At 62.4% G+C, this 57049-nt stretch carries 54 protein-coding genes (1 of these 54 cut by a window edge); 17 read left to right on the top strand and 37 right to left on the bottom strand.

From position 1 onward, the window contains the following. The 8 genes from BM186_RS09100 to selD form a co-directional block, all read right to left on the bottom strand. Positions 1 to 523, bottom strand: partial view of a transglutaminase TgpA family protein gene (locus BM186_RS09100; RefSeq protein ID WP_074914817.1) — the start only. Its footprint begins 1463 nt before the window's first position; only the first 523 of its 1986 coding nucleotides appear in the window; it begins with the start codon at positions 521 to 523; its stop codon lies beyond the left edge, outside the window. Then, positions 520 to 1473, bottom strand: coding sequence for a DUF58 domain-containing protein (locus tag BM186_RS09095; RefSeq protein WP_074914815.1), 954 nt, complete (start codon positions 1471 to 1473; stop codon positions 520 to 522). The genes BM186_RS09100 and BM186_RS09095 overlap by 4 nt, the downstream gene beginning before the upstream one ends. Further along, positions 1473 to 2390 (bottom strand): AAA family ATPase, encoded by a 918-nt coding sequence (locus BM186_RS09090; protein WP_074914813.1) that lies wholly within the window; start codon positions 2388 to 2390, stop codon positions 1473 to 1475. The genes BM186_RS09095 and BM186_RS09090 overlap by 1 nt, the downstream gene beginning before the upstream one ends. Before the next feature lie 95 nt (positions 2391 to 2485). Next, positions 2486 to 4453, bottom strand: a complete 1968-nt coding sequence (locus tag BM186_RS09085) for a methyl-accepting chemotaxis protein (RefSeq protein WP_074914811.1) — start codon at positions 4451 to 4453, stop codon at positions 2486 to 2488. A 126-nt stretch (positions 4454 to 4579) separates the two neighbouring features. Continuing rightward, on the bottom strand, positions 4580 to 5185 hold the full coding sequence (locus BM186_RS09080; RefSeq protein ID WP_074914808.1) for a flavin reductase family protein: 606 nt from the start codon (positions 5183 to 5185) through the stop codon (positions 4580 to 4582). Next, positions 5185 to 5463, bottom strand: a complete 279-nt coding sequence (locus BM186_RS09075; protein ID WP_017677124.1) for a hypothetical protein — start codon at positions 5461 to 5463, stop codon at positions 5185 to 5187. The genes BM186_RS09080 and BM186_RS09075 overlap by 1 nt, the downstream gene beginning before the upstream one ends. Positions 5464 to 5538: 75 nt before the next feature. Then, positions 5539 to 6639 (bottom strand): tRNA 2-selenouridine(34) synthase MnmH, encoded by a 1101-nt coding sequence (mnmH, locus tag BM186_RS09070; RefSeq protein ID WP_074914805.1) that lies wholly within the window; start codon positions 6637 to 6639, stop codon positions 5539 to 5541. Then, positions 6639 to 7673, bottom strand: a complete 1035-nt coding sequence (gene selD / locus BM186_RS09065; RefSeq protein ID WP_074914804.1) for a selenide, water dikinase SelD — start codon at positions 7671 to 7673, stop codon at positions 6639 to 6641. The genes mnmH and selD overlap by 1 nt, the downstream gene beginning before the upstream one ends. Before the next feature lie 105 nt (positions 7674 to 7778). Between selD and BM186_RS09060 the strand changes: the two genes are divergently transcribed. Then, positions 7779 to 8789 (top strand): patatin-like phospholipase family protein, encoded by a 1011-nt coding sequence (locus tag BM186_RS09060; protein WP_072424129.1) that lies wholly within the window; start codon positions 7779 to 7781, stop codon positions 8787 to 8789. Here BM186_RS09060 and BM186_RS09055 read toward each other — a convergent pair whose 3' ends face one another. The 11 genes from BM186_RS09055 to BM186_RS09005 form a co-directional block, all read right to left on the bottom strand. Further along, a complete protein-coding gene (locus BM186_RS09055; protein ID WP_072424130.1) occupies positions 8790 to 9878 on the bottom strand; it encodes an AI-2E family transporter in 1089 nt (362 codons plus the stop codon). It lies immediately after the preceding gene. Positions 9879 to 9953: 75 nt separating this feature from the next. Further along, positions 9954 to 10769 carry a DUF4892 domain-containing protein gene (locus BM186_RS09050; protein ID WP_099481825.1) on the bottom strand — a complete coding sequence of 272 codons (816 nt, stop codon included), beginning with the start codon at positions 10767 to 10769 and terminating at the stop codon, positions 9954 to 9956. Positions 10770 to 10896: 127 nt separating this feature from the next. Then, a complete protein-coding gene (locus BM186_RS09045) occupies positions 10897 to 11760 on the bottom strand; it encodes an alpha/beta fold hydrolase (RefSeq protein ID WP_072424132.1) in 864 nt (287 codons plus the stop codon). Beyond that, a complete protein-coding gene (locus tag BM186_RS09040) occupies positions 11757 to 12560 on the bottom strand; it encodes an alpha/beta fold hydrolase (RefSeq protein WP_072424133.1) in 804 nt (267 codons plus the stop codon). Before BM186_RS09040 ends, BM186_RS09045 begins: the two co-directional genes overlap by 4 nt. A 99-nt stretch (positions 12561 to 12659) precedes the next feature. Continuing rightward, a complete protein-coding gene (locus BM186_RS09035; protein ID WP_074914802.1) occupies positions 12660 to 13292 on the bottom strand; it encodes a LysE family translocator in 633 nt (210 codons plus the stop codon). Positions 13293 to 13333: 41 nt separating this feature from the next. Continuing rightward, positions 13334 to 14137 (bottom strand): AraC family transcriptional regulator, encoded by an 804-nt coding sequence (locus BM186_RS09030; protein WP_074914800.1) that lies wholly within the window; start codon positions 14135 to 14137, stop codon positions 13334 to 13336. Positions 14138 to 14195: 58 nt separating this feature from the next. Then, positions 14196 to 14639 carry a hotdog fold thioesterase gene (locus BM186_RS09025; RefSeq protein WP_017677138.1) on the bottom strand — a complete coding sequence of 148 codons (444 nt, stop codon included), beginning with the start codon at positions 14637 to 14639 and terminating at the stop codon, positions 14196 to 14198. Between the two features lie 54 nt (positions 14640 to 14693). Further along, entirely contained in the window at positions 14694 to 16361 is a 1668-nt protein-coding gene (locus BM186_RS09020) for an AMP-binding protein (RefSeq protein ID WP_074914798.1), read from the bottom strand. Positions 16362 to 16540: 179 nt separating this feature from the next. Next, the gene (gene sixA, locus BM186_RS09015; RefSeq protein WP_003240786.1) at positions 16541 to 16999 is read right to left on the bottom strand and encodes a phosphohistidine phosphatase SixA; all 459 of its coding nucleotides are present in this window, start codon (positions 16997 to 16999) and stop codon (positions 16541 to 16543) included. Then, positions 16996 to 17343 (bottom strand): DUF4389 domain-containing protein, encoded by a 348-nt coding sequence (locus BM186_RS09010; RefSeq protein ID WP_017677141.1) that lies wholly within the window; start codon positions 17341 to 17343, stop codon positions 16996 to 16998. Before BM186_RS09010 ends, sixA begins: the two co-directional genes overlap by 4 nt. A gap of 29 nt (positions 17344 to 17372) precedes the next feature. Then, entirely contained in the window at positions 17373 to 18395 is a 1023-nt protein-coding gene (locus BM186_RS09005) for an NAD(P)H-dependent glycerol-3-phosphate dehydrogenase (RefSeq protein ID WP_072424139.1), read from the bottom strand. A gap of 282 nt (positions 18396 to 18677) precedes the next feature. On the opposite strand from BM186_RS09005, the gene BM186_RS09000 reads away from it, so the two are divergent. The 3 genes from BM186_RS09000 to fabB all read left to right on the top strand — a co-directional run bounded on the left by BM186_RS09000 (position 18678) and on the right by fabB (position 22538). Then, on the top strand, positions 18678 to 20576 hold the full coding sequence (locus tag BM186_RS09000; protein WP_174892486.1) for an ATP-binding protein: 1899 nt from the start codon (positions 18678 to 18680) through the stop codon (positions 20574 to 20576). Positions 20577 to 20790: 214 nt separating this feature from the next. Further along, positions 20791 to 21306 (top strand): 3-hydroxyacyl-[acyl-carrier-protein] dehydratase FabA, encoded by a 516-nt coding sequence (gene fabA, locus BM186_RS08995; RefSeq protein WP_003240795.1) that lies wholly within the window; start codon positions 20791 to 20793, stop codon positions 21304 to 21306. An 11-nt stretch (positions 21307 to 21317) separates the two neighbouring features. Beyond that, positions 21318 to 22538 (top strand): beta-ketoacyl-ACP synthase I, encoded by a 1221-nt coding sequence (gene fabB, locus BM186_RS08990; protein ID WP_072424141.1) that lies wholly within the window; start codon positions 21318 to 21320, stop codon positions 22536 to 22538. A 98-nt stretch (positions 22539 to 22636) separates the two neighbouring features. On the opposite strand, the gene BM186_RS08985 is transcribed toward fabB, so the two are convergent. The 3 genes from BM186_RS08985 to BM186_RS08975 all read right to left on the bottom strand — a co-directional run bounded on the left by BM186_RS08985 (position 22637) and on the right by BM186_RS08975 (position 26534). After that, positions 22637 to 24262: a methyl-accepting chemotaxis protein gene (locus BM186_RS08985; RefSeq protein WP_074914794.1), complete on the bottom strand. Its 1626-nt coding sequence runs from the start codon at positions 24260 to 24262 to the stop codon at positions 22637 to 22639. Between the two features lie 730 nt (positions 24263 to 24992). Continuing rightward, positions 24993 to 25457: a DUF3859 domain-containing protein gene (locus BM186_RS08980; protein WP_074914790.1), complete on the bottom strand. Its 465-nt coding sequence runs from the start codon at positions 25455 to 25457 to the stop codon at positions 24993 to 24995. A 66-nt stretch (positions 25458 to 25523) separates the two neighbouring features. Beyond that, positions 25524 to 26534 carry an amidohydrolase family protein gene (locus BM186_RS08975; RefSeq protein WP_074914787.1) on the bottom strand — a complete coding sequence of 337 codons (1011 nt, stop codon included), beginning with the start codon at positions 26532 to 26534 and terminating at the stop codon, positions 25524 to 25526. Between the two features lie 247 nt (positions 26535 to 26781). Here BM186_RS08975 and BM186_RS08970 point away from each other — a divergent pair, with 247 nt between their 5' ends. The 7 genes from BM186_RS08970 to BM186_RS08940 all read left to right on the top strand — a co-directional run bounded on the left by BM186_RS08970 (position 26782) and on the right by BM186_RS08940 (position 32707). Continuing rightward, positions 26782 to 28176 carry a methyl-accepting chemotaxis protein gene (locus BM186_RS08970; RefSeq protein ID WP_074914785.1) on the top strand — a complete coding sequence of 465 codons (1395 nt, stop codon included), beginning with the start codon at positions 26782 to 26784 and terminating at the stop codon, positions 28174 to 28176. Between the two features lie 59 nt (positions 28177 to 28235). After that, positions 28236 to 28637 carry an OsmC family protein gene (locus BM186_RS08965; RefSeq protein WP_074914783.1) on the top strand — a complete coding sequence of 134 codons (402 nt, stop codon included), beginning with the start codon at positions 28236 to 28238 and terminating at the stop codon, positions 28635 to 28637. After that, positions 28634 to 29494 carry a pirin family protein gene (locus BM186_RS08960; RefSeq protein ID WP_072424147.1) on the top strand — a complete coding sequence of 287 codons (861 nt, stop codon included), beginning with the start codon at positions 28634 to 28636 and terminating at the stop codon, positions 29492 to 29494. The genes BM186_RS08965 and BM186_RS08960 overlap by 4 nt, the downstream gene beginning before the upstream one ends. A 58-nt stretch (positions 29495 to 29552) precedes the next feature. Next, on the top strand, positions 29553 to 30365 hold the full coding sequence (locus tag BM186_RS08955; protein ID WP_074914781.1) for an FG-GAP repeat protein: 813 nt from the start codon (positions 29553 to 29555) through the stop codon (positions 30363 to 30365). A gap of 119 nt (positions 30366 to 30484) precedes the next feature. After that, on the top strand, positions 30485 to 31033 hold the full coding sequence (locus BM186_RS08950) for a sigma-70 family RNA polymerase sigma factor (protein ID WP_074914779.1): 549 nt from the start codon (positions 30485 to 30487) through the stop codon (positions 31031 to 31033). Next, positions 31030 to 31743 (top strand): anti-sigma factor, encoded by a 714-nt coding sequence (locus BM186_RS08945; RefSeq protein WP_017677159.1) that lies wholly within the window; start codon positions 31030 to 31032, stop codon positions 31741 to 31743. Before BM186_RS08950 ends, BM186_RS08945 begins: the two co-directional genes overlap by 4 nt. 184 nt (positions 31744 to 31927) lie before the next feature. Next, positions 31928 to 32707 (top strand): DUF4394 domain-containing protein, encoded by a 780-nt coding sequence (locus BM186_RS08940; RefSeq protein ID WP_074914777.1) that lies wholly within the window; start codon positions 31928 to 31930, stop codon positions 32705 to 32707. Positions 32708 to 32769: 62 nt separating this feature from the next. Here BM186_RS08940 and BM186_RS08935 read toward each other — a convergent pair whose 3' ends face one another. From BM186_RS08935 to BM186_RS08905, 7 genes are all read right to left on the bottom strand, one after another. Next, positions 32770 to 33558 (bottom strand): dienelactone hydrolase family protein, encoded by a 789-nt coding sequence (locus BM186_RS08935; protein WP_074914775.1) that lies wholly within the window; start codon positions 33556 to 33558, stop codon positions 32770 to 32772. A 95-nt stretch (positions 33559 to 33653) separates the two neighbouring features. Then, positions 33654 to 34658 carry a response regulator gene (locus BM186_RS08930; RefSeq protein ID WP_074914773.1) on the bottom strand — a complete coding sequence of 335 codons (1005 nt, stop codon included), beginning with the start codon at positions 34656 to 34658 and terminating at the stop codon, positions 33654 to 33656. Next, on the bottom strand, positions 34655 to 38347 hold the full coding sequence (locus BM186_RS08925) for a PAS domain S-box protein (RefSeq protein ID WP_074914771.1): 3693 nt from the start codon (positions 38345 to 38347) through the stop codon (positions 34655 to 34657). Before BM186_RS08925 ends, BM186_RS08930 begins: the two co-directional genes overlap by 4 nt. 134 nt (positions 38348 to 38481) lie before the next feature. Further along, a complete protein-coding gene (gene htpG / locus BM186_RS08920; protein ID WP_072424155.1) occupies positions 38482 to 40380 on the bottom strand; it encodes a molecular chaperone HtpG in 1899 nt (632 codons plus the stop codon). Between the two features lie 259 nt (positions 40381 to 40639). Further along, on the bottom strand, positions 40640 to 41887 hold the full coding sequence (locus BM186_RS08915) for an MFS transporter (protein WP_074914768.1): 1248 nt from the start codon (positions 41885 to 41887) through the stop codon (positions 40640 to 40642). A gap of 69 nt (positions 41888 to 41956) precedes the next feature. Then, positions 41957 to 42403: a PaaI family thioesterase gene (locus tag BM186_RS08910; RefSeq protein WP_021489256.1), complete on the bottom strand. Its 447-nt coding sequence runs from the start codon at positions 42401 to 42403 to the stop codon at positions 41957 to 41959. Next, positions 42400 to 42879, bottom strand: a complete 480-nt coding sequence (locus BM186_RS08905; RefSeq protein ID WP_072424157.1) for a PaaI family thioesterase — start codon at positions 42877 to 42879, stop codon at positions 42400 to 42402. Before BM186_RS08905 ends, BM186_RS08910 begins: the two co-directional genes overlap by 4 nt. 146 nt (positions 42880 to 43025) lie before the next feature. On the opposite strand from BM186_RS08905, the gene BM186_RS08900 reads away from it, so the two are divergent. Together BM186_RS08900 and BM186_RS08895 are read left to right on the top strand one after the other, a co-directional pair. Continuing rightward, positions 43026 to 43301, top strand: a complete 276-nt coding sequence (locus BM186_RS08900) for a hypothetical protein (RefSeq protein ID WP_074914766.1) — start codon at positions 43026 to 43028, stop codon at positions 43299 to 43301. A 143-nt stretch (positions 43302 to 43444) separates the two neighbouring features. Then, positions 43445 to 43735, top strand: a complete 291-nt coding sequence (locus BM186_RS08895) for a hypothetical protein (protein WP_013715391.1) — start codon at positions 43445 to 43447, stop codon at positions 43733 to 43735. A 62-nt stretch (positions 43736 to 43797) separates the two neighbouring features. Here the strand turns inward: BM186_RS08895 and BM186_RS08890 are convergent, their stop codons facing one another. The 5 genes from BM186_RS08890 to BM186_RS08870 form a co-directional block, all read right to left on the bottom strand. Then, on the bottom strand, positions 43798 to 44190 hold the full coding sequence (locus BM186_RS08890; protein WP_074914764.1) for an MAPEG family protein: 393 nt from the start codon (positions 44188 to 44190) through the stop codon (positions 43798 to 43800). Further along, entirely contained in the window at positions 44187 to 44921 is a 735-nt protein-coding gene (locus BM186_RS08885) for a DUF599 domain-containing protein (protein WP_074914762.1), read from the bottom strand. Before BM186_RS08885 ends, BM186_RS08890 begins: the two co-directional genes overlap by 4 nt. 105 nt (positions 44922 to 45026) lie before the next feature. After that, complete coding sequence (brnQ, locus tag BM186_RS08880) at positions 45027 to 46343, bottom strand: branched-chain amino acid transport system II carrier protein (RefSeq protein ID WP_074914760.1); 1317 nt, start codon at positions 46341 to 46343, stop codon at positions 45027 to 45029. A gap of 364 nt (positions 46344 to 46707) precedes the next feature. Continuing rightward, complete coding sequence (gene cysS / locus BM186_RS08875) at positions 46708 to 48093, bottom strand: cysteine--tRNA ligase (protein WP_074914758.1); 1386 nt, start codon at positions 48091 to 48093, stop codon at positions 46708 to 46710. Then, complete coding sequence (locus BM186_RS08870; RefSeq protein ID WP_074914756.1) at positions 48093 to 49757, bottom strand: glutamine--tRNA ligase/YqeY domain fusion protein; 1665 nt, start codon at positions 49755 to 49757, stop codon at positions 48093 to 48095. Before BM186_RS08870 ends, cysS begins: the two co-directional genes overlap by 1 nt. A 160-nt stretch (positions 49758 to 49917) precedes the next feature. Here BM186_RS08870 and BM186_RS08865 point away from each other — a divergent pair, with 160 nt between their 5' ends. Then, positions 49918 to 50415: a peptidylprolyl isomerase gene (locus BM186_RS08865; RefSeq protein ID WP_074914754.1), complete on the top strand. Its 498-nt coding sequence runs from the start codon at positions 49918 to 49920 to the stop codon at positions 50413 to 50415. Positions 50416 to 50419: 4 nt separating this feature from the next. After that, entirely contained in the window at positions 50420 to 51139 is a 720-nt protein-coding gene (lpxH, locus tag BM186_RS08860) for a UDP-2,3-diacylglucosamine diphosphatase (protein ID WP_072424164.1), read from the top strand. Positions 51140 to 51255: 116 nt separating this feature from the next. Here lpxH and miaE read toward each other — a convergent pair whose 3' ends face one another. Further along, positions 51256 to 51933, bottom strand: a complete 678-nt coding sequence (gene miaE / locus BM186_RS08855) for a MiaE family protein (RefSeq protein WP_072424165.1) — start codon at positions 51931 to 51933, stop codon at positions 51256 to 51258. A 157-nt stretch (positions 51934 to 52090) separates the two neighbouring features. On the opposite strand from miaE, the gene BM186_RS08850 reads away from it, so the two are divergent. Then, the gene (locus BM186_RS08850) at positions 52091 to 52954 is read left to right on the top strand and encodes a universal stress protein (protein ID WP_072424166.1); all 864 of its coding nucleotides are present in this window, start codon (positions 52091 to 52093) and stop codon (positions 52952 to 52954) included. A gap of 100 nt (positions 52955 to 53054) precedes the next feature. Here the strand turns inward: BM186_RS08850 and BM186_RS08845 are convergent, their stop codons facing one another. Then, positions 53055 to 53531, bottom strand: coding sequence for a DUF1289 domain-containing protein (locus BM186_RS08845; protein WP_074914752.1), 477 nt, complete (start codon positions 53529 to 53531; stop codon positions 53055 to 53057). Positions 53532 to 54073: 542 nt separating this feature from the next. On the opposite strand from BM186_RS08845, the gene acnB reads away from it, so the two are divergent. Then, positions 54074 to 56689 (top strand): bifunctional aconitate hydratase 2/2-methylisocitrate dehydratase, encoded by a 2616-nt coding sequence (gene acnB / locus BM186_RS08840; RefSeq protein ID WP_394327887.1) that lies wholly within the window; start codon positions 54074 to 54076, stop codon positions 56687 to 56689. 129 nt (positions 56690 to 56818) lie between these two features. On the opposite strand, the gene BM186_RS08835 is transcribed toward acnB, so the two are convergent. Further along, positions 56819 to 57049 (bottom strand): transposase (locus tag BM186_RS08835; RefSeq protein WP_139228007.1); only part of this gene is annotated, 231 nt, incomplete at its 5' end.

Genomic DNA, 57049 nt, shown 5'->3' with positions numbered 1-57049 from the left:
GCATCAGCGGCATCGCTTGCAGGACCAAGCCACCCGCCAGGCGCAGGGGCGGCCAGGGGCGTTCGGCAAAACCACTGTGCTGCAGGCCGACCAGTGCGGTCAGCAACGCCGTGACCGGCAGCAGGCTGTAGAGCGCGGCCAGAATGCCGTCCTCGAACAGATAGGCGGTCACCACGCAGAAGAATCCCAGGAAGATCAGCACCAACGCATCGCGTCGCGTGCGCATCTCCAGCAGCTTGAGAGTGAAGGTAGCGATCAGCAGCACCGACGCCGCATCCAGCCCCACCAGGGTGCCGCGCGAAAGCAGGATACCCGCCAGCACCAGCAGCACCAGGCCGCCCTTGGCCCAGCCATTGGGATAGCGCGCACGCATGCGGAATATCTGCACACGCCAAGCGGCAGTGCCCAGCCACAGCACGATCATCCACAGCGGCAAATGCACCAAGTGCGGCACGATCACCAGCACCTGGGCGACCAGCAACCAGGTCAGGGCAATTCTCGGGATACCCGGCAGGCTGCTCATGCGCGTGCTCCGAACAGCGCCAACGCGCGCAGGCAGGCATCGCGATGGCCTTCACCATAATCCGGGGCGATCACCTGCCCGGGCAGTTGCAGGCCGAACGCCTGTTGCCGCTCGGTGAACTGCAGCACCCAGTAGCAGAGCAGCGACAAACGCATTTCGCTGTCGCCGCCCAGGCTGTCGAAGTCCAGCCACAGATCGCGGCCGCTGAGCATGGCGAAATCCTTGACCAGCAGGCCCTGGCCACGTGAATAGGCCTTCCAGTCCAGACGCCGTTTCGAGTCGCCTGGCTGATACTCGCGCAGGCCCTGGAAATCATCGGCACCCTGGCCGCGGGCACGCATGCCCTCCTCTTCCTCGTCGCCCAGGCCCGCCGACAACGGCAACTCGCCCTCCAGCGGCCGCGGGTAGACCAGCACCGCCTGATCCAGATCGACCCAGCTCCAGGCCACCAGCAGGCCCAGCGGGAAACGGCTTTCCACCCGCAGACGCTCGGGCCGCAGCCAGCCACGCCGCACGGCTGGCTGACTCAGATCCACTTCGGTCTGTCCCTGGCGAGGTACATCGCGCACCACCAGATCAGACGGTGGCCAACCCAGCGCCACGGCCTGGCGCTCACGCTCGGGGCTCTCCAGGCGCACGCGAAAACGCGCATGCTCGCCGACGAACACCGCACCGCCACCACCGGCCTTGAGCACCAATCCGGCCAGGTTGCGGTAGGTATGCAGGATGGTGACGACGAACACCGATACCAGCAGGAAGGTCAGGCCGTAGGCCAGGCTGTTCTGGTAATTGATGCCCACCAGCAACATCAGCAGCAGAGCCACGGCAAAGATTGCCCCTACCCGGCTGGGCAGAATGAAAATACGCCGCTGATTCAGGCGCACGCTGGCCGCTGGCGGAATGCGCCTGGCCAGCCAGCGCCGCCAGAGCGGCTTCAGCGCTGCACGCATCAGAGCGCCGGCACTTCGCGCAGCAGCCATTGCACCAGACTGCCGCCACCGTGACCGGTGGGGTCGGCGCGCTCGCGCAGGCGATGCCCCACCACCGACGGCAGCACCGCCTGCACGTCTTCGGGAATGACGTAATCACGCTCGGCCAGCAAGGCCCAGGCCCGTGCAGCGGCCAGCAATGCCAGACTGGCACGCGGCGACAGCCCCCAGGCGAACTGCGGCTGGCTGCGCGTCGCCTCGACCAGGCGCAGCACATAGTCGATCAGCGCGTCGCTGGCACGCACCTTGGGCACTTGCGCCTGCAGGCGGGCCAGTTCGGCATGGTCGAAAACGGATTCCATGCGCGGCAACAGATCGCGCCGGGCATCGCCCAGCAACAACGCTCGTTCCGCCGCTTGCGCCGGATAGCCGAGCGACAGGCGCATGAGAAAACGATCGAGCTGGGATTCGGGCAAGGCGAAGGTGCCGCCACTGCTGACCGGGTTCTGCGTGGCGATGACGAAGAATGGCTCAGGCAGCGGCCGGGTCGCACCCTCGATGGTCACCTGCCCCTCTTCCATGGCTTCGAGCAGCGCGCTCTGACTCTTCGGCGTGGCGCGGTTGATTTCATCGGCCAGTACCAGCTCGGCGAAGATCGGCCCCGGATGAAAGACGAACTGCCCACTGTCCTTGTCGAACACCGAGGTGCCAAGAATGTCGCCCGGCAGCAGATCGGAGGTGAACTGGATGCGCTGGAAGCTCAGCCCCAGCACACGCGCCAAGGCATGGCTGAGGGTCGTCTTGCCCATGCCCGGCAGGTCTTCGATCAACAGGTGACCACGCGCCAGCAGGCAGGTCAGTGCCAGGCGCACCTGCGCCTCTTTGCCCAGCAGTACCTGATTGACCGAGTCGAGACAGGTATCCAGTTTGGTTCGCATCGTTCGCTCCTTATGCAGAACGTCGATGCTACTGGGGCGCCAGCGCGTGGCATAGCGCTATGCAAAGTTTGCTCACGAAACTGTGAGGGCAGACGCTAAGTCAGGCGAAAGTGCCCTGCCATGCCCTGCAGCTCACGCCCCAGCTCAGCCAGCTGGATACTCGACGCGGCGGTTTCGTCCATGGCCGTGGCTGACTGATCGGCAATATCGCGGATCGAGGTGACGCTACGGTTGATTTCTTCGGCCACGGCGGTCTGCTGCTCGGCCGCTGCAGCGATCTGCTGGTTCATCTCCGAGATAAGGCCCACCGCCTCGGCAATCGCCGCCAAGGCGCCTTCGGTCTGGTTGGCGTCGCCCACCGTCAGGTTCACCAGACCGGCGCTCTGCTCCATGTCCGTCACCGCGCGGCGGCTGCCCTCGCGCAAAGCCGCAATCAGCGACTCGATTTCCGCGGTGGATTGCTGAGTGCGTTTTGCCAGTGCCCGTACCTCATCGGCGACCACCGCAAAACCACGCCCCTGTTCTCCCGCGCGCGCCGCTTCGATGGCTGCGTTGAGCGCCAGCAGATTGGTCTGCTCGGCCACGCTCTTGATCACGTCGAGCACTGCATCGATGCGCTGAGTGTCCTGACTCAGGCGTTGAATGCTCTCGGTAGTGGCGTCCATGGCGCGGGCCAATTGCTCGATGCGCTGCAGGGTCTGACGCACCACTTGACTGCCCGCACCGACGCGCTGGTCAGCCCGTTCGGTGGAAGCCGCTGCCGCCTCGGCATTGCGCGCCACCTCATACACCGTGGCCGTCATCTGGCTCATGGCGGTGGCGACCTGATCGGTCTCCAGCTTCTGGCCATTGACGCCCTGGCGCGTCTGCTCGGCGGTTGTCGAAAGGCTCTGGGCGGAACTGGAAATCTGTGCCACACCGCCCTGCAGGCGGCCAACCATATTCCTCAGGTTGGCGGACATGCCTTGCATGGCAGCCAGCAGTTGACCGATCTCATCGCGCCGATGCTGTTCGATACGTACGCTGAGGTCGCCACTGGCAATGGATTCGGCGAGGCCGATCACCCGCTTGAGCGGACGCACGATGGCCAGACTGATCATGATCGCCGCGCCAAGCCCGAACAGCAGCGCCAGGGCCGCTGCCACGATGATCAGACCGCTGCTGGCCTGGCGCTCGGCGCGCATGACCTGACGTTGCGTATCCAGAGCCAGCTCGACCTGCAGCAGCAGGTGCTCAACCTGAGCGACCAGTTGGCCGTAAACCTGTTTCTGTTGCTGCAACTGGGTGGCGTATTCCTTCAGACGCTCGTTGAAGGAGTCGACGTTGACCACCACCTCGCCGAGCACCGCAGCATAACCGGGGTCGTCCAGCGCATCGCGCAACTCGGCAGCCAGGGCTTGCGCCTCGCCGGCCTGGGCAATTTCCGCCTGCTCACTGCTGTCGCTGCGCCGGCTGGCTTCCAGGCGCTGGCGTGCCTGATCCAACGCCTGCAAGAGTAATTGATGAATCTTGCCGACCTTGCCGGCCTGCAGGACCGAATCACCGCCCTGCTCGCCTTGGGAGCTCTTGAGTAGGTCGACGCCATCTTCGGCCAGCCCTTCCTGCAGCAGATCCAGGCTGTTGGCCGCACTGACCACCAGCCAGTCGGCGGCTTGCAGGGACAGCTGCATGTTGTCGGTGAGTTCAACGTAGCGGGCAAAAGCGCTGCGGTAGTCGGCCAGTGCGGGCTCGACCTGTGCCAGAATCGCGGCCGTGCCGCTATCAAGCTCACCTTGCAGGGCCTGCCCGGCCTGCAGAATCGCCTCGGCCTGTTCGGCCAGACGCTCGGCGTGCTGAGTGCCGCCACTCAGCGCGAACGCCTGCTCGCTCTGGCGCATGCGCAGCACCTGCTCGCCAAGTGCGTTCATGCGTTGCTGCAGCTCGGCGCCAGCACTGACTTCACGCAACGCCAGCAAACCGGTAACAGCCACCAGAGCGGTCAGCATCAATACCAGAGCAAAACCCGTCATCAACTTGCTGGTCGTGCTCAGACTGGCCAGCCGCTTGCTCAATGAGCCACCCATGACATCCCCCTGCCTACCGCAGCTAGCCCCGAAATCTGGAACATAGGAGCGCAGCACTACTGGCGACAAGCCAGCAGACAGCAAGATGGCCGGGAGAGTTAACTGGACGTCGTTTTCAGAACGGGTTCAGGGCCGCTGCATCTGGAAAAGATCCCGTGTGCGGCAATAAGCGCTACCACCGAGGCGACCCACCAGATCGAGTTTGAGCGGGTCGATGCGCCCCTGCTCGTTGAGCACTGCGTCATCGATATGCGCCAACAGCACCTCGGCGAAGATCAGATGGCAGTTGGGCCGTTGCGCCGGATAGGGCTGGATTTGCGCCACACGGCATTCGAAGGTCACCGGTGCGCCGACGACACGCGGCACATCGATGCGCTCGCACGGCTGGCTGGCGATGCCACAGTGAGCGAACTCGCTGACCTCATGAGGCAGGATCGCGGCGCTGGCGTTCATCGCTTCGGCCTGGGCGAAGCTGACCAGTTGGATCGCCAGCTCGCCGCTGGCCTGGGCATTGCGCAGGCTGTCCTTGAGGCTGCCATCGTCGCGGGTATTGACGTTGACCAGCAAGGTCGGCGGGTTGTCACTGATCACCTGAAAGAAGCTGAACGGCGCCAGATTGGCCACGCCCTCGGCGGAACGGGTCGAGACCCAGGCGATAGGCCGCGGCGTGACAGTGGAAGCCAGCCAGCGATAAGCCTCGAGCGGGCTCAGATCGGAGAAATCGAGCTGCATCAACGCCCCGCTCGCGATTCGCGGATGTAAAAGCGCGCACGCTCGGCCTTGCTGGTGCAGCCTTCGTAGGCTTCGAACTGCTGCTGGGTCTTGGCAGCGGTAAGCAGCGAAAGCGCCTTGGAATAGCTCACCGTACCAGCGAAACCCTCGGCCTCGGCAATGCTCAGCTCTTTCCAGGCGGCATCCAGTTGATTGGCACAGGTCTCACGGTAGACGGTCTTGCCGGCGCAGCCGGTGAGCACCACCGCAAGCAGCGGTAAACAGATCCAGTGTTTCATCGACCACACTCCTCGAACGGATATGACTACGGGTTGGCCCAGTCTATGACGCTACGGCAGAAGGAAAGTGCCACCTCACCCGCCGTTTCGCTTACGCAGGTATTCCACCACAGCCTGCTGCTCCCCGGCGAATTCAATCCGCCCGGATTTGCTCTCGCGCTGGAACACGTACATAGGATCGTAGTACTCGACCAGCAAAGCCTCGATCCAGCCGCGGTGCGTATCTACCCGGCCATCGACCTGCTGCTCCTGCAGCGCTTGCTCCATGATCGCAGCCAGGCGCTGGTACCGCTCGCCACCCAGGCGACGAGTGATATTGGCCAGGCTCTCACGCAAGCGCGCGGCGAAGGCGGTGAAGCCTGCCTCGGCACCCTGGGCTGCAACGAACTCGGCACACAACTCGACCACGTAGGCCTGCAGAATCCGCTCCACACGGTTGGCCACACTGTCCTCCAGCCACACCAGCGGGTGGTGCTGCATCGCCTGATACAGCGGTAATGGCAAGGAGCAGCGGCCGATCAGACGCGCCTCATCTTCCAGCACGAACTGCTGCTGTCCCGCGGCACGGCGCTTGAGCATATCGATGGCCAGAGCATTCTCGAAATCGATCTGCTCGGGTTGGCCAGTGGCGCGCTTGCCGAAGCTGGAGCCTCGGTGATTGGCGTGCGCTTCCAGGTCCAGGCTGTTGTTCAGCTGGCTGATCACCTCGGTCTTGCCGGTGCCGGTCATCCCGCCCACCAGCACGAAATCGCACGCTTGCACGGCCTCTTCGGTGGTCTGCAACAGGAAGGTGCGCATGGCCTTGTAGCCACCAACCACGCGCGGATAGTCGATGCCCGCCTCGCTTTTCAGCCATTGCTGGACGATCTGCGAGCGCAGGCCACCGCGAAAGCAGTACAGGTAACCGTCAGGGTTGGCCTTGGCAAAGGCGGCCCAAGCCTCGATGCGCTCGGCCTTGGTCTGGCCGCTGACCAGTTGATGGCCCAGCTCGATTGCAGGCTGCTGGCCTTGCTGCTTGTAGCAGGTGCCAACCTTTTGCCGCTCGATGTCGGTCATCAGCGGCAAATTGATCACGCCGGGAAAGGAGCCTTTGTGGAATTCGACCGGCGCACGGGTATCCATCATCGCCCGGTCATGCAGGAACAGATCGCGGTAGTCGGTGCAGTTGTCACGCATCAGAACACCTCGACCGCGTAACGCTGTCGCTCGACCATCTCACCGATGGCCGTCAGATCCAGCCCCAGCTCGGCGGCCACGGCAAGGAACTCGGCCTCGCCCTCCGGCGCCACGGCAATCAGCAAGCCACCGCTGGTCTGCGGGTCACACAGCAGCAGCTTGGCCAGCTCAGGCAGCGGCGCGATCTTGTCGCCGTAACTGTCGAAATTGCGCAAGGTGCCACCGGGTATGCAGCCCTGCTCCAGATAGTGTTCGACACTCTCCAGACGCGGCACTCGGGCGAACTCGACACGGGCACTCAGGCCACTGCCATCGGCCATTTCCACCAGGTGGCCAAGCAGGCCGAAGCCGGTGACGTCGGTCATCGCGCGCACGCCGGCGAGCTTGCCAAAGCGGCTGCCGGGCTTGTTCAGGGTGCACATCCAGTCACGCGCCAGGCCAACGTCCGCATCGCGCAGCTTGGTCTTCTTCTCCGCCGTGGTGAGGATACCGATGCCCAGGGGCTTGGTCAGGTACAGCTTGCAACCAGCCGTGGCGGTATCGTTGCGCTTCATGTTGGCCTTGCTCACCAGGCCGGTCACGGCCAGGCCGAAAATCGGTTCCGGCGCATCGATCGAGTGACCGCCCGCCAGCGGGATGCCGGCTTCATCACACACGGCGCGGCCACCGCGGATCACTTCGCGCGCCACTTCCGGGGCCAGCACGTTGACCGGCCAGCCGAGGATGGCGATGGCCATCAGCGGTTCACCGCCCATGGCGTAGATGTCGCTGATCGCATTGGTCGCGGCGATACGGCCGAAGTCGTAGGGATCGTCGACGATCGGCATGAAGAAGTCGGTCGTAGAGACCACGCCACGCTCTTCGTCGATGGCGTATACCGCCGCATCATCGCGCGAGGCATTGCCCACCCAGAGTCTGGGATCGAGATTCTGCGCGCCGCTGCCAGCGAGAATCACCTCAAGCACCTTCGGCGAAATCTTGCAGCCGCAGCCGGCGCCGTGGCTGTACTGGGTCAAACGAATGGGTTCGCTCATGGTTTTTCTCTCACCGCGATAACTGGCGGCGGATTCTAGCAAAGACTGCCTTGGCTCAGCCCTCTAGCGCGAGTAAGGTCGGAGCTTCACAGGGGGAATCGGTCAATGAGCAAGAAAGTGGCGCTGGTACTGGGCTCGGGAGGTGCGCGCGGCTATGCGCACATCGGTGTGATCGAGGAGTTGCAGGAGCGCGGTTACGAAATCGGCTGCATCGCCGGCTGCTCGATGGGCGCGGTGGTAGGCGGTATTTTCGCTGCCGGCAAGCTGCGCGAATACCGTGAATGGACGGAAAGCCTGGATTATCTCGATGTATTGCGCCTGCTCGACGTCAGCTTCCGCCTCGGCGCCATTCGCGGTGAACGGGTATTCGGGCGCATTCAGGAGATCGTTGGCGAGGTGGACATCGAAAACCTCGCCATCCCTTTCACCGCCGTCGCCACCGACCTGACCAACCAGCAGGAAATCTGGTTCCAGGAAGGCTGCCTGCACCAGGCGATGCGCGCTTCGGCAGCGATTCCCAGCCTGTTCACGCCGGTCATCCAAGGCAAGCGCATGCTGGTCGACGGTGGCCTGCTCAACCCGCTGCCAATCGTCCCGGTGGTCTCCAGCCACTGCGACCTGATCATCGCGGTCAACCTCAACGCCACCAACCAGAATCACTACCAGTTGCCGGTGATCGAACGACCCGCGGCCCTCAAGGGGCGCATCGACCAGTTGATGACGTCACTCGGCTCGCGTCTGCCCAGTTTTCGCCGCAAGAGCGAGGACGAAACCCTGTTGCTCGCCGAGCAGCAGCGGCTCGCCGATGACATCGGCCCGGCCGCGGCGCCTAGCCGCAAAGAAGATGATGAACCTGCGCCGAAATCCGCCAGCGGCTCGCGGGTAGCCGAATTCAGCGGGCCGGCGTCATTGCTGGAGCTGGTCAACCAGAGCTTCGAGGTGATGCAGACTTCGCTGGCGCAATACAAGATCGCCGGCTACCCACCGGACATCCTGATCAACGTACCCAAGCGCGCCTGCCGCTTCTTCGAGTTCTACAAGGCGCCGGAGCTGATCATGCTGGGTCGGCAGATCGCTCGCGACACCCTCGACAAGTATGAAAGCGAACGCGGCTGATCAGCCGCGTGGTTCCTCGCCCGGCAATGGTTTGTCGACCACGGCTTCGGCCGGTGGTGTCTTGTCCGCCACCCAATCGCTGAGCAGGCTGTAGGCCACCGCCAGCAGAGTCGGGCCGAGGAACAGGCCCATGAAGCCGAACGCCAGCAAGCCGCCGAACACGCCAAGCAGTACCACCACCAGCGGCAGGTTGCCGCCACGGCTGATCAGGTAGGGCTTGAGAATGTTGTCCACGCCGCTGATGACGAACATGCCCCAGACGCCGAGGAACAGGGCAAAACCGTAGTCGCCCTGCCATACCAACCAGGCAGTGGCGGGAATCCACACCAGCGGCGGTCCCATCGGCACCAGGCTGAGAACGAAGGTAAGAATACCCAGCACGATCGCTCCCGGCACGCCAGCGATCCAGAAGCCGATGAGCGCCAGCAGGCCCTGGGCCGCAGCAGTGCCGATCACGCCATTGACCACCCGCTGCACGGTGCCAGCGACCAGCTCCAGGTAATGGTCGGCTCGCTCGCCGATCAGACGCTCCAGCAGGCCATGAACGAACACTGCCAGGCGAGGCCCGTCGCGGTAGAAGAAGAACACCAGCACCAGGCTCAAACCCAGCTCCAGCATGCCGCCGCCGAGCTGCGCGCTGCGTGCCAGCAACCAGTTGCCGACCTGACCGAGATAAGGCCGCAGGGAAGCGAAGAAGGCCGCGCCCTGCTGATCGATGGTCAGCCACAAGGCAGCCAGACGCTCCCCCACGAGCGGCAGGCCTGCCAGCCATGCCGGCGGTGGCGGCAACCCCTCGACCTGCAGCCCCTTGATCAGCGCATTGGCATCCTTGATGTGATCGGCCAGGTTGAAGCCCAGCCAGATCAGCGGCCCCGCCACCAGGATCACCCAGCCACAGGTGAGAATACCGGCCGCCAGTGACAGCCGCCCTCTGAGCAATTGCGTCAGCAGACGCATCAGCGGCCAACTGGCAAAGGCCAACACGGCGGCCCAGAACAACGCCGACCAGAATGGCGCCAGCACCCATAGGCTGGCAGCCAGCAGGCCGAGCAGAAGAATCTGCACCAGCAGACGATCATTAGTGGCCATCAAGCGAGACTCCCTTCGACGAAACGACAAAGCGCCCTTACGGGCGCTTTGTCACAGACGATTGCCAACGATAGCTTAACGCAACAAACGCACGCTCAGTGTTTCATCCGAGCTCTCACCCAACTCCAGTCGCGCTTCGCGCACGCGCTGCTCGATCAACGCCTCGCGCCAGGCCTCGGCCTGGCTGCCGGCGAGGCTGACGCGCAGGGTGCTGTCGAGGTTCAGGCTGCGCGCCAGCACCTCGACCCAGGCGCTGTCGGCCTTGGCTTCATCGGGCAGTTTCAGTTGCCCATCGGCGCGCAACTGACGCAGCAAGGTCGCCGGCGTCGGCAGCAATACGCCCAGAGGGGTTTCGGCATCCAGTTGCTCGGCATGCAGGTAAGCACGGCGATTACCACGAGTGATGCTGTATAGCGCCAGCAGGCTCTCGTGATTCGGCTCGGCCAGGCGTAACAAGGCATAGGCCTGCTGGTCGTCAGAGCCATATAGCGTGGCATTGCCGAATACCGAGTTGGCCCACAGGCTACTCGCACCACACTCACGGCCCTGGCACCAGTAGAGTAGCTCGGCGTCCTTTTCCAGCAGCGCTTCGCGCGCCGCGGTGAACACCTGATCGGCGCTGTGGGTGCGTGGCAGCTCGTAGGTCACCGCACTGTGCTTGCCCTGCACGAGAATCTCCCGCTCATAGCGCAACCGCCCGCTGATGCGGCGAATGGAGCCTTGCGGATAGATACGCTCGACATCGGGCGCTTCCTTGAACGCGACGATGTGACTGGCAGGAAACCGCGGCAGTACCTCGAGATCGCGACTGCCAGGCAGATCGGCCGCCAGTACGGCACCGCTACAGACCGTGGCAAGCACCGCAGAAAAAAACTGCACAGCCCCTTTCATAAGGTGGCGGTCCACTGAAAAAACGCGACGGGTGAGCTTGCTGTACAGCGAGTGGCGACTTTTAACGGGTCGATCATGCGATCCTCCATGGCAGACCGCCACACCTTTCCCCACGGCCGCAGGCAAGTCAAGGCAAGCGCAGGAATGGATTGAAACAATCCGCTACGAGCTGTGCACCGGCTTCATCATCCAGATGCAGGTGATGTCCACCGGGCAGACGGTGTACCTCGAACGGCAGCTCCTGCAGCAAGGTCCGCACGGCCGCCTGCGCCCCCATCATGCCCTGCTCCGCCAGCACCAGACTGACCGGACATTGCAGCGCGCGAACGAACGCCTGGGCATGCGCCCAGCTCAGACGCAGCGGCGACGGCAGGGTCAGGCGGCTGTCGGTACGCCAGGTGTAGCCGCCCGGCACCGGCATCAGCCCACGCTGGGCCAGCAATTCGGCCGCCTCATGGCTGACCGCGCCCACGCCTTTCATGCGCGCCTCGACTGCGCGCGCCATCTGGGCGTACACCGGCTTGCGCTTGTCAGTCAGCGCCTGCCTGGCGCGCAGGGCTTCACCCAGCTTCTGCGGCGCCTGCTCGGCTTCACCGGTGTAAGGCACCAGGCCGTCGATCAGGGCCAGGCGCGCGATCCGCTCCGGCATTGCCCCCGCCAGCAACACGGCGGTGATCGCGCCCATGGAATGACCGAGGATGGAGAAACGCTCCCAACCAAACTGCTCGGCGACCTGCAGCACGTCAAAGGCATAATCCCACAGCGCGTAACCGGCGCCTGCCGAGCGATGCTCGGAATGCCCATGACCGGCAAAATCAAGGGCGACGATACGCAACCCCTCGAGTTTCGGTGCCAGCCGCGCAAAGCTCGCTGCGTTATCCAACCAGCCGTGCAGCGCCAGAACCGGCACACCATCTTCTGGACCGTAGAGGTGAGCCGCCAACTCGATATGCGGCAGGCTCAGGCGCACTTCCTCGAAACCCATGCTCATGCACGTTGCTCCTGGCTACCGGCCCAGCGGGTGAACAGTTGACGCAGCAGGTCGGCGGTAGCCTGCGGGCGCTCCAGCGGGAACATATGGCCGCCCGGCAGGTTGTGATATTCCGCGCGCGGCATGCGCCGTAACAGATGCGCATGATGCGGCAATACCACCCTACTGTGGCGACCGCGCACCATCGCCAGCGGCACCGCCAACTGCTGGGGTAGCCCCGGAGAGGTGTGCGGCACGCTGCGATAGATGCTGATCTCGGTGGCTGGATCGAATTTCAGACGCAACCCCTGCTCACCCGGTTGCAGGCCATGGCTGACATAGGCGTCCAGGCACTCGGGGTCGAAACGGCGAAACAGGCTCTTGCCGGCGAAGTAGTCTCGCGCTTCGACGAGATCGGCAAAGGCTTCACGGCGCCCAAGCGTGCGGCCGGCCGGGGTGATGCGGTCGATGAAGCCGAAGCGCTTGGCGGCGCGAATCACCATGCGATCTGCCAGGGTCAGCACTGGCGAGTCGAGCATCACTACGCCGCGGTACAACTCCGGGCGAAGCAAGGCAGCGTGATAATGCAGCACGCCGCCGAGCGAATGGCCGACGCCCCAGACCGGCTCGGCCCCGCCCTCGAGGTGATGGATCAGCTCATCGACCAGATTCGACCAGTTGTCATTGACCGGAAAACGCGGGTCGTGGCCATGCTGCTCCAGGTGCTGCACCTGAAAATCCGGCGCCAGCGCGGCGAACAGCTTGCCGTAGGTGGCCGACGGAAAGCCGTTGGCATGAGCGAAGAAGATCGACTGCGGCATGCATCAAACTCGAGAAAACAAATATGCCCGGATTCTCCGGCAGCCACCGACGCACGGCAATGACCGTAACGGCCATTGATGACGGCGCAATGGTCAGGGCTATAGCAGCAGACGTCCGACGATACTGGCTGCCACCAGCAGAAATACCAGGCCGCAAACGAAGTCGATGGTCGGCGCCACCTGCAGCAGCCGCTGACGCATCAGCGGGCGGCTCAGGGTCAGCCCCAGCAGGCTGAACCAGAACAGGCTCAGGCCGAACAGCAGCGCGGCACAGGCCACCTTGCCGGGCAGCGACATATCGGCGGGTACCAGACTGCTTAGCAGTGCCAGGAAGAACACCAGCGCCTTGGGATTGCCCAGGTTGGTGAGCACGCCGCGTAACCAGGGGCCGAACAGTGAAGGCGTCAGCTCGCCATCCAGCCGCCTCGGGCCAGCACTGCCACGCCACCAGGCACGCACAGCGCCGATACCCAGCCAGCCCAGATAGAGTGCACCGCCGACCTGCACCAGCTCGAACAGCCACTCGGTACGACTGAGCAGCAAGGCCACGCCGCTAAGTACCAGGGTGCCGTGCAGAAGAATGCCGCAGGCCAGGCCCAACGCACTGAGCAAGCCGGCACGCTGCCCCTGATGCAAGGCGGTGCGCACCACCAGCGCTACATCCGGGCCGGGACTGATGAGGGCCACCGCGAACACGGCAGCCAGCGACAGCAAGACGGACGTCTCCTGCATGGTGATCTCCAGGAAAATGAAAAACGGGATGTGCGGGTGGGTCAGCCCTGGCGCAGGCGCGCCGGTGGCAGACCGTAGGTGCGACGGAACAGCCGCGAGAAGTGCGCCTGGTCGTAGAAGCCCAGGCGCAACGCGATCTCGCTCAGAGGCTCACCCGCCAGCACCAGCGGCAACGCCCGCTGCAAACGCAGTTGCGTCAGCCACTGATGCGGCGGCAAACCGCTGTGCTGGCGGAAACGCCGCAGCGCCTGCCACGGGCTCATGGCGCAGAAAGCGGCGATTTCCTCCAGCGTGGGCGGATCGTCCAGGCGGCTCTCCAGCCAATCGCGCAGCCGCTGCCAGGTCTGCTGATCGAAGACGCGATGTGGCTCGCTGACGCGCAAGGTCGAGCCCATCTCCAGCAGGTAGGCCAGCGCCTGCCAGAGCGCCTCCTCCTGAGCCAGCCTCGAGCCGCCCAACATCGCCGCATGAAAGCGCTGCAGGTGCTGCGACAGCAGCGGGTGACGCAGACTGCTGGTAGTCAAGCGCGGCGCGCCCTGACGACCGTCACTCAGGGTCCGACTGGCTTCATCCAGCCAGGAGGGATCGAAGGCCATTACCCGAATACGGTAACTCTGGCCATCCAGGCAGGCGCCGTCATGAATCCCTTCCGGCGCCATCAGCAGTACGTCCCCCGCCCCGACATGCCGGCGCTCACCACCATAGGCGTAGCGATGCTGTCCCTGTATCAGCAGGCCGACGTGATATTCCAGGTGAAAGTGCCGGGGAAAGGCGAAGCGACGGTACTCGGCATCGATCAGGCGCACGCCGGGCAAGCTGCTTTGGATATGAGTGATCTGGTCCATGGCGCGTACTGTAGCGCCACGGATCGGGCAAATCTTGGATGAAATTGCAGGCAGAACCTTAAAGTTTCGGGGGCTGATCCCCCAGGGGAACGATGGCCATGGTCAGCCGCGAAATACAGCTGGCCTTGCCGTCGTCGCCACTGAGGCGAATGTCCCAGACGTGGGTGGTACGACCCAGATGCACCGGCCGCGCCACTGCATGCACGCGCCCGCTGCGCAAACCGCGCAGATGGTTGGCATTGACCTCCAGACCGACGCAGTAGAAGCGGCTGCTGTCGATGCACAGGTAGCTGGCAGTGGAGCCTAGGGTTTCCGCCAACACCACCGAGGCGCCACCGTGCAGCAAGCCATAGGGCTGGTGGGTACGCGAGTCGATCACCATGCTGGCGCTGAGCGATTCGTCGTCGAAGGCTTCGAAACGGATGTCCAGCACCTCACCGATGCTGTTTTTCAAGGTCGCGTTGAGTGCATCGATATCGGGCGTTCGTTGCCACAGTCCCATGGAGGCGTTCCTTGTGCGTTGAACACAGGGCCGGTCAACCCGGCCCATTCAGGCTCAATCGTGCCAGAGCACGGCTTCGCTGCGCTGTTGCCACTCGGCGAAACGCTCGCCATAAGTGCCCTCGATCACCGCGCGTTTGATTTTCAGAGTCGGCGTCAGGAAACCGTTCTCCACCGCCCAGACCTCCTTGACCAGTACCAGGCCTTGCAGCCGCTCATGGTGATCGAGACGACCATTGACCTCGGCGAGCAGGGCCTTGAGGCTGTTCTCCAGCTCATCGCGACTGTCATTGGCCGCTTCCTGACGCCCTACATCGGATAGCACACACAGGGCTATGGGCTGCGGCAGGCCGTCGCCGACCACGCACACCTGCTCGATACGCGAGTGCTCGCCGATGCGGTTTTCGATCGGCGCAGGCGCGACATACTTGCCCTTGCTGGTCTTGAAGATTTCCTTGATACGGCCGGTAAGGCGCAGGTTGCCTTCGGCGTCCTGCTCGCCCTTGTCGCCAGTGCGCAGGAAGCCATCGTCAGTCAGCGTCTCGGCGGTCTTGATCGGGTCCTTGTAGTAACCCTGCATGGTCGCGCCGCTGCGCACCAGGACTTCGCCATCCTCGCCGATGCGCACCTCGACGCCCCGGTTGTTCTGGCCGATCCAGCCCTGCTTGAACTTGCCCGGCAGACACACGTGGGAATAACCACAGTTCTCGGTCATGCCATAGACCTCCTGGATCTCCATGCCCAGGCGGCGATACCAGTTGAGCAGCGCCTCGGGCACTGGCGCGGCGCCGGACAGCGCATAGCGAATGGCGTCCAGGCCGAGGCCGGCGAGTACCTTGCGACCGATGAAGCGGCCGATGATCGGCAGCCGCAGCAGACGGTCGAGCTTCTGCGCCGGCATCTTGCTGTACACCCCCATCTGGAACTTGGTCCAGATGCGCGGCACGCCGAACATCACGGTCGGCCGCGCACGCTTGAGGTCTTCCAGGAAGGTATCCAGGCTCTCGGCGAAGAAGATCGTCTGCCCGGCATAGATGGAAGCCAGTTCGACGAACATGCGCTCGGCCACGTGGCACAGCGGCAGGTAGGAGATCAGTCGATCATCCTCGCCCACGCCAAACAGCTTGATGGCGTTGCTGGCGGCGAAACCGAAATTGGAGAAGTTGTGCATCACGCCCTTGGGCGTGCCGGTAGTGCCGGAGGTGTAGATGATGGTGGCCAACTGGTTGGCTGCTGGCTTGGGATCATCCTGAATCGGCGCGCTGCGCTGCAGGTCATCCCAACTGTAGTCGAAGCTGCCCTGCGGATGCAGCGGCAGGCTGACGGTCGGCAAGCCCGGCGGCAGGCCCGGTGCCATCGAGGCCCAGTCATCGAGCTTGCCGACAAAGGCCAGGGCTGCTTCGGAATGCTCCAGCACCTGCCCCATGGAGTCGGCGGTGAGGTTGGGATACAGCGGTACCGAAACGTGGCCCGCCACCCAGATCGCCAGATCGGCAACGATCCAGTGCGCGCAGTTCTTGGAGATGATGGCGATGCGGCTGCCCTGCGGCAGTTCACGGCTACGCAACCAGCTGGCTGCGCGGCGCGCCTGCTCGCCCACGTCGGCCCAGCTCAGCTCCAAAAGCTGGCCGCCCCCTAGAGGTTGCACCATGTAGCGTTTGTTCGGGTGCCTTGCTTCACGTTCGTAAAACAGCTCGAGCGGCAAACGGATTGCATCAGCCACAGGGCTTCCTCCTTTGTTGTTTTTGTAGGAATCGACCAAGCACTTGCTTGGTTGAATATTCCACGCAGACAAAAGAGGCGCAAGTTAAGAAATGTTTCTAGCCTGGAACATTTTGCACATGCCGGCGCTACATCGGACGGAACGCCTGTGACGCCGCCAGGGCGCCACAGCGTGATGAGTCAGCGAGGGTGGATAAGCGCCAACAGCTCCATCAGCCCGGCGGCCGGGATATCGCCTTCCAGCTCAGCCAGGCTGGCGGTGCGCATGGGCAGCGGCTCCTGGCGATGACCGTGCACCAGTAGCCCGCCGAGCGCGCCGATAAGCGGTTGATGGCTGACCAGCAGCACCTCGGCACGCTCACGCTCATCGAGATACTTCAGGGCATCACGCGGATCACTGTCCGGCGTCAGCCAGGTCACGGTGTTTATCTTGCCGCCGAACCCCAGCTCGCTGCGTACCAGCTCGGCCGTCTGCTGGGCACGCACGTAGGGGCTGGCGACGATGGCGGTCAGGGGCCGACCGGCGAGCTGAGCGGCGGCCTGCTGCACTTCCTGGCGACCGTGGGCGGTCAGCTCGCGGGCAGCATCACTGGCCGCCTGCGGCTCTGCCTCACCATGGCGCAGCAGCCATAACCTCACAGCTTGGGCTCCTCGTCGCGCACAGGGTGCGGCGCCGGCGGGATACTGTGCGCGGTCTCGCCTTCAGGCGCCCGCGGCGTCGGCCAGTCGGCGAACGGCCAGGGTTTTTCATCGGTGTTGAAGGTGCCGAAACGACCGATCTGCGCCAGATACTGACTGAGACTGTCGCCAAAGCTCAGCAGGCTGGCGTTCGGCGCGCCGTAGAACAGGCGGTAACCCAATTGCAGCAGCACCACGGCGCCGAGCAGCAGTTCGGCCAGTTGCCAGACGATGAGAAAGATCACCATCCACAGAATGCGCAGCAGAATCGACTCGCGCTCCAACTCCTGCTTTTCATCACTCATGACTCACGCTCCTTGATTGGCTGCCGGGTTCAGAAACCAGCAGTGGGGATGAAATCGACGTCGGTCTTGGGTTCACCGAGCATCAGCAATTCGATGACCTGAGCCAGCGTACGCCCCTCGAAGAGGATGGCATGCAGGCCGGCGACCAGCGGCATGTAGACGTCCAGCTCTTCGGCACGAGCCTTGAGTACCTTGAGCGTATTGACCCCTTCGGCAACTTCGCCAAGGCGCTGCACCGCGTCTTCCAGGCTGAGGCCTTCGCCCAGGGCGAAGCCGACCTGATAGTTGCGACTTTTCGGTGACGAACAGGTGACGATCAGGTCGCCGACACCAGCGAGGCCGAGGAAGGTCATCGGATTGGCGCCGAGCTTGACCGCGAACCGGGTCATTTCCGCCAGGGCGCGGGTAATCAGCATGCTTTTGGTGTTCTCACCCATGCCCAGCGCCGCCGCCATGCCGGACATGATGGCATAGACGTTCTTCAACGCGCCGCCGAGCTCGACACCGAAACGATCGGCGCTGGCGTAGACGCGAAAGGTTCTGCCATGCAGAGCCTGCTGCACGCGCAGGCACAGTTCTTCATCTTCACTGGCGATCACCGTGGCGGTCAGGGCGTGATCGGCCACTTCCTTGGCCAGATTCGGTCCGGACAGCACGCCGATACGCGCGTCGGGGGCAATCTCTTCGAGAATCTGGCTCATCAGCTTGAAGGTCTTGGCCTCGATGCCCTTGGTGGTGCTGATCAGCATCTTGCCTGCCAACTGCGCCGCCACCGGTTGCAGGGCATCGCGCAGGGCGCTGGAAGGCAATGCGACCAGCACCAGCTCGGCCTGCTGCAGCACACCGCTCAGGTCACTGGTCGGCTCGATACCGCAATGCAGCTTGACGCCCTTCAGATAGCGCGGATTTTCGCCGCTCTGACGCATCTGCTCGGCCTGCTCGGGGTCACGCATCCACTGCAGGACGCGCTGGCCGTTCTCCGCCAGCAAGTTGGCCAGGGCGGTGCCGAAGCTGCCGCCGCCGAGTACGGCAATGGGTTGGAGCTGTGTCATAGGTCTTCCGAATGAGGCCATGCGTGATGGCGGTCTGCGGGCATTATACGGAGCCGAGAGTACCCGGCCAGGGCAAAAGTTCAGTGCAGACCATCCGCAGCGCCGGGCAAACGAGAATTACCGCAGAGTGCAGGCGCCTGACGCTGGCAAAGCGCGTCGGGTCGGTTAACATGCGGGATTGACCATAATTGCCAAGGACGATTCGTGCCCACAGGCAGCCCCTTGCCCCCGCCCTGCGCCTCTCGTCAGGTAGCAGCGCCGCTTTCCAGGGACGGTAGAGCCATGAACCAGCGTCGCGGCTGGAACATTCACACCCGCACTCAGCTGATCAGTGTCGGCCCTGCCCTGCTGCTGACCCTGCTGCTGACCGGTTTTCTCACCTTCACCCGCCTGCAGGATCTGCGCCTGGAGCAGGGTCATATTGGCCAGCTGATCGCCAACCAGTTGGCGCCAGCCACCGAGTACGGCGTGCTCAACGACAACCTCGACACGCTGGAAAGCCTGCTGCGTGCCACCCTAGGCACCCCTGACGTGCGTTTCGCTGAAGTGCGTGACCGCGACGACAACATTCTGGTGTATGTCGAGCGGCCCAAGGAACAAGGCCATAGCACGCCGCAGGTCGAGGTGTTCCAGGCACCCATCCGGCTGCAGGGCCAACCTGCCCGTGCGCAAGCGCTGCCCCCCTTGGGCAAGGCACTCGGCGACGGCTACCTGGGCCGGGTAGTGGTGGGCATGTCCAACGACACCTTCAATACGCGCCAGCAGGAAATACTGTTCAAGGCCGGTATTCTGTCGCTGCTGGCGCTGCTGCTGACCTTCCTGCTCGCCCGTCGCCTGGCCAGGCGCCTGGCGCAACCGCTCAGTGCCATGGGCCAGGCCCTGGAACGCATCCAGAGTGGTGACTACCGCCCGTCCCTGGTCGAGCGCGGCAATGACGAACTGACCGACCTCGCCCGGCATATCAACAACCTCGCCTGCGCCCTCGAGCAGAGCGGTCGCGAGCAGCAGCAGGCGATTGCCGAATTGATCCAGGCGCGCGAGGAATCCGAGCAGGCCAACCGGGCCAAGTCCGACTTCCTGGCGATGATGAGCCACGAACTACGCACGCCCATGAATGGCGTGTTGGGCATGCTGCAACTGCTGGAAACCACCAGCCTGAACGACGAGCAGAACGAGTACGCCGCCCTGGCCACCGAGTCCACCGAGCACCTGCTCAAGGTGATCAACGACATTCTCGACTTCTCACGGATCGAGCGCGGCGCCCTGGAGCTCGAAGCCATTCCCTTCAGCCTGCTGGAGCTGCTGCAAGGCTCGGTGCAGGTATTCCAGCACAGCGCTCAGCAACGTGGCCTGCAACTGCTGCTGGAAACCCAGCCAGGTCTGGACCAATTGGAAGTTCGCGGCGACCCCACGCGCATCCGGCAGATTCTGGTCAACCTGATCGGCAACGCTCTGAAGTTCACCGAAGAAGGCCAGATTCGCGTGGAAACCCGCTGGCAGAAGCTGGACGACCAGGTGCTGTGGTTCACCTGCGCCGTGCGCGACAGCGGCATCGGCATCGACGACGAGCGCCTGGAGCATATGTTCGATGCTTTCCAGCAGGCGGACACGTCGATTTCCCGCCGTTACGGCGGCACCGGCCTGGGCCTGCCGATCGCCCGCACCCTGGCCGAGCGCATGGGCGGCACCCTGCGCGCGGAAAGCCAACTGGGCACAGGCTCGGTGTTTACCCTGGAAATACCGCTGCCCTTTCTGGCCCGCAACGAACCCGTACAAAGCGGCGACACTCAGAACCTGGGTAGCGGCGAGGGTCAGTCGGTGTTGCTGGTGGAGGACAATCCGGTCAACCAGACGGTCATCGAGGCCATGTTGCGCAGCCTGGGCTATCAGGTCAGCCTGGTCGGCGATGGTCAGCAGGCCGTACAGAACTGCAGCCGACACGATTACGCCGCTATCCTGATGGACTGCAGGCTGCCCCTGATGGACGGTTACGAGGCGACGCGGCAGATCCGCCAGCTCCAGCAATGCCAGCAGGTGCCGATAATCGCCCTGACCGCCAATGCCCTGCAGGGCGACCGCGAAGCCTGCCTGGAAGCAGGAATGAACGATTACCTGGCAAAACCGTTCAAACGTGCAGATTTGCAACGCATTCTGCTGCGCTGGCTGCCAGCCCGACCATAGGCGAGTAGCGCCCGTGACAGTGCAGGGTTACAAGGAGAAACTGCTGTGCCTGTGACAACGTCAGTACAGCAGAGTACAACTGTACTCACTGCGCTGTGACTTTCACCACAACGCAACAGTCTATGACTAGGCTGCCGGCAGACGCCTATCCAGACGTCGCCGGCCAGGACGATTCGCCCAGCCTTAGAAGCGTGGGGACAATTGAGGAGCTCGCATGACAAGACAAAACGCCTACACCCGGGAAGATCTGCTCGCCTGCAGCCGCGGCGAACTGTTCGGCCCGGGGAACGCGCAACTGCCCGCCCCAAACATGCTGATGATCGATCGCATCGCTCACATCAGCGAAACCGGCGGCAAGTACGGCAAGGGCGAAATCGTCGCTGAGCTCGATATCAATCCGGACCTGTGGTTCTTCGGCTGCCACTTCGAGGGCGACCCGGTCATGCCGGGCTGCCTCGGTCTCGACGCCATGTGGCAACTGGTCGGCTTCTACCTCGGCTGGCAAGGCAACCCGGGCCGCGGCCGTGCACTGGGTAGCGGCGAAGTGAAATTCTTCGGTCAGGTACTGCCGACCGCCAAGAAGGTCACCTACAACATTCACATCAAGCGCACCATCAGCCGCTCGCTGATCCTCGGCATCGCCGATGGCACCGTAGCCGTCGACGGTCGCGAAATCTATAGCGCCGAAGGCCTGCGCGTCGGCCTGTTCACCTCCACCGACAGTTTCTGAAGGACTTGCACATGCGTCGTGTAGTGATCACCGGTCTGGGCATCGTTTCCTGCCTGGGCAATGACAAAGAAGCCGTTGCCGGCAGCCTTCGCGCGGGCAAATCAGGCATCCGTTTCAACCCCTCCTATGCCGAAATGGGTCTGCGTAGTCATGTCTCCGGTTCGGTCAACCTGAATCTGGAAGAACTGATCGACCGCAAACTGCTGCGCTTCATGGGCGACGCTGCGGCCTACGCCTATCTGTCGATGGAACAGGCGATCAAGGACTCTGGCCTCAGCGAAGAGCAGATTTCCAACCCGCGTACCGGCCTGATTGCCGGTTCCGGTGGTGCTTCCACCGTCAACCAGATGGAAGCCATCGATACCCTGCGCGAAAAAGGCGTCAAGCGCATCGGCCCATACCGCGTGACCCGCACCATGGGCAGCACCGTATCGGCGTGCCTGGCGACTCCGTTCAAGATCAAGGGCGTCAACTTCTCCATCTCCTCGGCCTGCGCCACCAGCGCGCATTGCATCGGCCAGGCCATGGAGCAGATCCAGCTGGGCAAACAGGACGTGGTCTTCGCCGGTGGCGGCGAAGAAGAGCACTGGAGCCAGAGCTGCCTGTTCGACGCGATGGGTGCCCTCTCCACCCAGTACAACGAAACCCCGGAAAAGGCCTCGCGCGCCTACGACGCCAAGCGTGACGGCTTCGTCATCGCCGGTGGTGGCGGGATGGTCGTGGTCGAAGAGCTGGAACACGCTCTGGCCCGCGGCGCCAAGATCTACGCGGAAATCGTCGGTTACGGTGCCACCAGCGACGGCTACGACATGGTCGCTCCGAGCGGCGAAGGCGCGATCCGCTGCATGCAGCAGGCGCTGGCTACTGTCGACACCCCCATCGATTACCTCAACACCCACGGCACCTCGACTCCGGTTGGCGACGTTGCGGAAATCAAAGGCGTGCGTGCCGTATTCGGCGACAAGGCACCGGCCATCAGCTCGACCAAGAGCCTGTCCGGCCACAGCCTGGGCGCTGCGGGCGTGCAGGAAGCGATCTACTGCATGCTGATGATGGAAGGCAACTTCATCGCCGCGTCGGCCAACATCGACGAGCTCGACCCGGAAGTGGCCGACATGCCGATCCAGCTCACCACTGTCGAGAACGCCAAGCTCGACACCGTGATGAGCAACAGCTTCGGCTTCGGTGGCACCAACGCCACCCTGGTGCTCAAGCGCTGGGCCGGCAAGTAACAGCTGCCGCGGTAAAGAAAACGGCGCCTTCGGGCGCCGTTTTCGTTCGTGCTGCTTTACTCCCCCTCCCGCTGGCGGGAAGGAGAATGAGCCGTGCCTCAGACCTTGAAACGCGCTACCAGGTTGTTCAGGTCGATCGCCAGACGGGACAGCTCCTGACTCGCTGCACTGGTCTGGTTGGCACCCGCCGAACTCTGCAGCGATAGATCGCGAATATTGACTAGGTTGCGATCCACTTCCCTCGCCACCTGAGCCTGCTCTTCCGACGCGCTGGCAATCACCAGGTTGCGTTCGTTGATCGAGGAAATCGCCTGAGTGATCAACTCCAGCGCCGTGCCCGCAGCCTGGGCCACCTCGAGGGTGGAGCGGGCGCGACTGTTGCTGCTCTGCATCGAACCGACCGCCTGATCGGTGCCGCTTTGAATGGCACCGATCATCTGCTCGATCTCCTGGGTGGATTGCTGAGTGCGATGCGCCAGCGCACGCACCTCGTCAGCCACTACAGCGAAGCCTCGTCCCGCATCACCGGCCCGCGCCGCCTCGATGGCAGCGTTGAGCGCCAACAGGTTGGTCTGCTCGGCGATGGAGCGGATCACGTCGAGCACCTTGCTGATCTCACGGACCCGCTCGGCCAACTTCTCGACCTCACCCGCGGTGCCATTTACATCATTGGCCAGCTGACTGATCGAGTTCACGGTCTGGCGCACCTGCTCGCGCCCCTGCTGCGCCGTAGCATTGGATTCGCGCGATGCCTCGGAGGTGCTCACAGCATTGCGCGCGACCTCTTCGACCGCGGCTGTCATCTCGTTGACTGCCGTAGCGGCCTGTTCGATCTCGGTATTCTGCTGATGCAGGCCGCGAGTCGAATCCTCGGTCACCGCGTGCAATTCTTCGGAGGCAGACGCCAGTTGATTGGACGAGTCGGCGATGCTCTGAATGGTGTTACGCAGGCTCTGTTGCATGCTTTTCAACGCTGCCAACAAGCGCGCCGGTTCATCGCTACCTTCAGCATGAATGGCCTGGGTCAGGTCACCAGATGCCACCACCTCCGCCACCCGCACGGCTTCGCTAAGCGGCGCGACGATACTGCGAGTCAACAGCATCGCCAGTACGACGGTAACCAGAGTCGCCAGAACCATCATCGCGATGACCCAGATACGTGAAGACTCGGCCACCTCCTTGGCCGACTCGCCCGCTGCCAGTGCGCTCACACGATTCAGCTCAGTGAGTTTGACGAGGCCCTGCATCATCGCATCGGCGTGTTGATTGAGCACACCGCCAGCTATCTCGATGGCCGCATCGAAATTGCCCTGCCGAACCGACTCCATTATTCGACTCTGCTCCTGCAAGTAAGCCGCCTCGGAGCGCTTGAACTCATCGTATATGCTGCGCTCCTCAGAGCTGGAAATCAGCTGCTCATAAGCCCCCTGATTCTTAGCAAGGGATGCACGCAACTCCTCAGCCAGACGCAGATTGGCCTGCATCTCGGCCGAATCTCGATTAAGCATCGAACGCAGGGTAATGGCACGCAAACGCAAGACATCCTTGGACACATCGCCAATGGCCAAAACGCTTGGTAACCAGTTCTCGTTGATCTCGTCGGACTGTGCACGCATTTCGCCCATCTGCGTCAATGAAAATATTCCAAGCAACACCACCAGCAGAGCGACCAGCCCAAACCCTAGAGCTGCCCGGGGGGCGATAGAAAAATTACGCAGCGACATTTTTGCAACTCCCATTGCGCGCTTAAATCGAGACATCCTTTGCCGTACCTGGCAAAGGACCTTAAGAGATTGCGCTAATCCCTTCTTTCTTATCGACGCCATTCAGGCGCTCTTGAAAAAGAAAGAGAAATTTCTAACGCCTCAGTTGTCGTGACCGGCACCTGGTCGACGTGCTAGCGCCGCTGCTGAGCGCGCCGCTCTTATCCCGTCATTTCCGAAAATCATAGCCACGCTAAGGACTCTCGCCAGGATGAACGCCCATAGATCCGAGCGTGCTCTACGACTCAGCTTGGAAACAGACAGGGTATGGACAGGCGCGACCAACAACGAAGTGCAGCCGTACAACGGATATGTGCCGAGATGCGTGTGCCGCTGCTCAAGCAGGGCATGCTGCAGTACCTGGTGATGACCTTGGCACATCTGCACTCAGGTGAATGAGGGTACGGCTGGGGTCAGCTCGTTAACGCCCGGCGAGACAATAGCCAGGCCACCGCCCTGCTCAAGAGGGCGAATAACCAGCGACATGGCTGTGACGCCCGGCTAACCGAGCGCACCATGAGAATTGAATCAGCTTCCTGGCGCTACGCCCGACGCTTACTGGCGTTTCCTACGCCAGGCGTAGCTGCATGCGCTGACCGATCCAGGGGGTGGACCAACCAACCGCAAATCCGAATATGCGGTCCTGATAGGCTGGAGCATGCGCGGCGAAAATGGTCATCCTGCTGATTGATCAGCGCACCATGAAGCGCTGTTCAGCCAGCTTGCGATCCCCCTGATAGACGATGAAATGCCACTCACCGGGCACCACTTCGTGGTGTTCGGTGAATTCGAAGGCCATCACGTCCTGCGGGGCGCCGACTACCAGCTTCTGCTGAACTTCGAACTTGTCATGACGCTGACCATCCGGGGTGACCACACCCGGGGTGAGATACAGCAGCGTCAGCGGCGTATCCCCCTCGCGCTTGCCGGCCAGGCTGTAGCGCATGCCGAACTTGGTACCGAGCTTGGCGGGAATCTGCTCGGTGCGTTCGATTTCCTGGTTGCTGCGAGTCAGTACCCGCTCGCCGGGCTGGTAGTCCTGATACTGGCTGCTGAAGATGCCGTATTCCACAGGCCCTTCGACACGGACGTCAGCCTGGCTCAGACCTGCCCAGGCGAATAGACCGGCCATCATGGCCACTCGGGTGTAATGCATGGTGCGCTCCTCGTTGAGATGAACGCGAGCCTATGACACCCGAGTGACAGCCTGATGACAAATACGCTAGCGGTCCAGCTCGGCCTGCACCTTGCGCGGTAACACGGAAAGGAAGTTGTCGCGCGCCACCTTGTGCGCGACGTCCTCTGGCAGGGCATCGAGAAACGGGTCGAAGCCCTTCATGTACTCGCCCAGGTTGCCGAAACGGCCGACCACATCCGAGCCCAGCATGAAGCGCTCCGGATAACTGCTGACCAAGTGCACCCACTTCGCATCAGGCGTACCGTTCTCGTCGAGCAGATAGGGACGCAGCATGGTCCAGGACAGGTCGATATAGAGGTTCGGGTACTCACCGAGCATGCGTTCGACCGTCTCCAGGAGGAAGTCGAGCTTCTCCTGATGACGATGAATCTCGGCACTGGTGCCAGCATGCGCCCAGATGAAACGCACATGCGGATGGTTGCGCAGCGGCGCCTCGATTTCCTGCAGATAGATCGGCTCACGCTCACGCTTGGAGGTGATGTTCGAATGCAGCATCACCGGCAGGTCGTACTCGGCGGCCAGATGAAAAACCCGCGCCAGCGCTTCGTTGTTGGCACGCGGCGCACTGCCATGAATCAGCGCGGTGAGATCGTCATGTCGGGTGAAGACCTCGCCGATGCCCTGCCACAGGCCAGGGTCTAGCTCGAGCATACGGCGGATATGCGCGTCGGCGTTCTTGTCGTTGGGATTGAAGCCGGAAAGAAACGGATGGAAGCGCTTGCGCTGCTCGGCGGGCAGACGCTTGTAGGCGGCCGCGATGAACACGTCGGTAGCGCTGTACCAATAGGCATTGGCGTCATCACCGGCGTAATAACGCGGACGCTTGGGCTCGTCCTCATCCCACTTCTTGGCCACCGGAATACCCGAGAACATCACATGATCGACATTGTTTTCCGCCATCTTCTCCAGTAGTTCGTCCATGCCGGCGCTTTCCTGAAAGAAGTCGACGTAGTGCAGGTGGGCGTCGCTGTAGCGGTATTCGCGGGCCTGGGCGCTGCAGACGATAGCGGCACTGAGCGCGAGTATCCATGGCATCGTTCGAGATGTGAGCAAGGCGAGTCCTCCTGACGGTACGAGCAGCATAGACCGCCGAGCGGCCCGGCAAGTTCGGAGATCACCCAGCGCCATTCCCATCAGCGCCCTCAAAAGGAGCAGGCAACCAGGGGCCGCACCAAGCCGGAACATTAATAGCTGGCTAACGGCCTGAAATGGCCATGGGTACGTCACCCGATGATGGCACCTGGCTTGCAGTGACTCAGACAGACCAGACAGGGGAATCATCATGTTGCAGTTGCTGCGCAAGCCAGACCGCAAGGCCCAGGACGAGGCCGCATTGGACGCTCTGTTCCAACAGCACGACCTCACCATTCGCCTCCCGGAACACTATCAATGGATGACACGCCTTAACGACTTCAGCGCAGGTCTCCAGCAACGCATTCGCGCCAGCCTCGGCGCCGCCGTCGGTATCGCCGCGCATGCGCCACAACTGGCGCGCATCGCCGCTGCCAACCAACAAAGCGGGCAGACGCTGGCACAGTCATCGGAGTTGATCGCCAGCGCCAGCGAGCAGGTCACCACCACACTGGACGCCGAACTGGTGCCCGGTGCCGGCGAAGTCGCGCGCTTGTCCGCCGAGGTTTCCGCCACCCTCAACCAGTGCCAGCAAAGCGGCCAGGCGGTACTACGGCAGGTCGAAGTGATCGACGCCAGCGAGGCGCAACTGGCTCAGGTGATCCAGCAACTGGCCGGACAGCTCGATGAAGTGAGCAAGGTCATCGGCGTGATCGCCAGCATCTCCCAGCAGACCAATCTGCTCGCCCTGAACGCCGCCATCGAGGCCGCACGCGCGGGTGAACATGGTCGGGGCTTCGCCGTGGTCGCCGAGGAAGTGAGGCGTTTGGCTGGCCATACCACCGATGCCACCGGCCAGGTCAGTGGCATCATCGAGCGTTTCCGCGAAGGCATGCAGCAGCTCGGCAGTGCCGGCCAGCACATGAACCAGGCGGTGGCCGACGGCCGCGCAGGCATTCTCGCCGTCAGCGGCGGACTGGACAGCACGCGCCAGGCCATGGATCGCCTGGACGCTCAGGTCGGCCAGATCGCCGCCGGCACCGAACAGATCGGCCAGGCGGTGCGCTCGATCAACGGCGATGTGCAAAACATCGCCCAGGTCGCTGGCGAGCTGCTTGGCAAGGCTGGTCAGGTGCTGCATCACAGCAAGGCCGTGCGCGAAGACGGTGATCGCCTGCTCGCCGGGCTAGGCGACTTCCGCCTGGAAATTCACGCAGCCGTGCGCGCCAGCGTCGAACAACTGGCCAAACGCCCCGAGCTGGCCAGCGACGTGACAGCGGCCGAACGACTGCTTGCCGATACGCTGACGCGCGACAGCCGTTTCGAGCTGTTCTACCTGGTAGACAGCCGCGGCGTGCAGATTTCCGAGAACATCTTCGCCGCCGATGTGGCGCACAGCGAGGATGCCAGCTGTCGCGGCCGCGACTGGAGCCAACGCCCCTGGTTCCGCGCCGTGGCCGAGCGCATGGAGAGTCATATCACCCAGGTCTACCGCTCCTCGGCCACAGACGACTTCTGCTTTACCGTTTCGGTCCCCATTGTCGATGAGCGCGGCCAACTGCTGCGCGTGCTGGGAGCGGACGTGAGACTCTCGGCGCTGGTGTGATCGGTGCCGGCTGGGCTAGGCTGGCCACTGTCGATTCGTCACACCTCAAAGGAAGCGCCATGATCCGCATTCACAACAACAAGGGCCTGCAGCAGCAGATCGAAATCGGCTCGCACCAGCTTATCGGCGACGTCTCGCCCGAGCAGGGCGGGGATGGTGCCGGACCGGAACCGCACGATCTGTTCGACGCGGCCCTCGGCACCTGCAAGGCCATGACCCTGCTGCTCTATGCGCGCCAACGCGGCCTACCGCTGGAAGGCATCGACGTGCACGTCGAGCGTGACGACAGCGAGGAGCGTCAGGGCAACTACCGCCTGATCGTCGACCTGGCGCTCAAGGGGCCACTGGACGAGACACAACGCCAGCAACTGCTGCGCGTGGCGGACAAATGCCCGATCCACAAGCTGATGACCACCACCGACATCCAGGTCGAAACCCGCCTGGCGGGAGCTCCGGCATGAGCGAGTTGCAGCTGATCCGCCCGCGCGCCGAGGACATTTCAGGCCAACCGATTCTGCGTCCCCTGCCCTCGGCACGCTTTCGCAGCATCGGCCCCTTCGTCTTCTTCGATCACATGCTGGAGCATGATTACCCAGCCGGCAAAGGCATTAATATTGCCCAGCATCCGCATATCGGCCTATCCACCCTCACCTACCTGTTCGAAGGACAGCTGCAGCACAAGGACAGCCTGGGTTCGGACCAACTGGTGGGCCCTGGCGATGTCAGCTGGATGACCGCAGGGCGCTCCGTCGCCCATGTCGAACGTACGCCGCCCGAGCAGCTTGGGCAGAACAAGCGAGCCCACGGCCTGCAGGTCTGGCTGGCCTTACCAGAAGCCGAGGAACAGTGCGAACCGGCTTACAGCCATCACCCCGCCGCTTCGCTACCCCGCAGCGAAGCCATGGGCGTGCAGATCACCCTGATCGCCGGCAGTGGTTTCTGCCTCGAATCACCAGTACCGGTTCGCTCACCGACCCTGTATGCCGAGCTGCGCCTGGCCGCCGGTGCCAACCTGCTGATACCCACCGAGCACAGCGAACGAGCCCTGTACCTCATCGATGGTGAAGCGGAGCTGGATGGCGAGCCCCTGCCCCGGCATACCATGGCGGTGATCCCGGCAGGCGAAACGCCCGTGCTCAGCGCCTGCGGTGAATGCCACCTGGCCCTGATCGGCGGTGAGCCCATCGGCCCACGACGGATCAACTGGAACTTCGTCGCCACAACCCCGGAACTGATCGACCAGGCGCGCCAGCGCTGGGCCGCGGGCGACTGGCCGCAAGTACCAGGCGAAACCACACGCATCGAACTGCCGCGCTGAAAAGCGCCATCAACGACAGGCGTGCAAAGGCGCCTGTCGCTCGCAAAGGATTGCCCTCTTGTACTCGTATCGCCCCCTCGCTGGCCTGCTGTTATTGCCCACGTTGGCCCTGGCTGATCTGCCCCGTTTCGAACCTGAGCCCGGGCAGCATGCCCAGGTACAACAGCAAGGCGAAGGCTATTTCCTGCAGCAACCCGACGGCACCCGTCTGGAACTGAGCATCCCCGAAGGCAACGACGCAGAACCGCCGAGCTTCGCCGTCGAGGACTACGATTTCGACGGCCACCCGGATCTGGCAATCCGCGTGCCGGCCGGGATGGTCAACTCCGCCTACCACGTTTACCTCTACCGCCCGACCCTGCGCCGTTTCGAGCATCTGCAAATACCGCCTGCGCTGATGGAACGCGTCAATTGCTCATGGCTGTCGGAGCTGCGGCCCAACAGTGAGGAACGAGCACTCTACAGCCACTGCCGCAGCGGACCACGCTGGTACTACGACGCCTATCGCTTCGCTGAATCCGGCGCCCCCTGGCTGTACAAGACGCTGCAAGTACGTCACGACTACGATCCGCAAGCACCTGTATTTTTCCCGGTGTTCGAGAAGACACTCGATCCTCAGGGCAACATCATCGCCAGCCGTGCGCTCGACGACGATGACCAGCCGTATACCTGGACGGTACCCACCTCACGCCTTCACCTCCACACCCGCCCGGCCGAAGCCAGCCGCGGCAAGGCCTACCTGATCGAAGGGGACGTCTGCGAAGTCCTGGATCAGCAGGGAAACTGGCTGCTGATCCGCTACGTCTCGCGCAAGGGCCCGCTGCAGCGCTGGGTTTCACTCGACGAGGCCTACGCCCAGGCTCAGCCCTGAAGCCTCACCCATTGAATGCATTGCAACGCCTTCGCAGTTTTTTGTTACCTGTGCGTGATCCAGAAGCGCAGTAGCCGGGTATAAGCTGCATGCGGATTTCTCAGGCCAACGGATGACCCATGGCAGATCGCGAGTTCGATTACGAAAGCACCCTGGAAGCCTGCGCACGCGGCGACGAACGTGCCTTCCAGACGCTCTACCGGCAAGAGGCCGGGCAATTGCTCGGCCTGGCCATCAGCATGCTGGGCCGCCGTGATATTGCCGAGGACTGTCTGCACGACGCTTTCGTGCGTATCTGGCAGCACGCCGCGCTCTATAGGCGCGAACTGGGCAGCGGTCGCGCCTGGGTGCATAGCATCCTGCGCTATCGCGTACTCAATGCCCTACGCAGTGGCAACCGGCATGCCGAAGTGGATGATGACTTCATCGAACGTGTGCTCGACGACAGCCCGCAGGCCGAAGCACAGGCGCTGGAGCAATCCGAGCAGCGCCTGCTGCGTCGCTGCCTGCAGCGCCTGGAAAGGCCGCGCCGCCATCCGATCCTGCTGGCGTTCTACCGGGGCCTGACCCACGAGCAGATCGCCAGCCGCCTGAGCACACCGCTGGGCACCATCAAAGGCCGTATCCGCGCCGGTCTGCGCGCGCTGCAGGAGTGTCTGCAAGCATGATTCCGCACGAACCCGAAGAACGCCGTGCCCTGATTGGCGAATACCTGCTCGGCTTGCTCGATGAGCATGAAGCGGCCGAGGTGCGCCAGTTGCTCGAAGAGGATGAGAGTGCCGCTCGTATGGCCCTGGAATGGGAACGACACTTTCTCGAACTGAGCGACCAGCTACCGGCACATGCGCCCTCCCCGGCACTCTGGGCACGTATTCGGCAGAGTCTGGGCCTGCACGTTGAGCCACATCCGAGCCCGCTGGCCAACTGGTGGAACAGCCTGCTGACCTGGCGCCTGACTGCCGCCGCGCTGGCCATGGCGCTGCTGGTCGCCGTGCTGATGCCGCTGCTGCGCACCCCGGATATCGCCGGAGAACGCTATACCGTGGTGCTGCAGCAGCCAGGCGAAGCGGCCAAACCCGGTTGGGTGATCCAGGTCAGCAGCGATGGCACGCTCTCGCTCGATCCGCTGGTCGCCGATCAGGTCCCTGAAGGTCGCGACTTGCAATTCTGGACGCTGATCGATCCAGCCGACGGCCCACGCTCGCTGGGCCTGGTCGAGGCTGGCCAGCCGCTGCGCCTGCCTGCCGAACAGATCGGCGCGGTGCAGCCGGGGCAACTCTTCGAGCTAACACTGGAACCGGCCGGCGGCTCGCCCTACAACCGCCCAAGCGGCCCGGTGCTATATATCGGTCGCGCCGTGCTGGCCAGCGCCAACTGAGTGGGTTGCCGGCCACATGGCCGGCAACCTTTCCACCCCCGATTACCCTGCGGAAAAAATATTTTCCTCCGCCGACATCCAACTCCGTTCCTCGCGGGTATAGCTCACAGGTGTTTCGTCGAGGCACCTGCGAAGCCGGCCAGCCGGCTTCGTCTCGATGCTGAAACCTTTATGAGGAACAACCATGAAACGCATCACTACCCTTTGCACCGCCAGCCTGCTGACCCTGAGCGCAGGTGCCGCCAGCGCCACCGAACTGCTCGCACTGGGCGCCGATGGCAAGCTGTTCAAGGTCGATGTCGCCAGCCTCAAGGTCACCGCCAGCATGGCGGTCAGTGGCGCCAGCGACCTGCGCGGCCTGGATGTGCGTCCGGCCAGCGGTCAGCTCTACGCCCTCAGCGGTACCGATCAGCTCTACACCCTGGACGCCACAAGCGGTAAAGCAACTGCAGGTAGCAAGCTGCAAACTGCGCTGTCCGGCAGCGGCCAGGCGGTGGTCGATTTCAACCCGGTGGCCGACCGCCTGCGCCTGCTCGGCCCGGACGGCACCAGCCTGCGGGTAAACGTCGATACTGGTGAAGTGGCCGTAGACGGCAAGGTCGCCTACGCCACCGACGGCCCCTACGCGGGCAAGCAACCCAAGGTGGTCGCCGGCGCCTACACCAATTCCTATGCCGGTACGCAGAGCACGGCGCTGTACAACTTCGACCTGGCCAGCAGCAGCCTGATGCTGCAGAACCCGCCAAACGATGGCGTGCAGCAACTGGTCGGCAAGGTCGCCGATGGCCTCAAGGCAGCTGCGTTGGATATCGCCAGCGATGGCAAGGGTGGTAATACCGCCTACGTATTGACCGGCAGGACCCTGCACCAGCTGGATCTGGCCAGCGGCAAGCCCACCACCCTGGGCGACGTCGCCGATCTGCCGGACGGCATCATCGACATCGCCGTGCTGCCCGCGAAGTAAGATGCAAAAAGGCTGCGCCCATCGGGCGCAGCCTTTCGTTCAACGCATGCGCAAACCTGACATCACTGCTCGGCGAATACCTCATCGAACAGATCGTTCATCGCCTTGAATGCCCGCGCGGCGACCACCGGATGGTATTCGTTGCGACCCGGCACGTTGGCCTTGGGATTGGTGAACGAGTGCACGGCACCGCCGTAGCTCACCAACTGCCAGTCAGTCTTGGCCGCCTTCATCTCGGCGATGAAACCGTCGACCTGCGCCTGCGGTACAGCAGGATCATCAGCCCCATGCAGCACCAGCACCGGCGCCTTGATGTTCTTGGCATCAGCCGGATTGGGCGTATCCAGATTGCCGTGGAAGGATACGAAGCCTTTCAGCGGCGCCCCTGAACGCGCGAGTTCCAGTACCGTGCCTCCACCAAAGCAGAAGCCGATGGCACCCAGCTTGCTCAGATCCAGTGCCACCTCGCTGCTCTGCGCCTTGAGCACGTCGACCGCTGCCTGGGCGCGCTTGCGCATCAGTGGGCGGTCGGCGCGTACATTGCTGGCCGCGGCGCCTGCCTCCTCAGCGTTGCTGGGACGAATGGCCTTGCCGTACATGTCGGCGACGAACACCACGTATTTGTCGCCTGCCGCTCGGGCGGCCTTGGCCACAGTGTCTTCATTCACCCCCATCCAGTTGGGAACAGCGAGCAGCCCAGGGCGCGGCGTGGTGACCGAATCGTCGTAAACCAGGACGCCTTCGAAGGCTTCGCCATCGATTTCGTACGCAACCGTCTTGGTCACGACCGCCGCATCGGCAAGACCAGCGAATGCGGCGCACAACAGGGGAACCAGTGTCTTCTTCTGCATGGTGAGGCCTGCCCTTGGCAATGGTAGGCCCCTAACAATAGCCTCACCGTCGACAATGACCAAGTCGAGAGGGGGCAGGTTTTAGACAGGAGATTTCAAACGGGAGGTTGTTCGGCCCAGCGCTCCTTGATCTGCAGAATCTCGGGCAAACAAGTGATGAACAGCTCGACCAGACGCGGATCGAAGTGGCGCCCACTCTGTTCACGCAGAAAGCCGACTGCATCGTCCACGGACCAGGCCTGTTTGTAGGGACGCACGCTGGTCAGCGCATCGAACACATCGGCAATGGCGACGATGCGGCCCTCCAGGGGAATGTCCTCGCCACTCAAACCGTTGGGGTAGCCGCTGCCATCCCACTTCTCGTGGTGCGACAAGGCAATGCGTTGCGCCGTGCGCAGCAGCCCCGAGCTGTGCTCGCCGATGATTCGCGCACCGATCTCCACGTGCTGGCGCATCACCTGCCATTCCTCCTCGTCCAGCTTTCCCGGCTTGCGCAGCACGGCGTCGGGAATACCGATCTTGCCGACATCGTGCATCGGCGCCGCGTTGAGCAGCTCCTCGGCCGCGCTTTCGCTGAAACCGGCGGCCAGCGCCAGCACCTTGGAGAAATGGCTCATGCGAATGACGTGCAGGCCAGTCTCGTTGTCCTTGTACTCGGCAGCCATGCCCAGGCGCTGGACGATCTGCAGGCGGGTCTGCTTGAGCTCATCGACACGCACCAGCGACAGGTGAGTACGCACCCGGGCACGCACGATGGGCGGGCTGATCGGCTTGGTGATGTAGTCCACCGCGCCAACCTCGAAACCGCGCGCCTCATCCTCGACATCGCCCAGAGCGGTCACGAAGATCACCGGAATCGTCTTTAGCAGAGGGCTGGCCTTGAGCTGCTCGCATACCTCATAGCCGGTCATGCCCGGCATCATGACATCGAGCAGAATCAGGTCGGGCCGTTCACGCTCGGCCATTTCCAGCGCGCGGGCGCCCTCTTTGGCGAACAGCAGGCGATAGTCGTCTTGCAGGATATGGCGTAGCACCTGCAGGTTGGTGGGTTCGTCATCGACCAGTAGCAACAGCGGACGAGTATCGGCAACCAGGGTCATGATGGGGTCGTTTCCTCGTCTTGCAGTTGCAGCAACAGTTGATCGAGCACCAGCAGGGCCTGATCGAAATCGAAGTCATCCAGCGCCTGACGCATATCGTTCAGAGCGGCGCCGTATGCGGTGCCCTTGGTGGCTTGTTCCATGACGGTCAGGGTTTCATCATCCAGGCTGCCCCGCTGCAGCGCCAGTCGCAGCTGACTGGCCTGTTCACGCAGCGAGCGCATGTCGACAGCCGCGTCTTCAGCCGAAGATACGGCCTCCGGCACCTGCGGCACCACCTCCTTGACCGTCAGCAGGGCCTGCTCGAGCTCCACGATAAGTGCGGGCAACGCCTGCTCGTCTCGCCGCTGAAAGGCCCGCTCGATCGACTGTCCAAGGCTGGCAAGGCTGCTCATGGCCAGGTTGCCGGCGGCGCCGTGCAGACGATGCGCGAGCGCCTCGCCCTCGCGCCAGTCGCGCGCCGCCAGCAGATGGCTGAGACGCGCCGCCAGAGCATGCTGTTCGGCAATGAAGGTATTGATCGCCTGCGCCATACGCAGCGGCCCGCCCCACAGGCTGCTGCCACGGACCCAGTCGAACAGGCCATCTTCGGCAACCCGGGTGGCACTGACCACTGCGCTGGGTACATCGGTCAGCCCGAGCAGGCGGGCGATTTCCCAGAGCAGCGCGTTGACATCCAGTGGCTTCGAAGCAAAGCCATTCATACCCGAGTCCAGCGCTGCCTGACGATCCTGATCAAGCACGCTGGCGGTCAGGGCAATGATCGGAATCGGCTCTCGTGCCTCGGCGGCTTCCAGCTGGCGGATCCGCCGCGACGCTTCCAGACCGTCGACACCCGGCATCTGCACATCCATCAGGATCAGATCGAAACGTTGCTCGGTGAATGCCTGCAGTGCACCTTCACCATCAGCGACGCAGTGTACGCGATGGCCAAAATGCTCCAGGGTCAGTTGCAGCAGCTCGAGGTTCTGCGGCACGTCATCGGCCGCAAGAATGTTCAACTGCCCCAGCTCAGGCAGCACGGCACGTTGCTGCGAGGCCAGACGCTTGCCGGCACGCAGCGGCAACTCGACGCTGAAGCAGCTGCCCTGCCCTTCGGTACTTTCGACCCGCAGACGCCCCCCCATCAACTCGACCAACTGCCGGGAGATGGTGGTGCCGAGGCCGGTACCGCCAAAGCGTCGGCTCATCGAGGCATCAGCCTGAGCGAAAGGCTCGAAGATCTTCTCCAGGCGATCGGCTGCGATACCGATGCCGGTGTCCTTCACCGCCAGGCGCATCGCGCCCGGCTCACCGGTCACTTTCAGGCGAACCTCGCCGTGCAGGGTGAACTTGACCGCATTACCGAGCAGGTTGGTCAGGACCTGTTGCAAACGCAGTGGGTCACCACAGAAGAACTCGTTGGTCGTTGCCGGGTAATCCAGATGCAGCTGCAGGCCTTTGCTTTCGGCCGTCAGGCGCTGCGTCGCGAGTACCTGCTCGCACAGCTCACGCAGGGAGAAATCCAGTTGTTCCAGCTCGATGGCACCACGGTCGAGCTTCGCCGTGTCGAGGATGTCATTGAGCAAGCCCAGCAACGAACGCGACGAATGCTGCACGGTGCTCAGATGGCGACGTTGCTCGCTGGAAAGCGGCGTTTCCAGCAGCAGGTCGGTAAAGCCGATGATGGCATTCATCGGCGTACGAATTTCATGGCTCATGTTGGCCAGGAAGCTGCTGCGCGCGGCAGCGGCGGCTTCGGCGCGATCACGGGCAGCCCGCAGATCCTGTTCCATGACGCGGCGCGGGGTCAGGTCGGTCGCCAACTTGACGACCTTGAACGGCTTGCCGTCGGTATCGAGGATCGGGTTGTAGCTGGCCTGAATCCAGACTTCCCGCCCGCCCTTACCAAAGCGGTGATATTCACCTGCTCGAAAATGACCTGCCCGCAGATCCATCCAGCCCTGGCGATAAGCATCGCTTGCCACCAGTTCAGGATCGCAGAACATGCCGTGGTGGCGCCCTACCACCTCCTCCTTGTCATAACCATACAACGCCAGTGCATTATCGTTGATGTCGAGGATGTTGCCGTCGAGGTCGAACTCGATCAACGCCATCGCCTTGCTGATCGCGGTGACCTTGCCTTCGTATTCGGCATTGCGCCGCTTGGTTTCGGTCTGGTCGAGCAATACGCCATCGATCCAGCGCGGCACACCGTTTTCGTCGCAAACTGCGCTACCACTCTCCCAGATCCAGTGTTCCGCGCCATCGCGGTCGAACAAGCGGTATTCGACAACGTAGTTGCGGCCTTGCTCGATAGCCTGCATCACCTCGGCGGCAACTCGCTGATAGTCGTCCGGGTGATACATATCGGCAATCGAACAGCGGCGACTGATGAAATCCTCCGCACGCCAACCGGTGAGGGGCTGCACCGCATCGCTGATAAATATCATGGTCCAATCCTGATCCAGTGTGCAGCGGAACGACACCCCAGGAATGTTGCTGATCAACGAACGGTACTGCTGCTCGCTGTCACGCAGGGCCTTCTCCATGGCTTGTCTTTCGCTGATATCGGCGACGAATACTACGAACAGCGGACGGCTGCCTGAGTGGGTGATGCCAACGCTGATGCGCACCAATTTCTCTTCGCCGTCGCGGGTCAGACACACCAGTTCCTGCTCACCGGCCGGCATCGTCAGGCGACCCGTTCTGAGGTAGTTCGCCAGCAGCCCCTCCACCTGCTCGACATGGCGAGCAGGCATCAGTGAACGCATGTGCATGCCCACCAACTCCTCCGGCGTCCAGCCGAACAGACGCGAGACTGCGCGATTGGCCGAGCGCAACGTGCCGGTGTGATCGACGGTGATGATGGCATCCAGAGCCGTGTCGAAGATCGAGCGCAAATGCTGCTCGCTGGCCTTGAGTTGAAGACTCATGCGGCGGTAGCGCAGCAGCGTATTGACCGCCACCACGAACACCGTCAGAGCGACGGTCAGCAGCGTGATGGCAATGGCGATATAACCACTGTCGACCACTGCCATCGGAGCCTCGGACTCCGGCGTACCGACGAAACGTGCCGCAGCCATGCCGGTGTAGTGCATGCCACTGATCGCCAGGCCCATCACCAGGGCGCTGAGCGGAAGCGCCCAGAGTGTCGGTAAACGCCCCTCCAGACCGAAGCGTACCCACAACGCCAGAATGGCCAGGGCGACGGCAACGACGATGGACAGGGCGAACATCCAGGGGTCATAGCGCAACAGCGGCGCCATCTGCATCGCCGCCATACCGCTGTAGTGCATGGCTCCGATACCGGCCCCGACCAGTACGCCCCCCACACACAGCTGCAACAGACTCAAGTCACGCCGCGCCAGCAGGCTCAGCGCGACCCACGAAGCAGCCAGGCTCGGCAGCATCGACAGTAGCGTGATACCCAGATCGAATCGCACCGCTGCACACAGTTCGAAGGCGAGCATGCCGAGAAAATGCATGGACCATATGCCGCCGCCAAGAGCGAGCGAACCGGTGAGAATGGTGACTTGCCTGGCGACCGGATGCGAACTGTTGCGTGCTTCGCCAGCCAGCTGCAGCGCCATACCGGCGGCGAATACGGCAATAGCCAGTGACAGCAGCACCAGGGAAGTGTCGTAACGACTGAGCACAAGGACACTCGGGTCCGCGCCCATCAAGAAGAACAGCTCGAAAATCGACATACCACCCCGGGCACTGCAGAAAGCCAGCCAATTGCCAGCATCTGAAACGACGGGGTCGCGCTTGTCAATTAAACCCGATCAATCGCACTCATAGAAAAGCCCGCCGAAGCGGGCTTGTTCCAATACCTGACCTGTCAGGCAGAAAGTTCCACCAACAACTTGTTCAGACGCTGCACGTAAGCGGCAGGATCTTTCAGGCTGTCACCAGCGGCCAACGCGGCTTGATCGAAGAGAATGTGCGACAGATCGGTGAAACGGTCCTCGTCCGGCTCGGCATCCAGACGCTCGATCAGCGGATGCGCGGGGTTGAACTCGAAGATCGGCTTGGCATCCGGAACCTTCTGCCCGCTGGCCTCGAGAATCTGGCGCATCTGCAGACCGAGATCCTGCTCACCGATGGCGAGAATCGCCGGCGAGTCGGTCAGTCGATGAGAAACGCGAACCTCGGCGACCTGCTCGCCCAGCGCACCCTTGAGGCGTTCGATCAACCCCTCCTTGGCCTTGGCAACTTCTTCCTGGGCCTTCTTGTCTTCTTCGGAGTCCAACGTGCCCAGGTCCAGGTCGCCACGGGCCACGTCGACGAACTGCTTGCCGTCGAACTCGGTCAGGTAGCTCATCAGCCACTCGTCGATGCGGTCGGTGAGCAGCAGCACTTCGATGCCCTTCTTGCGGAAGACTTCAAGGTGCGGGCTGTTCTTGATCTGCGCGTAGCTTTCACCAGTGAGGAAGTAGATCTTATCCTGACCTTCCTTGATGCGGCCCAGGTAGTCAGCCAGCGAAACCGATTGCTCGTCGCCTTCGCCAGCGGTGGAGGCGAAACGCAACAGGCCGGCGATCTTTTCCTTGTTGGCGAAGTCTTCTGCCGGGCCTTCCTTGAGCACCTGGCCAAAGGCCTTCCAGAAGGTCTTGTAGTCGTCCGGCTTGTCCTTGGCCAGCTTCTCCAGCATGTCCAGCACGCGCTTGGTCAGAGCCGACTTCATCGAGTCGATGACCGGGCCGGACTGCAGGATCTCGCGGGAAACGTTCAGCGACAGGTCGTTGGAGTCGACCACACCTTTGATGAAGCGCAGGTACAACGGCAGGAACTGATCGGCCTGATCCATGATGAATACGCGCTGCACGTAGAGCTTGAGGCCCTTGGGCGCTTCGCGGTGGTACAGGTCGAACGGCGCACGCCCCGGTACGTAGAGCAGCGAGGTGTACTCCAGCTTGCCTTCGACCTTGTTGTGGCTCCAGCTCAGCGGGTTCTCGAAGTCATGGCCGACGTGCTTGTAGAACTCCTGGTACTCCTCGTCCTTGATCTCGGTACGCGGACGGGTCCACAGGGCGCTGGCGCGGTTGACGGTTTCCCACTCGACTTCGGCCGGCTTGTCTTCACCGTGATGCTCCTTCGGCAACTCGATGGGCAGCGCGATATGGTCGGAGTACTTCTTGACGATGTTGCGCAGGCGCCAGCCATCGGCGAACTCCTCTTCACCGCTCTTCAGATGCAGAACGATGCGGGTACCACGCTCGGCTTTCTCGACGGTGGCGACTTCGAACTCGCCTTCACCTTTGGATGACCAATGCACGCCTTCGCTGGCCGGGCTACCGGCACGGCGGCTGAACACTTCGACCTCGTCGGCGACGATGAAGGCCGAATAGAAGCCCACACCGAACTGGCCGATCAGGTGCGAATCCTTCTTCTGATCGCCGGAGAGATTTTTCAGGAAGTCGGCAGTGCCGGACTTGGCGATGGTGCCCAGGTGCGCGATGACCTCCTCGCGGCTCATACCGATGCCGTTGTCTTCGAGGGTGACGGTCTTGGCATCCTTGTCGAAGGACAGGCGGATCTTCAGTTCGGCGCCACCTTCGAGAAGCTCCGGCTTGGCCAGCGCTTCGAAACGCAGCTTGTCAGCGGCGTCTGAAGCGTTGGAGATCAACTCGCGCAGGAAGATTTCCTTGTTCGAGTACAGGGAATGGATCATCAGGTGAAGCAGTTGCTTCACCTCGGTCTGGAAGCCCAGGGTTTCTTTTTGAGTTTCCACACTCATGGTCTGCTAACTCCATCTGTAGGACAGGAACCGCTATGGGGTACCTCTAAAAACTACCTGCGTTGCCATCGCTGCGTTAAAAACAGCCTCGTGCGCGAGTCCGATCAAAATGCTCATTTACAACTCGTAAACTCCGCTTTTTCGCCTGTTTTTGCCTTGCGCTGGCTGCCTCGCCTACGTTTTTAGAAGCCCCCATGCGGCGATGACCTACAGATGGGGCCAGCAAGATAGATTTCAAGGGCTTAGCAGAAAACCGTTGCTACGGCTCCAGCAGTTCCAGGCGACCGATTTCTTCCGGTTTGAAACTGAAGCTGGCCTGGCCGCCGCCACTGCCCATCTGTTGACTGAGGCGAATGCTGCCATCGTCATCGACACCGACGAAACGCCCCTCCACCGTGCCGCCACTGGCGCGGCTCAGGCGCATGCTGAGGTTGCGGTACTGCTCCGGGTTACGCTGCAAGCGCGCCAGGCTGAAACGCTGACGTCGGTCGACCGGACGACTCAGGCGCTCCTCGACGGCAGTCGCTTCAATTTGTTGTACCGGTTGCTTGACCGCAACGGAGGGCAATGCCGGGAAGCGATCGCCCTCCACCACCCAGCCTTGCTCAGCGCGCTTGTGCAAACGAATTGGCAAGCGCTCGTTACGCCCATCAATCTGCGCGTCAACCTGCAACTCCAGGGTATCGCCCTCGAAGGTGAACACCGGCAGTTTCAACTCGCGCACGTCGCGCGTAGCGAAACGCCGTTGCAGATAGTCCTGCAGGAGATGGGCGATGGTGTCATTCGAGTCGTACCGGGTATCGACTTTACCATCCACATAGCGCAGGCGATCACGGTACAGCTCGACCCGACCACTCAGGCTGGTCTTGAAGCGTGGCGGCATGACCAGATGGAAATCACCGACCAGTCGATTCGGTTCCTGCGGTTGCAGGTCCAGATGCAGGGTGTAGCCACGGCTCAGGCGACGCGCCTCGGGCAGGTCCTGCTCCGGTAACAGCCAGCTGAGCTCGACCTCTGGCAGGTTACCGCTGTCCTGGGGTAGCACGTCGATACGTACAGGACCCTCGACTGGCTGCGGTAGGCGGATACTCAGTTCGCGCAGGGCGAAGAAATCCAGGCCCTCGCGCAGCACCAACACACCATCGATCAGTTCACCCTGCTGCGGGCGAAATGGCTGGCCGTTTAGCTCACCATCCAGATTGATGGCCAGCTCTGCCGGCACCTGCACCTCGGGCTTCAACCAGTCCAGACGGACGATCGCCGCCAGACGCTCGGCATCCTTGCTGGCCAGCAAGGTCAAGCCCACCACCAGCGGGATGACGCCAAGCCCGATGAGCGTGACCGCGCTACGCGCTCGCCGCCAGTGGCGCATGATGTAGATCAAGGTGATCGGTGGGATCAGACTGCCCCAGCCCCACAACAGGCTGGTGGCGAACGCCCGCATGACCAGCCATACCAGACCGGCGAGCATCAGCACCAGGCCACCAATTATCAGCAACGCATCCATCTACAGGGTCCTTGTCATGATTTCGCTGCGCTGCCGATCCGCTCCAATTGCCGGGCAAGTCTCAACGACTCAGGGCTCATCGACCTTGAAGTGGGCACGGGCGGTGGCAATCGGTTCGGTTTGTTTGGTCTGCCAGGCGGTGATCGCCACGTTGGCCACCCGACGCCCCTGCCGCCAGACCTGGCACTGCGCATAGGTATCACGATAATGGCCGGCGCGCAGGTAATCTATCGAGAAGTCGATGATTTTGGGCAAATGTGGAATGCCCATGAACATCAATAGATGAAGCATGGCTGCATGCTCCATGAAACCGGCGATTACGCCGCCATGCAGCGCCGGTAGTACCGGGTTACCGATACAGTCGCGGTTGGCTGGCAGACGAAAGACCATGTCGTCGCCCAGACGCAGGCATTCGATGCCCAGCAGCTTGGCGTAGGGGATCAGATTGATCAGCGGGTCATAATCGTTCTGCTGGTGCGCACGCGCTACCAGTTGCTCCAGACTCAGCTCGCTCATGCACCACCGCCTTGCTGGATGTTGCGCTTCAGCTCACCGCCGCCCTGTACCGACTTGCCCATGCGCATGAAGGCGCCGACCACGTGGGCAATCGGCTGCTCGGGGTCATCCTGATAGGCATAGCCGCGCGTGAAGATAATGTTGGGCGTGACCCGATAACACTCGGCGAAGCCAAAGACGTCCTTGCCGGGCTCGGCCGGGTGCATGTAATCGATGCGCAAATCCAGGGTCGGGCATATTTCGAACTCCGGCAGCACGCACACCGTGGAGATACCGCAGGTGGTGTCCATCAGCGTGGTAATGGCGCCACCGTGGATCACACCGGTGTCCGGGTTACCGACGATGTGCAGGCTGTAGGGAAGGCGCAGGGTCAGGCCCTCGGCGCTGGCCTCATGCACCTGCATGCCAAGCACCTGGCAGTGGCGCAAGGCCGATAGAAAGCGCTGGGCGCGCTCCAGAACTGGGGAACTGATCATCCTCGTAACTCGTGATGGCGATGCAAGGTCGCGCATGATAGCGCCAGGCAGCAGACGCGGCACGGCTTGCCGAACACAATGACAGTGAACTTATGACGCGCTGCTCTTTCGAAAAAATGTACTGGCATTTTTCCAAGGAGAACAACATGCAGAAAACACTCGCTTATGCCGTCATGCTGGCCGCCACGCTGGGTCTCGCCGCGTGCGACAAGCCCTCCGAGAATGCCGCCGAAGATGCCCGCGAAGCGCAGTCCGAGGCGCAAGAGTCGATGAACGAAGCGGCCGAGGAGCGCAACGAAGCGGCTCAGGAACGTGCCGAGGAGCAGCGCCAACAAACTCCGGAGCCGATGCCAGCCCCCGAAAACGAATCGGAACAGCCGGCTACTCCCTCTACCGCACCGGCCGAACCAGCCAACCAGTAATCCGCCCTGTTTCACCGCCAAGCCCGTGCCCCTTGCACGGGCTTGGTTTTTTCAGCGCTTCGGAACTTCGCTTCGCTTGTTCGCTCCAAGTTGCACGGATGACGCCACACGCCATCATCCGCATCACACATGGAGATGTAACCGTGCAAAAACCATTTACCTATGCCCTGCTGCTCGCGGCCATGCTAGGCCTGGCGGCCTGTGAACAATCCCCTGAAGACAAGATGGAGTCCGCCAAAGAGTCCGTTTCCGAAGCGGCCGAGTCCATGGGTGAAGCGGCCGAACAAGCCGGTGAAGCCATCGAACAGAAAACCGATGAAGTGATGGGCACCGAACCCACCACAGGTGAGAAGATCGAGGATGCGGCCGACGACGCTGCCGATGCGATCGACAATGCCGGTGACGAGATCGGTGACGCGGTCGAAGGCCGATAAGCCCCTTCGCTGGAATGACAAGGCCCGCTCGAAGCGGGCCTTGTCGTTTCTGCCAGCGCCGTTTACAGCGCCGGGCTGATCATCAGTAGCAGGCTACAAGCCAGGCCCACCACCCATACCAGACTGCGCAGCCAGTGCAGATCCCACCAATAGAACAGCAGATACAGCACCCGGCTGACGACGAAGGTGACGGCCAGCATATCGATCAGAAAGCCGTAGGTCTGCGTAGTGTGCGCCATCAGCACACCTGTCGCGAACAGCGGGAAGGCCTCGATACTATTCAAATGCGCCGCCAGGGCACGCGCGCCGAACCCCGTCAGACGCGCCTGCTGGGCACGCGGGTGATGGTTGTCATAACGACCACCGCCCTCCTCGGCCATGGCCTTGGCCACCGGGGCCTTGGCGATGAAGATCAACAAGGCGCTGATGAAGACACACCAGAACGGCAGGCTCATTCACTCTTCTCCTTGGCCACCTCGGCGGCCGGCGTTGGGGTATACACCATCACTTCCAGCACATCCGAATGGAACTCGCGGCGATACAGCACCACGACCACGCCAGCAGTCACCAGCATGAAGAACCAGGGGTTGATGAACCAGGCCAGGGTTGCCATACCGAAATAGTAGGCGCGCAAACCGAAGTTGAACTGGTTGGCGGCCATCGAGATCACCCGCGCTGTGCGCTCTGCGAAAGCCTTGCGCTCCTGCTCGGTGACATGCCGCTCCCCCACCATCGGCGCCGAGCCCACCAGCACCGCTGCGAAGTTGTACTGGCGCATGCACCAGCTGAAGGTGAAGAAGGCATAAACGAAGATGATGCCCAGGCACAGCAGCTTGATCTCGGATAGCCCACGGCTGGCCTGTTGCACGAAGGGAATGTCGGCCAGCAGCGACAGGGCACGATCGGAGGCGCCGAGCACGGTGAGGATACCAGCGAGGATAATCAGCGTGCTGGAAGCGAAGAACGAGGCGTTGCGTTCGAGGTTGCCAATCACGTTGGCGTCGGCAATGCGATTGTCGCGAAGCAGCATGCGGCGCATCCAGTCTTCACGATACAAGTGCAGGACGCTGGCCAGACAGGGCGTGGTTCGTGCCTTCAGGGAGGCATAGCGGGTGTAGCCGCCCCAGCATACAACGAACCAGAGAGCGGCCAGGAAATGAGGCAGGTACGGATAGCTGTTGAGCATGCCAACTCCTTGTAAGACTGCTGCGGATTATAGCCAGGCTGCCTGTTTTCTTGTTCGACAAAAAAGGCCGCCTCGTGGGCAGCCTTGTTTTGTTTCGAGCGCGTCTTACGCAGTGGTGGCGTTCTGACGCAGGCCCAGAATGCGGTCGATAACCACCACCAGAACCAGTGTCACCGCCACCGGCAGCAACCAGCCCAGACTCTGGCCGGCCAGAGGCAGTTGCCCGAACCAGGCTGGAACCTTGTCGGCCCAGGGGGTCGCGGCAACACCGTCGGCAACGCCGAATACCAGCGTAACGGCCATCACCGGCACGAACACCAGTGACTGGGAAACCCACAGGCGGTTGGCCAGGCTCAGGGCGACCAGCACGATAGCCAGCGGATACAGGCCCACCAGAACCGGAATCGAGAAGCTGATCAGTTGAGTCAGGCCCTGATTGGCCACCACCAGACTGAACACACCGAACAGAATCACCACGCTGCGGTAGGAAACCGGCAGCAATTTGCTGAAGAACTCGCCACAGGCCGTCAACAGGCCAACCGCGGTGGTCATACAGGCCAAAGTGATGACAACGGCCAGCAGCAGGCTGCCGGCAGTGCCGAAGGTGTGCTGCACGTAGGTGGTCAGCACCTGCACGCCATTTTGCGCATCACCCGCAATGCCTTGGCTGGTAGCGCCGAGATAGAACAGCGCCAGATACACCAGTGACAGACCGATGGCCGCGATAACGCCGGCGATTACCGAATAACGCGTGATAAGGCCGGCGTCGCTGACACCACGATCGCGAATGGCGCTGGCGATCACGATGCCGAACACCAGTGCGCCCAGGGTGTCCATGGTCAGGTAGCCCTGCAGGAAGCCCTGCACCAGCGGCGCCTCGCGGTAGCTGTCGGCTACCACGCCAATCTCGCCAGCTGGCGCGAACAGCGCAGCGCCGCCCAGCACCAGCAGTGCAGCCAGCAGTACCGGCGTGATGAACTTACCGATACGGTCCACCAGTTGACCGGGATTGAGCGAGAGGAACAGCACGGCCACGAAATACACCAGGGTATAAATCAATAGCGGCGCACCTTCGTTACCGGTGAATGGCGCAATACCCATCTCGAAGGACACCACAGCAGTACGCGGCGTGGCGAACAGCGGGCCGATAGCCAGGTAAACCGCTACCGCGAGGATTGCACCCGCCACCTTACCCAGGGGAGCAGTGAGCAGGTCCATACCGCCGCCCACCCGGGCCAGGGCAACCACAGTCAATAGCGGCAAGCCGACACCGGTCAGCAGGAAGCCGAGTGCTGCGGGAAGCAGATTCTCCCCGGCGGCAAGACCAGCACTGGGCGGGAAGATGATATTGCCTGCGCCCAGAAACAACGCAAATGTCATGAAGCCGAGAGCCAGGAGGTCTGAGCCTTTCAAACGAGTCATAAAGGGAAATACCACAAGCAGGAAATCGAAGAGTTGCGGGGGTTTCCTTGAGGGATCGGGGAAACGTCGCCCGAGCGTTTGGCTCGAACCACTGCAGGCATCGCCAGGCGCTTGTGGCGCCACGGACACGACAAGGCGCGCATACTAACGAAAAGCGCCCGTCAGCAGCACAGTTGGCGGACGAGCTGTCGAACTGGCGTAACTGACTGTCGCATCGGCAAAAGTTATGAGAAATCTGACCGCCACACTTTCGCTTCCTACCTGGACCGCCCCTTATAGGACTCGGCAGCCCGCTCCCACTGCAAGAGAAACCGAAAAATGAAAAAGGCCGCTCGAGAGCGGCCTTTGTCGTTGAGCGCCAGGCTTACTCGGCCAGGCGCCAGGTGGTGCCGCCCTTACCGTCTTCCAGCACCACGCCCATGGCAGTGAGCTGGTCGCGGATACGGTCGGATTCCGCCCAGTTCTTGTCGGCACGGGCCTGCAGACGCGCTTCGATCAGTGCATCGACCTCAGCCGCATCGACCTTGCCGGCGGCACCGGCCTGCAGGAAAGCCTCGGGTTCGAGTTGCAGCACGCCCAGCACGCTGGCCAGTTGCTTGAGCTGAGCGGCCAGCCCGGCAGCGGCCTGCACATCGGATTCGCGCAGGCGGTTGACCTCACGAATCATCTCGAATAACACCGCGCAGGCTTCCGGCGAGTTGAAATCGTCGTCCATCGCCGCACCGAAGCGTTCGACGAAGGCCTCGCCACCGGCAGGTGCAGCATCAGGCAAACCTTTCAGGCCGTTGTAGAAACGCTCCAGGGCGCCCTTGGCTTCCTTGAGGCTCTCTTCGGAGTAATTGATCGGGCTGCGGTAGTGGCTGGACACCAGCAGGTAGCGCACCACCTCCGGGTGGTACTTCTCCAGCACCTCGCGGATGGTGAAGAAGTTGCCCAGGCTCTTGGACATTTTCTCGCCATCCACGCGCACTGCACCAGCGTGCATCCAGGCGTTGGCATACTGCTTGCCAGTGGCCGCCTCGCTCTGCGCGATCTCGTTCTCGTGGTGCGGGAATACCAGATCCGGGCCGCCTCCGTGGATGTCGAAGGTCTCACCGAGGCAGCAGGTGGACATCACCGAGCACTCGATATGCCAGCCCGGACGGCCCTTGCCCCAAGGCGAGTCCCAGCTCGGTTCGCCCGGTTTGGCCGCCTTCCACAGGACGAAGTCCAGTGGGTCTTCCTTGATTTCGTCGACCTCGATACGCGCGCCGATCTTCAGCTCGTCGATCTTGCGGCGCGACAGCTTGCCGTAGGTCTCGAACCGGGTGACGCGGTAGTACACGTCTCCATTGCCCGGCGCATAGGCGTACCCCTTGTCGATCAGGGTCTGGATCATCTGGTGCATGCCGGCGATATGGCCGGTGGCGCGCGGCTCGATGTCCGGGCGCAGCACGGACAGGCGCGCCTCGTCCTGATGCATCGCCGCGATCATGCGCTCGACCAGCACCTCGAACGATTCGCCGTTTTCGTTGGCGCGACGGATGATCTTGTCGTCGATGTCGGTGATATTGCGCACGTAGGTCACGTCATAGCCGCGCTGACGCAGCCAGCGGGTGACCACGTCGAAGGCAACCATCACGCGGGCGTGGCCGATATGGCAGAAGTCATAGACGGTCATGCCACACACGTACATGCGCACGTGATTGCCTTCCAGCGGTTTGAACGCTTCCTTGACCTTGCTCAGGGTGTTGTAGATCGACAGTGCCATTACTGCCCCCAGGAATCGCGCAGGGTCACGGTGCGGTTGAAAACCAGGGCGCCGGCGGTCGAATCCTTGTCCAGGCAGAAATAACCTTCGCGTTCGAACTGGAAGCGATCATCGGCAGTGGCCTGAGCCAGCGACGGCTCGGCGCGGCAACCGGTCAGCACCACCAGGGACTCCGGGTTGATGTTGTCGAGGAAGCTGCCGCCCTCTTCGCTCTTCTCCGGATTGGCCGAGCGGAACAGGCGATCATACAGGCGCACTTCGCACTCAACGCTCTCAGCCGCAGGCACCCAGTGGATCACGCCCTTGACCTTACGGCCTTCCGGGTTCTTGCCCAGGGTGTTCTCGTCATAGGAGCAGCGCAGCTCGACGATGTTGCCGGCGGTGTCCTTGACGGCTTCGTCGGCGCGGATCACGTAGCTGCCACGCAGGCGCACTTCACCACCAGGGATCAGGCGCTTGAAGCCGTCCGGCGGGGTTTCCTCGAAGTCGCTGGCGTCGATGTAGATCTCGCGAGAGAACGGCAACACGCGGGTGCCGATGTCCTGCTTGGGATGGCGCGCCAGCTCCAGATTCTCGACCTTGCCTTGCGGATAGTTGGTGATCACCACCTTCAGCGGCTTGAGCACGCACATGGCGCGCGCGGCGTTGGCGTCCAGATCATCGCGGATGGCGAATTCCAGCATGCCGATATCCACCAGGCCACCGGCGCGATTGACACCAATCATGTCGCAGAACGCACGGATCGACGCCGGGGTATAGCCACGGCGGCGATAGCCGGACAGCGTCGACATGCGCGGGTCATCCCAACCGTTGACGTGCTTCTCGTCCACCAGTTGCTTGAGCTTGCGCTTGCTGGTGATGGTGTAGTTCAGATTCAGCCGGGCAAATTCGTACTGGCGCGGCTGCGCCGGTACCGGCAGGTTGGCCAGGAACCACTCGTACAGCGGGCGGTGATCTTCGAACTCCAGAGTGCAGATGGAGTGGGTGATGCCTTCGATGGCGTCCGACTGGCCGTGGGTGAAGTCGTAGCTCGGGTAGATGCACCACTTGTCGCCGGTCTGGTGGTGATGGGCGTGGCGGATGCGGTAGAGGATCGGGTCACGCAGATTGATGTTCGGCGAGGCCATGTCGATCTTGGCGCGCAGCGAACGGGCACCATCCGGGAACTCACCGGCTTTCATGCGGGCGAACAGGTCGAGGTTCTCTTCCACGGAGCGCTCGCGGAACGGGCTGTTCTTGCCCGGCTCGTTCAGGCTGCCGCGGTATTCGCGCATCTCTTCGGCATTGAGATCGCAGACGAAGGCCTTGCCGGCCTTGATCAGCTCGATGGCCCAGGCGTGCAGTTGATCGAAATAGTTGGAAGCGTAGCGCTCCTCGCCCGCCCACTTGAAGCCCAGCCACTCGACGTCGGCCTTGATCGCGTCGATGTATTCCTGGTCTTCCTTGGCCGGGTTGGTGTCGTCGAAACGCAGGTTGCACTGGCCGCCGAACTCTTCGGCCAGGCCGAAGTTCAGACAGATGCTCTTGGCATGGCCGATGTGCAGGTAGCCGTTGGGCTCCGGCGGAAAGCGGGTCACGATCTTGGCGTGCTTGCCGCTGTCCAGATCAGCCTGGACGATGGGGCGCAGGAAGTTGGCAGCTTTTTCGACGGTAGGCTTGCTCATGGTGTCCTTAACAATACTGGCGCGGCACAGGGTAGGCCGCTTCGGGCAAAGTCCGTATCATAACCAACCTGTCAAGCCCCTGACAGGGTGCACAACACCCTGACAAGCGCTGTTCACCTCAGGGCCACTGGCTCGAACCTGCCTCATCACGGATACGACCATGATCAAACTGCACACCAACCACGGCGTCATCACTCTGAACCTGTTCGCCGACAAGGCCCCGGAAACCGTGGCCAACTTCGAGCAATACGTGAAGGAAGGCCATTACGACGGCACCATTTTTCACCGCGTGATCGGCAATTTCATGATCCAGGGCGGCGGTTTCGAACCGGGCATGAAGCAGAAGCCGACCCGCGCACCGATCAAGAACGAAGCCAACAACGGCGTGCCCAACAAGGTCGGCACCATCGCCATGGCCCGCACCATGGAGCCGCATTCGGCAAGCGCGCAGTTCTTCATCAACGTCGCCGACAATGCCTTCCTCAACCACAGCGCACCGACCGTTCAGGGCTGGGGCTACGCCGTATTCGGTGAAGTGGTCGAAGGCATGGACGTGGTCGAGAAGATCAAGGGCGTCGCTACCACCATGAAATCCGGCCACCAGGACGTACCGGTGGACGACGTGATCATCGAGAAGGCCGAAGTCGTAGCCGAGTAAATCGATGATTCTGCTGATCTCCGATCTGCACCTCGAAGAGAAACGCCCGGATATCACCCGGGCGTTTCTGCTTTTTCTCGCCACCCGCGCGCGCCAGGCCGAGGCGCTTTACATCCTCGGCGACTTCTTCGAAGTCTGGATCGGCGACGACGGCATGACGCCCTTCCAGCACGAAATAGCCCGCGCCCTGCGCGAGCTGAGTGATGCCGGCACACGCATCTATCTGATGCACGGTAATCGCGACTTTCTCATCGGCAAGCGCTTCTGTCGTGAAGCGGGCTGCATCCTGCTGAGCGATCCGCATAAGCTGCAGATCAATGGCGAGCCGGTGCTGCTGATGCACGGCGACAGCCTGTGCACCCTCGATGTCGGCTACATGAAGCTACGGCGCTGGCTGCGCAATCCGCTGTCGCTGCTGATCCTGCGCAACCTGCCGCTGAGCACGCGGCAGAAGCTGGCGCGCAAGCTGCGCAATGAAAGCCGCGCGCAGACGCGAATGAAAGCCAGCGAGATTGTCGACGTCACGCCAGAGGAAGTGGTCAAGGTGATGGCCGCGCATGACGTGCGCACGCTAATCCATGGTCACACCCACAGGCCGGCGGTGCATGAGCTGGAAGTCAACGGCCAAGCGGCACGGCGCATCGTCCTGGGTGACTGGGATCGCCACGGCTGGGCATTGCAGGTCGATGACGAGGGCTTCAACCAGGCGCCTTTCGAGCTATAGGGCTCTTCTCCCCTCTCCCGCTTGCGGGAGAGGGGCCGGGGGAGAGGGCGGCGGCGTAGGCTGCAACACCCTCTCCCGCCCTTCGGGCACCCTCTCCCATAAATGGGAGAGGGTCATCAGATGGCCGCTTCGCGGCTGCTTTCTACAGGCACGCCACTATGGAAACGGAACTGCTCATCTGGCGTAGTGATCAGTTCCTGCTCCACCGCGCGCACCACCTCGATACGCGCATCCACGTCGGCAGCATCACCATACAGATAGGCAAGCTTGAGATAACCGCGGTAGTGGCGCCCTTCGCTCTCCAGCAACCCGGCGTAGAATTTGGCCAGTTCGGCATCCAGACGCGGTACCAGGGCAGCGAAGCGTTCGCAGGAGCGCGCCTCGATGAAGGCGCCCACCACCAGCACATCCACCAGCCGCTCCACTTCACCACCGCGCAGCAGCGCACGCAGGCCGGCCGCGTAGCGCGAGGCAGAAACATGACGAACCTCGATGCCACGCCCGCGGATGATCTTGCTGACCTGCTCGAAGTGCACCAGCTCCTCACGAGCCAAACGCGACATTCTCGCGGTCAATTCGGTCTTGGTCAGGTAGCGGCCCATCAGGCTCAGGGCCGTCTGTGCCGCCTTGTATTCCAGATTGCGGTGGTCAAGCAGGAGGATTTCCTGCTGGCGCAGGGCCTCGTCCAGCCAGGCATCAGGCGTGGCGACGCCACCAAGAAACTCTAGAATTTCCTGCAGAATCGATACAGGTTCCTCACCGTTAGTCGGAATTTGCTCGGCATTTGACATCATATTTGAAGCGCTCTAGGTGCTGGCGAGGTTGAAAATGGCGGGCCATTATACGAGTGGCAGGTCGGACGACCAGCACGCCGTTGATGCAGGTCAACAAGCCGCTGGCAACGACGCACCTATAGTTGAATAAGCGCTATTCATTCTCAGGGAGACGACCATGCAAGCGATCCGTAGCATTCTGGTGGTGATGGAGCCCCAGCACCCCGAAGGCCTCGCACTGAAGCGGGCAAAACTGATAGCGGGAGTCACCCAGTCGCATCTGCACCTGCTGGTCTGCGACAAGAAAGGCGACCACAGCGCCTGGCTCAACGATCTCAGCAGCACCCTCGGCGAAGAAGGCTTCAGCGTTTCCACCCAGCAGTCCTGGCATGACAACCCGCACCAGACCATCATTGCCGTGCAGCAGGCCGAAGGCTGCGGATTGGTGATCAAGCAACATCTACCGGACAACCCACTGAAAAAGGCCCTGCTCACCCCGGAGGACTGGAAGCTGCTGCGCTACTGCCCGGGTCCGGTGCTGATGGTCAAGACCGAGCGCCCTTGGACGGGCGGCAACATCCTCGCCGCCGTGGACGTGGGCAACGCCGATGGCGAGCACCGCACCCTGCATGCCGGGATCATCAGCCATGGCTATGACATTGCCGGCCTGGCCAAAGGTATCCTGCACGTGACTACCGCGCATCCGACACCCATGCTGTCGGCAGCCGACCCGACCTTCCAGCTCAAGGAAACCATCGAGGCACGCTACCGCGAGCAGTGCCGCAGCTTCCAGGCCGAGTACGACATCAGTGACGAGCGCCTGCATGTACTCGAAGGCCCGGCCGACGTGGTTATTCCACAGGTTGCCCACCGACTCGATGCGGCGGTCACGGTGATCGGCACCGTCGCGCGCACCGGGCTTTCCGGCGCGCTGATCGGCAACACGGCGGAAGTCATACTCGACGCACTGGAAAGTGACGTACTGGTGCTCAAGCCGGACGAAATCATCGCCCATCTCGAAGAACTCGTCGCCCAACGCTAGGACGTAGGGTGCGCCGTGCGCACCAGCGGTTTGACGAGGCACTGAAGCTGAAGCCGCCCCCGAAGCGGTGCGCGCAGCGCACCCTACGGGGCATAGCCTCTCATACGCGGAGCTCCAGCCCTTCGCGCAAGAACTTCGGCGCAATGTAGCGCTCGTAATGCGCCTCGGAGAGCAGGAAGAATTCCCTGTCGATGGCATCGCGCAGCTCAGGCAGCGCCCAATTGCGAAACTCGGGCAGCAACACCATGCCGTAGGCTTCCAGCTGATTGATCACCCGCGCGCCCCGCGCGATCAGCTGATAGGCCCAGCAATAAGGCGACTGCTGCGGCACGAAGCGGATCTGCCGCTGCTCCAGTTGCCCGCGCAGGCGCTGCTCGTCGAACACTTCCATCTTGGCAGTCATCACCTGCACCAGCAACACTTCCAGCCGCGTCCACACCGCACGCTTCTCGTCATCGTTGTAGCTGTTCCAGTTGATCACCTCATGGTGGAAGCGCTTGCAACCGCGGCACACGACATCGCCGTAAACGGTCGAACACAGCCCCACACAAGGCGTCTTGATGCGCTGATTGGACATGGCAAAACAGAATAGACAGCAGAATGGCCTGGCATCTTAGCCCTTTGTCTAATCCAGATCACCCCTGCCGACAGGCCACCGAAAACTACCTGCGTTGGCACTACTGCGTTAAAAACGGCCTCAAAATGCTCGTTTAGAACAGCTAAACTGCGCTTTTTCGACCATTTTTGCGGGGCCACCATCGGTCTTGGCTTGTCTGCCAATCCTTTTTCAGCAGCCTGTCGATACAGGGACATCGGCTTAACTTTATCTGCGCTTTCCATTAGAATCGGCCCGCCTTTTACGGCGCCAATGTCCGTTGGAAGCTGTTTTCAAAGCGTCACGAGCACAGTCGATCCTGCAGGTACGATGGCGACGCAGCCACTTGGAGTCCCCCCAAGCGTCTGCGTCAGCCCTCATCAGAAACCGTCCTGCCGGCGTAAAACTTTGAAAGCAGCTTCTACAAGAGACTCATGAAACCTCGGTTGATCGGCTCAAAAAGTCGAAAAGCGCCTGGTCATGAGTATCTGGATCGCGTCCCGGACAACCCTTTGGGACCACTGATGAGGGTAATAACTGTGCTTGAAGCCTATCGCAAACACGTAGCAGAGCGTGCCGCTCAGGGTATCGTGCCCCAGCCGCTGAACGCCGAACAAACCGCAGGCCTGGTCGAGCTGCTGAAAAACCCGCCGGCTGGCGAAGAAGAATTCCTCGTAGACCTGATCACCAACCGCGTACCGCCAGGCGTGGACGAAGCGGCCTACGTCAAGGCCGGTTTCCTCTCTGCCGTCGCCAAGGGCGAAGCCAGCTCTCCGCTGATCAGCAAGCAACGCGCTGTCGAGCTGTTGGGTACCATGCAGGGCGGCTACAACATCGCCACCATGGTCGAGCTGCTGGACGATGCCACCCTGGGCACCGTTGCCGCCGAACAACTCAAGCACACCCTGCTGATGTTCGACGCCTTCCACGACGTCGCCGAGAAAGCCAAGGCCGGCAATGCCAACGCCAAGGCCGTGCTGCAGTCTTGGGCCGATGGCGAGTGGTTCACCAACAAGCCGGCCATCGCCGAGAAATACAGCCTGGCCGTGTTCAAGGTCCCTGGCGAAACCAACACCGACGACCTGTCCCCTGCCCCGGACGCCTGGTCGCGCCCTGACATCCCGCTGCACGCCCTGGCCATGCTGAAAATGGCTCGCGACGGCATCGTGCCGGAGCAGCAAGGCGCCGTCGGCCCGCTGAAGCAGATCGAAGAGATCAAGGCCAAGGGCTTCCCGGTCGCCTACGTCGGTGACGTGGTCGGTACCGGCTCTTCCCGTAAGTCCGCCACCAACTCGGTGCTGTGGTTCTTCGGCGACGACATCCCGTATGTTCCGAACAAGCGCGCTGGCGGCTTCTGCTTCGGCACCAAGATCGCCCCGATCTTCTACAACACCATGGAAGATGCCGGCGCCCTGCCGATCGAGTTCGACGTATCGAACATCAACATGGGCGACGTGATCGATGTCTACCCGTACGCCGGCAAAGTCTGCAAGCACGGCACCGACGACGTCATCACCACCTTCGAACTGAAGACCCCGGTACTGCTCGACGAAGTCCGCGCTGGCGGCCGTATCCCGCTGATCGTCGGCCGCGGCCTGACCGAGAAGGCGCGTGCCGAGCTGGGCCTTGGCTCCTCCGACCTGTTCAAGAAGCCGGACCAGCCTGCTGCCAGCACCAAGGGCTTCACCCTGGCGCAGAAGATGGTCGGCAAGGCCTGCGGCGTCGAGGGCGTGCGTCCGGGCACCTACTGCGAACCGAAGATGACCACCGTCGGTTCCCAGGACACCACCGGCCCGATGACCCGCGACGAGCTGAAAGACCTGGCGTGCCTGGGCTTCTCGGCTGACCTGGTGATGCAGTCCTTCTGCCACACCGCGGCCTATCCGAAGCCGATCGACGTCACCACTCACCACACCCTGCCGGATTTCATCCGCACCCGTGGCGGCGTGTCCCTGCGTCCGGGCGACGGCATCATCCACAGCTGGCTGAACCGCATGCTGCTGCCTGACACCGTCGGCACCGGTGGCGACTCGCACACCCGCTTCCCGATCGGTATCAGCTTCCCGGCCGGCTCCGGCTTGGTGGCCTTCGCCGCCGCCACCGGCGTCATGCCGCTGGACATGCCGGAATCGGTTCTGGTGCGCTTCAAGGGCAAGATGCAACCGGGTATCACCCTGCGTGACCTGGTCCATGCCATCCCCTACTACGCCATCCAGAAGGGCCTGCTGACCGTCGAGAAGAAAGGCAAGAAGAACATCTTCTCCGGCCGCATCCTCGAGATCGAAGGCCTGGACAACCTGACCGTCGAGCAGGCGTTCGAACTGTCTGACGCTTCCGCCGAGCGCTCGGCTGCCGGCTGCACCATCAAACTGCCGGAATCGGCCATCGCCGAATACCTGCAGTCCAACATCACCCTGCTGCGCTGGATGATCAGCGAAGGCTACGGCGATGCCCGTACCCTGGAGCGTCGTGCTCAGGCGATGGAAGCCTGGCTGGCCAATCCGGTGCTGATGGAGGCCGACAAGGACGCCGAGTACGCCGAAGTCATCGAGATCGACCTGAGCCAGCTCAACGAGCCGGTACTGTGCGCCCCGAACGACCCGGACGACGCCCGCCTGCTGTCCACCGTGGCTGGCGACAAGATCGACGAAGTGTTCATCGGCTCGTGCATGACCAACATCGGCCACTTCCGCGCTGCCGGTAAGCTGCTGGACAAGGTCAAGGGCGGTATCCCGACCCGTCTGTGGCTGTCGCCGCCGACCAAGATGGACGCTCACCAGCTGACCGAAGAAGGCTACTACGGTATCTACGGCAAGGCCGGTGCACGTATGGAGATGCCAGGCTGCTCGCTGTGCATGGGTAACCAGGCACGTGTGGCTGCCAACTCCACCGTGGTGTCGACCTCCACCCGTAACTTCCCGAACCGTCTGGGCGATGGCGCCAACGTGTACCTGGCCTCTGCCGAACTGGCAGCGGTCGCTTCGATTCTCGGCAAGCTGCCGACCGTCGAGGAGTACATGGTCTATGCCAAGGATATCGACAGCATGGCTGGCGACATCTACCGCTACCTGAGCTTCGACCAGATCGCCGACTTCCGCGAAGCGGCGGCGAACGCCAAGATCCCGGTCGTTCAGGCCTGATCAACGCGTCGTAGAAAAAAAGCCCCGCCTAGTCAGAGCGTGTGAAAACGCACTGACGCCAGAAAAATCCAACGCCCCGACTGGTTCGGGGCGTTGGTGTTTTTGAAGCATGGAAATGGAAAGCGGGATTTACCCCAACAGCTCGATCAACCGACGGGCACCCATCACATTGATGGCACGCTTCAGGTTGTAGGCGTTGACCGCCAGGGCCATTTCCGTCCGAGCGCCCTGCAGTTGTCGGAGCAGGAAGCGACCATTACCCAAAATCCATTGCTTCAGGTTGCCGAAGGGATGTTCGACGATGGAGCGGCGCCTGACCATCATCTCTGGATGCACCTGCATCCGCTGATGCATGCGTTC

Source organism: Ectopseudomonas toyotomiensis (assembly GCF_900115695.1).
Lineage (GTDB): Bacteria > Pseudomonadota > Gammaproteobacteria > Pseudomonadales > Pseudomonadaceae > Aquipseudomonas > Aquipseudomonas toyotomiensis.
The sequence above is the reverse complement of the archived record's forward strand: the minus strand, read 5'-3'. Positions and strand labels throughout refer to the sequence as shown.

Bases quoted from the DNA above. Each gene is read 5' to 3' on its own strand.
- BM186_RS09095 (WP_074914815.1), bottom strand. From the start codon at position 1,473: ATGCGTGCAGCGCTGAAGCCGCTCTGGCGGCGCTGGCTGGCCAGGCGC.
- BM186_RS09090 (WP_074914813.1), bottom strand. From the start codon at position 2,390: ATGCGAACCAAACTGGATACCTGTCTCGACTCGGTCAATCAGGTACTG.
- BM186_RS09085 (WP_074914811.1), bottom strand. From the start codon at position 4,453: ATGGGTGGCTCATTGAGCAAGCGGCTGGCCAGTCTGAGCACGACCAGC.
- BM186_RS09080 (WP_074914808.1), bottom strand. From the start codon at position 5,185: ATGCAGCTCGATTTCTCCGATCTGAGCCCGCTCGAGGCTTATCGCTGG.
- BM186_RS09075 (WP_017677124.1), bottom strand. From the start codon at position 5,463: ATGAAACACTGGATCTGTTTACCGCTGCTTGCGGTGGTGCTCACCGGC.
- mnmH (WP_074914805.1), bottom strand. From the start codon at position 6,639: ATGCGTGACAACTGCACCGACTACCGCGATCTGTTCCTGCATGACCGG.
- selD (WP_074914804.1), bottom strand. From the start codon at position 7,673: ATGAGCGAACCCATTCGTTTGACCCAGTACAGCCACGGCGCCGGCTGC.
- BM186_RS09060 (WP_072424129.1), top strand. From the start codon at position 7,779: ATGAGCAAGAAAGTGGCGCTGGTACTGGGCTCGGGAGGTGCGCGCGGC.
- BM186_RS09055 (WP_072424130.1), bottom strand. From the start codon at position 9,878: ATGGCCACTAATGATCGTCTGCTGGTGCAGATTCTTCTGCTCGGCCTG.
- BM186_RS09050 (WP_099481825.1), bottom strand. From the start codon at position 10,769: ATGAAAGGGGCTGTGCAGTTTTTTTCTGCGGTGCTTGCCACGGTCTGT.
- BM186_RS09045 (WP_072424132.1), bottom strand. From the start codon at position 11,760: ATGAGCATGGGTTTCGAGGAAGTGCGCCTGAGCCTGCCGCATATCGAG.
- BM186_RS09040 (WP_072424133.1), bottom strand. From the start codon at position 12,560: ATGCCGCAGTCGATCTTCTTCGCTCATGCCAACGGCTTTCCGTCGGCC.
- BM186_RS09035 (WP_074914802.1), bottom strand. From the start codon at position 13,292: ATGCAGGAGACGTCCGTCTTGCTGTCGCTGGCTGCCGTGTTCGCGGTG.
- BM186_RS09030 (WP_074914800.1), bottom strand. From the start codon at position 14,137: ATGGACCAGATCACTCATATCCAAAGCAGCTTGCCCGGCGTGCGCCTG.
- BM186_RS09025 (WP_017677138.1), bottom strand. From the start codon at position 14,639: ATGGGACTGTGGCAACGAACGCCCGATATCGATGCACTCAACGCGACC.
- BM186_RS09010 (WP_017677141.1), bottom strand. From the start codon at position 17,343: ATGAGTGATGAAAAGCAGGAGTTGGAGCGCGAGTCGATTCTGCTGCGC.
- BM186_RS09005 (WP_072424139.1), bottom strand. From the start codon at position 18,395: ATGACACAGCTCCAACCCATTGCCGTACTCGGCGGCGGCAGCTTCGGC.
- BM186_RS09000 (WP_174892486.1), top strand. From the start codon at position 18,678: ATGAACCAGCGTCGCGGCTGGAACATTCACACCCGCACTCAGCTGATC.
- fabA (WP_003240795.1), top strand. From the start codon at position 20,791: ATGACAAGACAAAACGCCTACACCCGGGAAGATCTGCTCGCCTGCAGC.
- fabB (WP_072424141.1), top strand. From the start codon at position 21,318: ATGCGTCGTGTAGTGATCACCGGTCTGGGCATCGTTTCCTGCCTGGGC.
- BM186_RS08985 (WP_074914794.1), bottom strand. From the start codon at position 24,262: ATGTCGCTGCGTAATTTTTCTATCGCCCCCCGGGCAGCTCTAGGGTTT.
- BM186_RS08980 (WP_074914790.1), bottom strand. From the start codon at position 25,457: ATGCATTACACCCGAGTGGCCATGATGGCCGGTCTATTCGCCTGGGCA.
- BM186_RS08975 (WP_074914787.1), bottom strand. From the start codon at position 26,534: ATGCCATGGATACTCGCGCTCAGTGCCGCTATCGTCTGCAGCGCCCAG.
- BM186_RS08970 (WP_074914785.1), top strand. From the start codon at position 26,782: ATGTTGCAGTTGCTGCGCAAGCCAGACCGCAAGGCCCAGGACGAGGCC.
- BM186_RS08965 (WP_074914783.1), top strand. From the start codon at position 28,236: ATGATCCGCATTCACAACAACAAGGGCCTGCAGCAGCAGATCGAAATC.
- BM186_RS08960 (WP_072424147.1), top strand. From the start codon at position 28,634: ATGAGCGAGTTGCAGCTGATCCGCCCGCGCGCCGAGGACATTTCAGGC.
- BM186_RS08950 (WP_074914779.1), top strand. From the start codon at position 30,485: ATGGCAGATCGCGAGTTCGATTACGAAAGCACCCTGGAAGCCTGCGCA.
- BM186_RS08945 (WP_017677159.1), top strand. From the start codon at position 31,030: ATGATTCCGCACGAACCCGAAGAACGCCGTGCCCTGATTGGCGAATAC.
- BM186_RS08940 (WP_074914777.1), top strand. From the start codon at position 31,928: ATGAAACGCATCACTACCCTTTGCACCGCCAGCCTGCTGACCCTGAGC.
- BM186_RS08935 (WP_074914775.1), bottom strand. From the start codon at position 33,558: ATGCAGAAGAAGACACTGGTTCCCCTGTTGTGCGCCGCATTCGCTGGT.
- BM186_RS08930 (WP_074914773.1), bottom strand. From the start codon at position 34,658: ATGACCCTGGTTGCCGATACTCGTCCGCTGTTGCTACTGGTCGATGAC.
- BM186_RS08925 (WP_074914771.1), bottom strand. From the start codon at position 38,347: ATGTCGATTTTCGAGCTGTTCTTCTTGATGGGCGCGGACCCGAGTGTC.
- htpG (WP_072424155.1), bottom strand. From the start codon at position 40,380: ATGAGTGTGGAAACTCAAAAAGAAACCCTGGGCTTCCAGACCGAGGTG.
- BM186_RS08915 (WP_074914768.1), bottom strand. From the start codon at position 41,887: ATGGATGCGTTGCTGATAATTGGTGGCCTGGTGCTGATGCTCGCCGGT.
- BM186_RS08910 (WP_021489256.1), bottom strand. From the start codon at position 42,403: ATGAGCGAGCTGAGTCTGGAGCAACTGGTAGCGCGTGCGCACCAGCAG.
- BM186_RS08905 (WP_072424157.1), bottom strand. From the start codon at position 42,879: ATGATCAGTTCCCCAGTTCTGGAGCGCGCCCAGCGCTTTCTATCGGCC.
- BM186_RS08900 (WP_074914766.1), top strand. From the start codon at position 43,026: ATGCAGAAAACACTCGCTTATGCCGTCATGCTGGCCGCCACGCTGGGT.
- BM186_RS08890 (WP_074914764.1), bottom strand. From the start codon at position 44,190: ATGAGCCTGCCGTTCTGGTGTGTCTTCATCAGCGCCTTGTTGATCTTC.
- BM186_RS08885 (WP_074914762.1), bottom strand. From the start codon at position 44,921: ATGCTCAACAGCTATCCGTACCTGCCTCATTTCCTGGCCGCTCTCTGG.
- brnQ (WP_074914760.1), bottom strand. From the start codon at position 46,343: ATGACTCGTTTGAAAGGCTCAGACCTCCTGGCTCTCGGCTTCATGACA.
- cysS (WP_074914758.1), bottom strand. From the start codon at position 48,093: ATGGCACTGTCGATCTACAACACCCTGAGCAAGGTCAAGGAAGCGTTC.
- BM186_RS08870 (WP_074914756.1), bottom strand. From the start codon at position 49,757: ATGAGCAAGCCTACCGTCGAAAAAGCTGCCAACTTCCTGCGCCCCATC.
- BM186_RS08865 (WP_074914754.1), top strand. From the start codon at position 49,918: ATGATCAAACTGCACACCAACCACGGCGTCATCACTCTGAACCTGTTC.
- lpxH (WP_072424164.1), top strand. From the start codon at position 50,420: ATGATTCTGCTGATCTCCGATCTGCACCTCGAAGAGAAACGCCCGGAT.
- miaE (WP_072424165.1), bottom strand. From the start codon at position 51,933: ATGATGTCAAATGCCGAGCAAATTCCGACTAACGGTGAGGAACCTGTA.
- BM186_RS08850 (WP_072424166.1), top strand. From the start codon at position 52,091: ATGCAAGCGATCCGTAGCATTCTGGTGGTGATGGAGCCCCAGCACCCC.
- BM186_RS08845 (WP_074914752.1), bottom strand. From the start codon at position 53,531: ATGTCCAATCAGCGCATCAAGACGCCTTGTGTGGGGCTGTGTTCGACC.
- acnB (WP_394327887.1), top strand. From the start codon at position 54,074: ATGAGGGTAATAACTGTGCTTGAAGCCTATCGCAAACACGTAGCAGAG.